The organism is Microbacterium sp. CH12i (assembly GCF_000685355.1).
In the GTDB taxonomy this organism is placed as follows: Bacteria; Actinomycetota; Actinomycetes; order Actinomycetales; family Microbacteriaceae; genus Microbacterium.
This window is the reverse complement of record NZ_JHET01000010.1, coordinates 1-57671: the sequence shown is the minus strand read 5'-3', so window position 1 is coordinate 57671 and position 57671 is coordinate 1. Positions and strand designations below refer to the sequence as shown.

The window sequence follows — 57671 nt, the reverse complement described above, 5'->3', positions numbered from 1 at the left end:
CCCATGAACTCGTCGCCAATCTCGGCGGCCCGCCCGACTTCATCGCGCGTGTAGAGAGCGAAGGGCTGGGGGAGTGGATGGCGGATGCCGGTCACCCGCTGTTCCTGCTGACCGCCCCCGTTCGAGCGGCAACGCTGAAGGCCCACCCGGCCGACGATGCGCAGGAGGTCCGCGAGCAGGCAGGTCGGGTCCTGCTGGCGCAGAGCGCCTGGTTCGGCGCGCTCGTCGAAGGCGCGGCATCCGGGGCGCTCTCCGTGGTCGACGCCGCCCTCCGGGGTGGCGGGATGATGCTGTTGCGGATGCATGGGCCATCGATCAGGGCTTTGCTTCGCAGCATCCACCCCTGGGAGCTGCGACGCTGGCCGATCACTGCCATGGCGCTGGCCGTCATCCATAACGCGCGAAACGAGCACAGACTGCGCGCGATCGAGTTCATGGGCATTGCACTCGTTGGGGCGCGCAGTGCACCCGCCGGATCGGCGGAGCGGGCGCTGCTGCGCGTGATCGAATCGGTACTGCAACGACTGCTCGGCATCGGTGATGGCGGTGTGAAAGCCGCCCGCGCAGCGGCGCGGATCGTCGACGAACTCCCGGCCGACGAGCATCAGGCGATCGAGGGACTGCTCGGCGACATCCACACCCATTCCGCCATCAGCCTCATGTACGGCGGGCAGGCCATCGAAGCAGTCGCGGAATTCGAACGTGCCCACGCGACGGCAGAGCGCCCCGGTCTTCAGCTGATCTCGTTCGGCGGGGTCGCGACGATTCATGCTCTCTCCGGAGACCTCACCGCCGGCCAGGACTGGGTCGACACCGCGCTCAAGTCGCCCTGGTCGATCAGCATACTGAACGAGTACCAGGGCGCCCTGCTGCGCATCGCGCAGGCCAAGATCTATCTGGAGAACGACCAGCTCGACGACGCCGACGCGGCGCTGGACAGCGTGTGGCACATCATCGACACGATTGAGCACTGGCCCCTGCTCGCGCACCTGCGCGCGATGATCGACATCTGCCGCGGGCAGGCCGGCGAGGGGCTAGAGCGGTTCCGGTCGCTGCGACGCAGGCGCGGCACGCGGATGCCGCGGTCTCAAGCAAGGCTTCTCGACTTGACCGAGTCGTCACTGGCGCTGGCATTCGGTGAGCTGTCGGCGGCAGCCGTGCTCACCGCGCGGCCCGGGGATCTTCCGCAGGTGGCTGTCGGCGTGGCACGGGCTGAGATGTTCGGCGGCCGGTACGACCGGGCGCTGCGGATACTGGCTGCGATTTCAGCCGACGGGCCTGAAGTGCGAGCGAGCATCGCCGTGCTCGAGGCGATCGGCCTGCGACGGCTCGGGCGCCCAGCCGACGCCGCGGTCGCCGCTCGTCGATCGCGTGCAGTGGCCGATGCGCACGGTCTTAAAACGCCGTTCCTGCTGGTCCCCGCAGAGGACAGAGACCTGTTCGGGGAGGTCACGTCGTGGGAGCCGCCTGCGGCCGGCATAGGAGAGCCGACGCCACGTCTCACGGAGCGGGAGTGGATCATCCTGCGTGCGCTGGTCGACACGGCGAGCGTGAACGCCATCGCCGAACGATTGCACGTCTCGGTGAACACCGTGAAGTCACAGCGTAGGACGCTCTATCGCAAGCTCGGCGCCACCTCGCGCGAAGAGGTGCTGGCCATCGCCGTCGGGCAGGGGCTGCTCAGCGGATCCGGACGGTGAAGTGTCATCGCGCGCGTCGTCAGCCGACGCTTACTCGGCGGCGCGGTGGACGCGTTCCCATCTGTCGCCGCCCTTCGCGTACGCCGTCTCCGCCGCATGGGAGGCCGCGTTGACCAGAGTTTCGAACTCGTAGCCCACGGCCGCGACTGGCGCCCACCCGATGCTCGCCGACGGGCGGGTGGGGGCGAACTTCTCCGCCACCGCGTTGAATGCTGCGGAACTGGACGCCAGCCGGATATCGTCCGGGTCGTCCAACCTGATGTCGAGCAGCGACCACCACTGGACGAGCACGCCGCGACCCCCTCATGAGCGTCATCCTAGCCCGCCGTCGTTCGACGCTCCGACCACAGGATTCTGCAGGTGAAGTTCACCGTGGCCTTGTGGGTGCAACAGCGCCAGGAAAACGTGCCAACTATCTGGATAGCACTGGATGAGAACATCAGCACGCGTGCATCGTTTTGGCACCGTGTCGTCACGTCTCTCGTGGCGCAACGTCGCTCGACTGAGCCCGATCAGTTGACGGCGTTCCTTGGCGGCAGCGTCGATGTGTCAATGGTGCCGGGTCTGCTCGTCGAGGCGTTGTTCGCCTTCGACGGTCGAGTGCGGGTCATCCTCGACGATCTCCATCTGCTTGAAGACCATGCCCAGGCTGAGCTGACGTGGGTACTCGAGCGGGCGCCCATGCTCGATCTGGTCGCAACGACCCGCTCTCGCACCCGGCTCGAGGATCCTCTTCTTGCCTCTCGGCTCGCGTCGGTGTCATCGGTTCCAGTGAACTTGCGTTCACCTTTGACGAAGTCGCCCAGCTGGCGCCCAACGTGACTGATGGTCTCGACCTTGAGGAGCTCCACCTGCTTCACGATGTCACCCACGGGCACGCCCTCGCGACGCGCCTCGCTCTCACTGCGCTTCGTAACCGAAGAAGTGGCGGCAACAGCGCTGATAGGGCCGAGATCGTCGGTGCCGTCAGTGCTTTCGCAACCCGGGAGCTATTGCCGACATTTGCCGACGCCGCGCACGAGCAGGTTGCGCATCTCGTTGCGCTTGCTCCCGAGGTCGACGGTCCTCTCGCGGTCGCCCTCACCGGTCGAGACGATGTCTGGTCCGTGGTACGAAGCTTCGAGCGAGAAGGGCTTGGCCGCGTTTACAGCAGAGGCGGTCGAAAGCTCTTCGCCTTTCACGCACTTGTTGCGGCATCCCTGACCCGGCAGGCGCTCATCGAGATCGACGGTGTCGGTATTCGTCGGGCACGCAGCTTCGCAGCGTCTCATCTGTCCGCATGGGGCGACCCCGTCGACGTCATTCGACTGCTTCTCGCGGCCGAGCGGGAGGACGATGTCTGGCCATTCTTCGCGCGGAACTTCTCTGAGCTCAGCCAGCATCGCAACTCAGAGGTGATCCAGCCGCTCAACGCAGTGCCGCTCAGCCGGTTGGAAGAGCATGGCACCCTTGCCATCTGTTTTGCGGTGATGCTCAGCGAGAGCGAGCGCGCCCGTCGCGCCGACTTAAGCGCTTGGTTGAAGTCGGAATCCGGAGATTGAATGCTCGCACTCCCGCCCCCAATCCATCGGAGCGACTCATGGTCACGCTCGCGCGGTTCAGCGGCCTTCGAGCTACCCGGCAACATGAAGACGCAGCAACCGTCGGAGACGACATCGCTGACCAGATCGCCGCGATGGGTACGGAATATCGAGCACGACTTGGGGCGTCCGCTTACGTCGGGCTTCAGCAAGTGTTGATCACCAACATTCTCGCGGGAAGAACCGAAACCGCCATCACCATCGGGCACGTCCTCGACGAGGACGAACACCCCGGGCGAAAGCGCCACGGTCAGAGTCTTCTCGCCTACGCGCATGCCGTCCAGGGAGAAATGCCGGTCGCGCAGAAGCTTCTCGGCTCGGTCCCCGTCGAAGAGTCCGACGCCTGGTCACGCTCTCTCTACGGTGTCGGCTGGAACATCGCCAGCGCCCTTGTGCATCTGGAACGCGGGAGCTCATCTGGCGCTCTTCGCGACGGATGACGCAGCCGTCGGCCTCGACGAGCTCACGTTCGGGATGCGGCATCATCATGCGCGTCACGCGAGTCCAATCCTCACCAGTCGGCTCAAGTCCCAGTTGCGGACTCTCTACCGCAAACTCGATGTGTCAGACCGGGCAGGGGCGATTCGCCTGGCCCTGGAACGCAGGCTGATCTAGAGCAGTCTGATAATTGCTTGGTCCAGGCGATGACGGCGTTGAGGATGACCTCGGCGCGGTAGACGACGGCGTGGCTGTCGTAGCGAGTGGCAAGTCCTCGCCACGGCTTGAGATGGCAGTATTGGGGTATCCGATGCTGGCGACATTCAGCGGTGATCTAAATTCTGCCGAGGTTGCGCGCGGCCCCCAGATAGGCATCGAGGTCTTCACGCAGTCCCACCGAAACGGGTTGGAGGGCTGGTTCGCCACTTGCGGATACAATCCGGTAGACGACCCGAAAGCGTGGCTTGATGCCACCGATGGGCTCGAAGTACGCCTTGAAGCAATCCGAAAGGTCTGCCGTACCTGCGCGGCGTTCCAATGGTTCCCCCGTGACTTTGCCGTCGCGTAGAGATCGCAAGAGCATCAACGCCATTCGTTTGACATCTATGTCGCTGAGCGCGTCGACGTCACCTTGGAACCCTTCGAGTGGTTTAGCGAACTTCACTCGAAGTCAGCCGGGTCAAGGCCAAGGTTGGCGGCGATATCTGCCACCGTCGCGTCACCCTCACCTGCGGCGATGCGCTCCTCGATGAGTGGAGCGATAGCGATGTCTTCCAAGATCGACTCGAGCTGATCGAGAAGTGCTACCGGGATGATCGCGCCGACTGGCTTGCGATGTGAGCCGAATACGACAGGAGAGAAGGAGAGCCCCTCGCGTTCGATCTGTTCGCCAAGCCCCGGGAGTGCGATGCGTGCTTCCGTGCTGGTGAGCACTCGGGCTGCATACGTCATAAGTCCATTGTACGTCAACACGTACGCATTTGGAGTTCCGCTCAGACGCCGCGGCATGGAAGATACTCCGGGCACGCGTGACGATGAAGACAGCCAGAATAGAACCGTGGCAGTTGACGCAGCATCCGACGCCCTTGACCGATGGCTGAGCTCTCTCGACGCCGAATCGCTTCGCGCGCTCATCGATGACGCGCGACGGGGCGTACCCGACCTTGCGGATTGGCTCGACACCCAGCGCGCTGCGAGCTCTGACGATCCGGCCGAGCTGCGCGCCATCGTCGACCGCGCGTTCACACCGCACCGGCGGTTCTACGACTACTGGCAGGCGAACGAGTATGCGGCGCAAACCCACGACGTCGTTGGTCTACTCGCCCAGCGTTCCCTCCACGCGACGCCCGGTCTGATTCCAGTCATCGAGCGTGCGATCACGCTGACGACACGCGCCATCCTGAAATCCGACGACTCGTCTGGTGCGCAAGGTGACGTCGTGCGTACCCTGCTCGACGCCCACGCCGCAGCCGTGTGCACGACAACCCCGGCGCTCACGCAGCCCGAGCAGACGCGGCTGGTGAAGTGGATCGTCAAGTACCGCTACGACGGTAAGCAAGACTTCTTCGATCCCGACATCGTCGCCTACGCGCCCGGCCTGAGCGCGAAGAGCATCGAGCAGTACCGTCAGGCGGTCGCCGCGATCGATCTCGGCGAGTACGGCAAATACCCGCTCACTCGCCTTGCGGTGCTCGACCGCGATCGCGATGCCATCGTTGCGGCCAACGGTGGCGAGCCGGGCAACGCGCTTGTCGCCGCCCGTCTCGTCGGTGACCTTGCAGAGGCCGGGCTCCACACCGACGCCGTCGCCTACGCGCGCATCGGAATCGCGATGGACGGCCGCGGCTGGGATCAGAAGCTCGTCACCTTCCTCGTCGACGATGCCTTTACCCGCGCAGACCCTGAGGATGCTGTCGCCCTCCGCCGCGACTGGTTCCACCGGTTTCCGTCGGCTTCAGCATTCGCATCCCTTCGCGACACCTCATCTCTTGCGAACCTCTGGCACCGCGAGCGCGCCGCGGCCGAAGCGCTCCTCGAACAGCGCTCTCCCGACGCGTTCATCACGTACTTGCTGGGGGAGGACCGGGTCGATGAGGCCTGGGATTTCGCGATCGACGGCAGCTCACCGGCATCCAATGCGTCGGTCTGGCTGAATCTTGCCGAGAAGCGGGCGCTCACGCATCCCGCCGACACGCTGCCGATCTATCGCGAGATCATCACCGACACGCTCACCGTCACCGACAAGCGCAACTACCGCAGCGCGGCGAAGATCCTGAAGACGATGCGGGTGGTTGCCGCTGCCGCTGGCGCTGACTTCGAGTTCGACAGTTTCCTCGCAGAGACTGTTGAGCAGAATCGTCGCCGACCCACGTGTATTGAAGCGTTCGCCAGAGCGGGGCTTATTGCGCGGACGTGAGGGGCGGGCGGATCCCCGCTGATCACGAAGGACTGCAGTAACCGGAATCGGCTCTGCGTGCGTACTTACCTACGAATGTCTGTGGTGGGTGGGACTATGAATTATGGCAACTTTCACCGACGTCGCGACGCTGATTCCCACCTTGTGTGGGCAGCTTGTCGATGGTGGAGATGTCGAGCTGGCGCAGGCGTCGCTGATGCTGATGACAGATGCTGACGTCGTAAAGGTTCTCGAAGAGACCGCTGCAGTGGCGAAGCAGGTTGAGCAGATCCAGGTCGCGGCGGCAGGAGTGATCGCGGTGCGATCGAAGCGGGAGCGCGGGCATTCGGGGCTCGCGGCTTCTCGCGGGCATCGGTCGGCGGCGTCGCTGTTGCAAGATGTGACCGGGTCGACGAAGGCTGACGCGAACCGCAAGGTGCGGGTGGGAGAAGCGCTGCTCGATGACGAGCCAGACGAGAGCTTGGGCGATGGGGGAGCGGGCGAGGGGGCGCCGGGCGAGGGGCAGGCGGGCGCAGAAGGTGGCGGGGCGCCGAGCGATGATGAGCGTCCTGCACCCGGTCCCTGGTATCAGCGTCCCTGGTATCAACACTACGCGATGCGCTTCGGGACGGTCGTTTGACCGCGGCGCAGTTCGACGCAATCCGGAGGGGACTGGGAGAGGCGCCCGAGATCGACACCGATCACGCGGATGCCGCCGCATGCGCACAGGCGCGTGCTGAGGCGCGCGCGGCATGGGCGCAGGCGGCCGAGCACCTTATCAATGAGGCTGCCGAGCGCACGGTGGAAGAGTTGTGGCAGCAAGCGCGGTCGATCCGTGATCTGCTCGACCCGGAGGGCGCCGAGGCGCGGTTCCTCGCACGGTTCGAGAATCGCTCGTTCCGCACCTACCGCGGGCAAGACGGGCAGAAGCGCGCGAGCCTGGTGCTCGACGACGAGGGCGACCTGTTCATCGAGACGCTGCTGGCCGCCGCATTGCGCCCGCGACGAGGCGGGCCACGATTCGTGGATGCGGACGAGAAGGAACAGGCTGCGTCTTTGGCCGATGACCCGAGGACGAACGATCAGCTCGCGTACGACTTGATCATGGACGTGTTGCGTGCAGGCTCCCTCGCAGACGCCGAGAGCGTGTTCGGCACGCGGCAAGCTGGCGTGCGTCTCGTGCAGGTAGTGGATGCCGACGGCAACGGCGCGCCCGTCGCGCACAGCGAAGACCACCTGATGTCGATGCCGGGCTCAGCGGCCGATCAACGCATCTGCGAGAGCGGATTCGTGACGGTCACCATAGATTCCCACGGGAATCCACTCAATCTCGGGCGGGAACAGCGACTTTTCACTTCGAAACAGCGCATCGCGCTCGCGATTCGTGATGGCGGATGCCGGTGGCGAGGGTGTGACAGGCCCGCGTCGTATTGTGAGGCGCATCACATTGATCCGTACTCCGCAGGCGGACGAACCGACATCGATCGTGGCATTCTGCTGTGCCGATATCACCACATGACGCTGCACCACGGCAGGTGGCGGATCACCCGGCGAGGCAAAGACGACTTCGTCCTGCAACACCCCTCAGGTGAGATGTTTGCCATGAGATCGCGGATGGTACTCAGTTACGCCTTCGGAGGGATCGACCCACCGCCCAAACGATTCCGGCCTGCCGCGTGAGCATGCCAGAAAGAAGGTCCCCGAACGATGCTCGCGATTACTACTGCACGCGCGGACGCCTCATCATCGCCTCGACCCTGGCGCGGAACTCGCGTGGACGGAACGGCTTCGTGATGTACGCGTCCGCACCGGCCTGTAGCCCCAACAGCATGTCGCTCTGCTCGGTTCTCGCTGTGAGCATCAGCAGATATGTGGTGCTGATTGCGCGGATGCACTTCGCAGTCTCGAAACCATCAATGCCCGGCATCCCGATGTCGAGAGTCGTGACGATCGGTGCGTGAACACGCACGAGCTCGACGCCTTCTAAACCAGTGGCAGCGGAATACACGGTGAACCCTGTCCGCTCGAGAGTGTCAGCCAGCAACGTGCGAACGTCGGACTCATCCTCGATGACCACAGCGGTCTTCATGTTTGGTAGCCAGTCGTGATCTCCGGCTTCGTCAAGCCGGAGATCACGACCAACGAGTTGATGAAGCCGAACGCGGCCAGTCCCCAGACCCGCCCGCCTGCGACGCCGATGGTTGCGAAGGCCCGCAACCCAACCATGGCGACGCGACGCATTGCGTGCATCATCGATCCTTTCGTCTTCCCCTCGCCGAAAGGGGCCCACGGGCCGTGATGGTGTTAGTGAATCCCCAGCTTCCCGTGATTCGAATTTACAAACACCACCTCAAGGCATCCGCAAGTTCGTCCCAGGAATACCTGAAGACTTCCCGAAGATGAGACTCTCCGCGGTAAAGAAGGTCGCCTATTCGACCGTGGCGTGGACGCGTTCCCACCGGTCGCCGCCGGTCGTCTGCGCGACCTGCACCGCCTCAGCCGCCGCTACCACCAACTCATCGAGGTCGTAACCCACATTCTCAACCTGCGCCCAGCCGATGCTCGCCGATAGCCGAATGGGCAGCGCCTGCACCTCATCGACAGTAGAGATGCGCTCGAGCAGCTCAATGAGGAGCTCGCGCACGCCACCCTGCGCGCGCGGCACGAGAGCGATGATGCGGGTGGGGCCCATCCGCTCGATGTCAGCATCCGCAGGAAGTACAAGCTCAACATCGTGCATGAAACGATCGCACGTCGCATTGAACGCCGCCGTGCTGGATGCTGCGCGGATGTCATCAGGATCATCCAACCGGATGTCAAGCAGCGACCACCACTGATCATTGGTGGCTTCTGCCCGGTTCAAACGATCGCGGGCGATCCGCTCGAACGCCCCATGCGGCGTGCGCTCGCCGTTGTTCGAGCGGGCCGTCAGCAGCAGCACTGTCACCAAGGTGCAGATGATGTAAGCGTTCGAGCCGATCATGTTAGTCGAGCGCAAGAACTGCAGACTGTCCGCGTTGGCAGTCACATGTTGGGCGACCATGAATCCATTGATATTCGTGATGACCGTGAACACGAGGAACAATCCCGACACGGCAAGCAGCGGGGACGCTTCGTCGCGCTTGTGCGGTCCCAAGCGCAGCAATTCGATGATCGTCAACACGGCGAACACCGAAGTCGCCGAAAACAACACCCGGAAAGTGATTCCATAGGCGTCGCTGAATGTCGAGACCATCAACGCCAGAGGCATTGCGATCAAGAAAGCGACCGAGAGTGGAATGAATTGCCGGGTTGCTCCTCGATAAGCGCGAAGGCCCGACCACATGAGTGCCATCGGCGCGATGATGAGGCCAGATCCCAGCCCCCGGAGTGGCGCCATTTCCAAGACTTCGTATCCGAGCCACACGTAAGACCCGATCATGGCGCAGACGAACCCCGCAGACCACAGTGCCGTTGCCCGCGACGGTGTAGGGAGGAACCCGAGAGCGATGAAGATAATTACCGCGATGGTCGAGGTCGCGATGAGCGGAAGCACCAGTGTCGAGGTGATCATGTGAGTCTCCGATCTTGACGGGTCGGCAGCACGAGTGTGACTGCCGTCCCCTGGCCGAGCTCGCTCGCGATCTCAAGGCGTCCACCCTGGTCGAGCACGATGTCGCGGGCGATTCCTAAACCGAGTCCTGTGCCAGGGATGCCCTGCTCGCGCGCGAGCTGCGTGCGAAACTCTGGTTCGAACACGTGGGGGAGGTCCTCTTCAGAGATGCCGATCCCGGTGTCCGTGACGACAAGTGTCATCGCATCGTCACGGCGCGCGCTGCGGATCGTCACCGTCCCACCACGCTGCGCGTACTTGATCGCGTTGCCGATCACATTGTCGACGACCTGCCGAAGCCGGAAGGCGTCTCCGCACAGCGGCAGCGCCTCATCCAGTCGCACCTTCAAAGTGACGCCATCCGTCCCAGCGACCGGAGTGAAGCCTTCGATTGAAGAACGCGTGAGATCTGCCAGGTCGAAATCCAGATCGGCGTCTTCGCCGGGGTGGGATGCCGTAGACAAGGCATCGTCGATCAGCCGCTGCATCCGCTCGCCCGCTCGCTCGACGACCTGAAGCTGACGACGCATCGACTCGGAGAACTCGTCATGCTCTAAAAGCAGGTCGACGTGACCGAGAATCGCGGTCAGCGGGTTCCGGAGCTCGTGCGAAAGATTGCGCCTGGTCGCTTGCTCGCCCGCCCGCGCATCGACCTTCGTGCTGACATCCTCCACGAGAAGCAAGACGGCATCCTTCGTGCGCGCGCTGTCATCGATCTGAAGCGTAGACGTCCTGAGCGCCCGCCACTCACCGTCCAAGCCGAACAGCCACACCAGCTCGTCGGTGAAGAGCTCGCCGCGAGAGGCGCGGGCGATGGTCGTGTTCGTCAGCGCAATGGGCTGACCGCGGCGGGACTGGTACTCGACGGCGCTCGTCGGTCGGAATTGCGCGGACGAGCCGAGCGCATACAGCGCATGGAAGGCGCGGTTCGACACCTCGATGGCTCCACCAGCGCTCACCTGCGCAATGCCGATGTCGAGGGAATCGATGAGTCGCTGGTTGCGGGTCTTCTGCTCAGTCACGCGCCGAAGAGCATTGGCGATACGCCCAGACTGCGCTTGCAGCAGACGTCGGGTGGAGCGGCTGCGTTCCGACCCCACAGACATGATCACGCCCACGAAACCGAGCGTGACGAGCAGGACCATCATCCTGATCATTTCGCGGGGGGTGAGACCGAGATCAAACACCCGGAACAATGCGAGCCCGGCGATCAGAGTCATCATGCTGACCAACACCGTCGTCGAATAGTAACTCGCGACCCACGCGACGGGGAAAACCCACAGGAACGAGATCGGAGGATTCGTGGCCAAATCGAGTAAGCCGATCGCGAGCGCATCCACCACCGGAAGTACCAGCACGGCGCCAGGCCCCACCTTGTGCCAGGGAACTGCGAGGCAGATGACCGATGCCACGATAATCGTGAGGATGCCGGCACTCACCCGCCAATCGGCAAGCAGCTGAGGGGTCAGCAGCGCGATACCCGCAGCGACCGCCACCGTGGTGAACGCCAGAATCAGCTGCCACTGCCAGATCGAGCGGCACCGGCTGTCTCCGAAGTAACGGATGGCCGACGGCGCTGATATACGCGCCGGTTGCGCAGCCTTCCACATGAGCGTCAGTGTATCGGGATCGGTACCGTTGACGCGTTCTATTGCACTAGCGCGGCGCGCAGGATCCGTTCGACTTCATCCAGCGCGGGGTTGAGCTGGCTCGCCGACTCTTCATACACTTCGCGTGAGCGGCGGTACGGGTCGACGACATCATCATCTTCCTGGCCACCCGCAGACATGCCGCGCTGCTCACCAACGGCAAGAATCGCGGCGCTCAACCGTGCGCGCGGGTCATCGCCCTCAGCGTCTGCCGTGGCGCGTGCGGCTTGTGTGCTGAGAGTGGATGCCAGCCGCGCGAACTCGCGGACGGTGAAAGTCCGGCGGAGAGTGCGCGGAACCAGCTGCACGGCGTGCGTGCGGTGTTCACGCGTCATCGTCAGGATCAGGTCGGCGTCCTGCAGCATCGGCTCGACCAGGTAGCGGGCGGTGTGAGCCGCGGCATCCTCTGGCTTTGCACCGAGCTCAACGGCCAACTCTTGCGCGGGCCCGGTCATCTCGTGGCCAACGAGCGCGTGCGTTCCGGCGCTGTGCACGCGGATGCCGAGCGACTCGAGCCGCGCGCGCAAAAGTACCTCGGCCATCGGCGAGCGGCAGATGTTGCCGGTGCAGACGGTGAGGATCGTGAGGGGGTGATCGTCGGTCGAATCCGTGGGCCTCGGGGCTGGGGTCGCCGCGGGCGGTGAGGTCGGTACTTCTGGAGTCTTGTGCGACGAATGTTTGTCACGCCACTCGCGGAATTCGCGGCGACTCATATCGGCAGGCTGGTTCGTCACGCTTCCACCCTACGTCTCGATGGTGCGGGGACTGAGGCGAGCCAGCCGATCACGCGTATGCAGAGGCATCCGACGAGGGCGCCAGCGGTGTTCGCGATCAGGTCGGAGATCGTCGAGAAGCGAGTCGGCAGAAACAGCTGCACGAACTCGATCACTCCGCTCGTGGCGAGTCCAAGCGCGGCCAGGTGCCATGTTTTCAGCCGCTTCCAGCCGACGGCGAGCAGAATGCCGAACGGAATGAACAGGACGATGTTCGCCAAGAACTCCATCACCGTGTAGGTGGACGAGAAAGAGAGATCGAGGCGATAAGCGAGGGAGCGCGCGATCCGTCCGACGATGCCGGTGACGCGGCCGGCCTGAGCATCAGGAAGCCAGACGATCAGGGCGAGAGCGAGCGTATACGGCACCAGAAGTACGCGCGCGATGATCGCGAGTGCGGAGGTGCGGGGCATACGGCGAGCGTACTCGCGGGAGTTTCTTGTTCGCTGGGTCGCGGTGTGCGCTTTCGGGCGGTCAGATCCCGACGCGCCCCAGTTCATCGACTCGATGTAGCGCAGCAGCACGCCTTCGCGAAGCGCCCACGGCGACACTTCGAGCTCGTCGATGTTGAGCAGGGTCATCGCGGTGTGCAGCGACACCGCGGCCGCGACGATCTGGAACGTGCGGTCAGGCGTGATGCCCGGCAATTCCTGACGAGCGGATGCCGGCAGCCGAGCAAGCCGCGGAATCCATGAGCCCAGCGCCTGTCGGGGGAGCACTGTCCGGTCGAAGCCCTGACCGTCCGTCACTCGGCGGCCGGCGAGGTTCGCGAGAGAACGGATCGCCTTGGATGAGCCGACGACGTGATCTGGTCGGGGGAGGGCGTTGAGCTTTTCGGCCACGGGAGCGAGCACCTCTGCGGCGTGCGCGCGCAGCAGCTCGACCGCATCCTCACCCGGCGGGTCATTCGGGAAGAACTGCACGGTCATGCGCCCGGCGCCGAGCGGCACGGATGCCGCGACCTCAGACTGCTCTTCCGCACCCGCGGCGAACTCGAACGAGCCGCCGCCGATGTCGAGCAGCAGAATGCGTCCGGCATCCCACCCGAACCAGCGCCGCACTGCGAGAAAAGTGAGCTCTGCCTCCTGCTCGCCGGCGAGCACCTGCAGGGGCTGGCCGAGCGCCTTCTCGATGCGGGCGATGACCTCCGGCCCGTTGGTGGCATCGCGCACCGCGCTGGTCGCTGTCGTGAGAAGCGTCTCGACCCGCTCCGTCTCGGCGATGCCGCGCGCGCGGGTGACGGCGGCCTCGAGAGCCAGCACGCCTTCTTCGCTGATCGCGCCATTCGGGGTGAGGAAGCGCATCAATCGCACGACCGTGCGATCGCTCGTCGTGGCGAGGGGTCGTCCGCCAGGGAGGGCATCCGCGGCAAGCAGATGGACCGTGTTCGAACCGATGTCGAGAATTCCCAAGCGCACGGGTTGAGACTACTCGGGTGAGGGGGCGGCGCCCGCTCGTGCGGTCACTGCTTGCGCGTCAGTTACGGGCGTCCCATGCCGTAATAGGTCCACCCGGCGGCGCGCCATGCGGCAGCGTCCAGGCCATTGCGCCCGTCGACGACGATGCGTCCATCAGTGAGCGCGGACGCGTGTTCGGGAGAGAGGTCGCTTCGGTACTCGTCCCACTCGGTGACCAGCACCACAGCATCCGCATCTCGGATCGCCTCGTCACGGGAGGCTTCATAGGTGAGCTGCGGGTGCAGCCGGCGGGCGTTTTCGATCGCCTGCGGATCGGTGACCACGACGCCTGCGCCGAGGCCGTTGAGGCGCACCGCGACGTCGAGTGCGGGGGAGTCGCGCGCGTCATCGCTGAACGGTTTGAACGCTGCGCCGAGAACAGTGACCTTCTTGCCGAAGACGCTGCCGCCCAAGGCTTCGATGACGAGCTGTACGGCTCGGTCACGGCGACGGAGGTTGATCGCGTCGACTTCGCGCAAGAAATTCACCGATTCCCCCCGTCCGAGTTCTTCGGCGCGGGCGGCAAATGCACGGATGTCTTTCGGTAGGCAACCGCCGCCGAACCCGATGCCAGCGCCTAGGAAGCGGCGGCCGATGCGCGCGTCGTGTCCGATCGCATCGGCGAGCTGAGTGACGTCAGCACCCGTGACCTCGGCAATCTCGGCCATCGCATTGATGAAAGAGATTTTCGTGGCAAGAAATGCGTTCGCGGCGACTTTGACGAGCTCGGCGGTCGCATAGTCCGTGACGATGAACGGGGTGCCCTTGGCGACGGCCGGGTGATAAACCTCTCGGAGTATCTGTGCAGCGCGCTCGCCGTCTGGGGTCGCGGGGACGCCGGCGACCAGACGGTCGGGGTCGATGGTGTCCTGTACAGCCCAGCCCTCGCGCAGGAACTCGGGGTTCCAGACCAGAGTCGCACCGGCGGCTTCGACGCTCGCAGCGAGGCCAGCGGCCGTGCCGACCGGGACGGTGGACTTACCGGCGACGATGTCACCCGCGCGCACATGCGGCAGCAGGGATTCGAAGGCCGCGTTGACATGGCTCATGTCTGCGGCGTGCCCGTCTTGCTGCTGAGGGGTTCCGACGCCGATGAAGTGCACGGCAGCATCTTCGGCCGCGGCGATGTCGGTAGTGAAGGAAAGCCTGCCGGATCGGATGCCGTCAGTGAGGATCTCCGGCAGCCCGGGCTCGAAGAACGGCGCCTCGCCGCGTGAGAGTGCATCGATCTTGCGCGGGTCGAGGTCGATTCCGACCACCTCGTGGCCGATCGATGTCATAGCTGCAGCGTGCACAGCCCCCAGATACCCGCAGCCAATGACCGACAATCGCACGATAGGTACCTCTTCCCCAGGCGTCGTTGTTTCAACATGGCGCTTTTGTGTGGCGGGGGCAGCAACGGCAGTTGAACGGGGTCCTCATGCGAGGAGACGAGGCGATTAACACTGGCATCCGCCGTGATGTCGGGTCGTAGCATCAGCCCCATTACGATGGAACGCGTGACCGCCGTCGATCCGACCCTGCCTCTGTCTCCCTACCGGGAGATCGATCGCGCGGACTGGGCCCGCCTGGCCGCAGATCTTGACCAGCCGCTCAGCGAGATGGAGGTCGTCGAACTTCGGGGCCTCGGTGATCGGCTTTCCCTCGATGAGGTGCGCGAGGTCTACTTGCCGCTGAGTCGTCTGCTCAGTCTCTATGCGACCTCGACGAAGCGACTGGGCGCGGCGACCAGCCACTTCCTGCACGAAGACGACAGCACCACGCCGTTCGTCGTCGGCGTCGCCGGATCAGTCGCCGTCGGCAAATCGACCATTGCGCGTCTGCTGCGCGAGCTGATGAGCCGTTGGCCCGGCACTCCGCGGGTTGAACTCGTCACGACGGACGGGTTCCTCTATTCGAACGCTGAACTCGAGCGGCGCGGACTGATGGAGCGCAAAGGCTTTCCAGAATCGTACGACCGCCGCGCCCTCCTCTCATTTCTTACCGAGGTGAAATCGGGAGCACCCGAGGTGCGGGCGCCGTTCTATTCGCACATGCGGTACGACATCGTGCCGGATGCGACGGTCGTCGTGCGTCGCCCCGATGTTGTCATCGTCGAAGGGCTCAACGTGCTGCAGCCGCCGCCCGCCCCGAACGACGTCGCCGTCAGCGACCTCTTCGACTTCTCGATCTACGTCGATGCCGCACCGGCCGATGTCGAGCGCTGGTACGTCGACCGGTTCCTCGCGCTCCGCAAGGGATCCTTCAGCAACCCGTCGTCGTACTTCAACGTGTTCGCGCACCTCACTGATGACGAAGCAGAGGCCACGGCGCTCGGTTACTGGAACGACATCAACATGCCCAACCTCGTCGAAAACGTCATGCCCACCAAGCACCGCGCAACGCTCGTGCTGAACAAGGGCGCCGACCACAGCGTCGAAAGCGTGCTGCTGCGCAAGTTGTGAGTTCCGCGCGAGAGCTGTGAGTGTGGTGCGAGGCGAGAATGTTCGGATCCCTCGCAAAATATCCCGCTTACCCTTGAGTACATGTGTGGAATCGTCGGATACGTGGGCCCGCGCCCGAGCCAGGACATCCTTATTGCTGGCCTTGCCCGCCTCGAGTACCGGGGCTATGACTCGGCTGGCATCGCTGTCATTGACGGCGAAGGCCACCTCGGCATGCGCAAGAAAGCGGGCAAGCTCAACATGCTGCGCGCCTCGCTCGCAGACGCGCCGCTCAACGACGGCACGACCGGAATCGGTCACACCCGTTGGGCGACGCACGGCGGTCCGACCGACGTCAACGCGCACCCGCACCTTGCGGATGACGACAAGCTCGCCGTTATCCACAACGGCATCATCGAGAACTTCTCCGCGCTCCGCGAAGAGCTCCTTGCCGCCGGCGTGACGCTGCGCAGCGAGACCGACACCGAGGTCGCTGCCGCTCTGCTCGGCCAGGAATACGCCAAGTCCGGCGACCTGCAGACCGCGTTCCAGAACGTCGTCAACCGCCTCGAGGGCGCATTCACCCTGCTCGCGATGCACCAGGACCACCCGGGTCTCGTCGTCGGCGCTCGCCGCAACTCGCCGCTCGTGATCGGACTCGGCGAGGGCGAGAACTTCCTCGGATCCGACGTCGCCGCCTTCATCGAGCACACCCGCAAGGCGCTCGCCATCGGCCAGGACCAGATCGTGTCGATCACCCCCTCAGCAGTGACGGTGACCGACTTCGAGGGCAACCCCGTCGAGGCCGAGCCGTTCGACGTGTCGTGGGATGCCGCCGCCGCCGAAAAGGGCGGCTGGTCTTCGTTCATGGCGAAGGAAGTCTCTGAGCAGCCCGAGGCCGTCGCGAACACCATTCGTGGCCGCGTGCACGACGGACAGGTCATCATTCCCGAACTCGATGGAATGGACGAACTCTTCACCGGCATCAACCGTGTGATCATCACGGCCTGTGGCACGGCATCCTATGCAGCCCTCGTCGGAAAGTACGCCATCGAGCAGTGGGCCCGCATCGCGACCGACGTCGAGCTCGCACACGAGTTCCGCTACCGCGACCCGGTGATCGGCGACGACACCCTGGTGATCTCGATCAGCCAGTCCGGCGAGACCATGGACACCCTGATGGCCGTCAAGTACGCCCGCGAACGCGGCGCACGCACCCTGTCGATCTGCAACACGCAGGGCGCGACTATCCCTCGCGAATCGGATGCCGTCGTCTACACGCACGCCGGCCCCGAAGTTGCCGTCGCATCCACCAAGGCGTTCTCTGCCCAGATCACCGCGCTGCTGCTGCTCGGTCTGCACATGGGCCGGGTTCGTCAGACGCTGACCTCTTCGGATGACGTTGCCGAGCTTGCGGCGCTACCGGACAAGATCGCGCGCGTACTGGCTGAAGAGCACGAGCACGTCACGCAGATGGCGAGCTGGATGGCAGACACCCGTTCGGTGCTCTTCCTCGGCCGCCACGTCGGATACCCGATTGCTCTCGAGGGCGCGCTGAAGCTCAAGGAGATCTCGTACATTCACGCCGAAGCTTCGCCGCCGGTGAGCTCAAGCACGGACCGATCGCGCTCATCGAGCCCGGCCAGCCCGTGTTCGTGCTCGTGCCGTCGCCGCGCCACTCAGCGCTGATCCACTCGAAGGTCGTGTCGAACATTCAGGAGATCCGCGCTCGCGGTGCCCGCGTGATCGTCATCGCTGAAGAGGGCGATGTCGCCGTGCTGCCGTTCGCCGACGAGGTCATCCGCATTCCGCTGGCCGGGGCGATGTTCGAGCCGCTGCTCGCCGTCGTGCCGCTGCAGATCTTCGCCATGGCTTTGGCTACGGCCAAGGGCCTGGACGTTGACCAGCCGCGGAACTTGGCGAAGTCCGTCACGGTCGAGTAGCCCCGGCTTCGAATCGCTCAAATGGCTCCATTTCCCCTGGGAATGGAGCCATTTGAGCGATTCCAGCAGTTCCGGCGGGCCCGCTCAGGCGGCCGCGCCCACCAACACCAGCTTGTCGTTCTGCTCCTCGCGGTACCGCTCGCCGTTGACCGGGCACACCCAGTCCTCGCCGTCGCGAACCAACGGCTGACCGGCACGGCCGACCCACCCCACCCGACGCGCGGGTACGCCGACGACGAGCGCGTGCGCTGGCACGTCCTTCGTGACGACGGCGCCGGCGGCAACGAGCGCCCACGCGCCGATCGTCACGGGGGCGATGCACACCGCGCGTCCGCCGATCGAGGCGCCCTCCTCGATGTTCACGCCGACGGAATGCCAGTCATCCGCCGACTTCGCTGACCCGTCCGGATTCACGGCTCGCGGGAACTCGTCGTTGGTCAGCACGACGGCCGGGCCGATGAAGACGCCGTTCGCCAGGCGGGCGGGCTCGTAGATCAGTGCATAGTTCTGAATTTTGCAGTTGTCGCCGACGACGACATCCGGGCCGATGTAAGCGCCTCTGCCGATATTGCATCCCGCGCCGATGCGGGCGCCTCGCGCACTTGAGCGAGATGCCACACGCGCGAGTCTGCGCCGATCTCGGCCCGATCATCGACGTCGGCAGTGGGCTGGATGATGGATGAATCTGCAACGCTCATGAGGTCTCCCCGCTCAATCAGTGGGGCTCACCCCGGATGCCTCTCAGCATAGAGGTGGCCTCACGCCGAGAAAATTGGGGAGTGACTCCGAGCGAATCGCCCGCTATAGTTGCGATCGGGACGGTTTGATGCGTCCGCTCGTTATGGGGACGAGCGACGAATACGCACAAATCGTGAAGATGGTCGCGCGTGAGAGCGCAGCGGCCGAACTGGGGAAACTGGGGACATGGGGAATACATCCGTTCGCCGCACGCAGGCAACGCGCCTTCTGGCGACGCTGACGACCGTGCTTGCGCTCGTTGCGAGCGGTCTCGTGTCGCTGCCCTCAGTTGCCGAGGCAGCAGCAAGTTCGTGCGGCGTCGACATCAACCCGATCGTCTGCGAGAACTCGAAGCCTGGCACTGATCCCTCGGTTTGGGACATCACGGGCGCCGGAGACTCCACGATCCAAGGCTTCGCGACTGACATCTCGGTCAACATCGGCGACAGCATCGATTTCAAGATCGACACGGATGCCGCGGCATACACGATCGACGTCTACCGCACCGGCTGGTACCAGGGCCTCGCGCCCGCAAGATCGACTCGGTCTCGCCGTCGGCGACGCTTCCGCAGATCCAGCCGGAGTGCATTTCAGACATCACGACGGAGCTCTACGACTGCGGCACGTGGGGTGTCTCGGCGTCGTGGAATGTGCCAACGGGTGCCGTCTCTGGCGTCTACGTTGCGAAGCTGACCCGCACCGACACCGGTGGATCGAGCCACATCACCTTCATCGTGCGCAACGATGGCAACACCTCAGACATCGTCTTCCAGACCTCTGACCCGACCTGGCACGCATACAACACCTACGGCGGCTCGGACTTCTACCAGGGAGCTGCCAACGGACGCGCATACAAGATCAGCTACAACCGGCCGTTCGCGACCAGAAATGGCATCGAGGCACGCGACTTCTACTTCAGTGCTGAGTACGCGACCGTGCGGTTCCTCGAACGCAACGGCTACGACATGAGCTATATCGCCGGCGTCGATACTGACCGGCGGGGCACCGAGTTGTTGAACCATAATGTGTTCCTCTCGGTCGGGCACGACGAGTACTGGTCCGGCGCGCAGCGCGCGAACATGGAGGCAGCGCGTGATGCGGGCGTCAACATGCAGTTCCTCACAGGTAATGAGGGCTACTGGCGCACCCGCTATGAGAACTCGGCAGACGAGTCGGCCACGCCGTACCGCACGCTCGTCTCGTACAAAGAGACCTGGAGCAACGACAAGATCGATCCTTCGTCGGAGTGGACCGGCACGTGGCGTGACCCACGCTTCGCCGATGCGTCTCAGGGCGGACACCTGCCGGAAAACGCACTAACAGGCACGATGTACATGGTCAACGACGTCGCGCTTCCGGTTACCGTGACTTCGGATGAGGGCGACACGCGCCTCTGGCGCAACACCGGTCTTGACTCGATCCCGGAGGGGCAGTCTGAGCCGCTGGGGGATCAAACAGTCGGGTATGAGTCGAACGAAGATATCGACAACGGCTTCCGGCCGGCCGGTCTGATTCGCTTGTCGACCACTCTCGGTTACACCCCGCAATACCTCCGTGACTACGGCAACACGGTGACGGCCGGCACGACAGAACACCACGTCACTCTGTACCGCGCACCTAGTGGCGCGCTGGTCTTCTCCTCCGGCAGCGTGCAGTGGGGCTGGGGGCTCGACAGCACTCACGACGTTTCGCAGCCCGCCGCTGACCCGCGCATGCAGCAGGCAGAGGTCAACCTTCTTGCCGACATGGATGCCCAGCCTGCCACGCTGATGGACGGGCTCACGTCGGCATCGAAAACCACTGATGCGACGGCGCCGACGACGGTAATCACGACACCCGCCGAGGGAGCGCAGATCGCCCACGGCACCAGCGTTACCGCCACAGGCACCGCGACGGACGCCGCAGGCAAAGTCGCAGGTGTCGAAGTGTCGACCGATGGCGGTAGCTCGTGGCATCCGGCCCAGGGCACAACCAACTGGACGTACTCGTACATTCAGCAGGGGGCAGGGCAGGCGACGATCATCGCACGCGCCATTGATGACAGCGCGAACTACTCGGCCGCAGGAACCACCCGCGCGGTCGCAGTGGCCGGCCCGTACTCTGCTCAGGGCACGGCCGTGCCGTCCCTCGCCTCAGCGACCGACACGCAGGCAGTGGAGCTCGGGTTGCGGTTCCACCCGACGGCCGATGGATACGTCACGGGTGTGCGCTTCTACAAGGGCAGTGGCAACCTCGGCACCCACGACGGATCACTCTGGACAGCGAGCGGCGAGAAGCTCGCAAGCGTCACGTTCGTCGGCGAGACCGCCACCGGATGGCAGTCCGCTCTGTTCAGCACACCGGTCGCGGTCACCGCAGACACGGAGTATGTCGTCTCGTACACGGCACCGCAGGGCGGATACGCGTACGTCGACAATTACTGGCCGTACCATGCGCAAGCCTCATCCCCAGTGGCAATCACCTCGGGGGTCGGTTCGGCCAGCCCAGGACTGTACGGCCACGCGGGTGGGTTCCCGACCTACACCTGGGGCGACTCGAACTACTACGTCGACGTGATCTTCGACTCCGTCCTCGACCCGACGGTGCGGATCGCCGCGCGTCAGCCGGTGACCGGTAGCTCGAGCGTGCCGACAGACACCGACGTCACCGCGGTCTTCACCGCCGACGTTGCCGCCGCGCAGCTTGAAGTGAAGGATGCTGCAGGTGCTGTCGTGGAGGGAACAAGCTCATACAACGCACCGACCCGCACCGTGCGCTTCGCGCCCGCTGCGGCGTTCGAAAATTCCACGACGTACTCCGTCACCATTGACGCGACCCCGGCCGCCGGCGTGGAGTTCGACGCCGGCGAGGCGTGGACGTTCACGACGGCAGCGCCGGTCGTGCCCGAGGGTCAGTGCCCGTGCTCGATTTACACCGACCTTGACCGTCCGCTGATCTCTGCCGATGCAGATCCGGACTCAGTGACGTTGGGAACGCGGTTCACTGTTTCGGAGCCCGGGCTCGTCACCGCCGTCCGTTTCTACAAGGGCGTCGGCAACAGCGGCGAGCACGTTGGTGCGCTTTGGACAGCATCCGGCCAGAAGCTTGGTGAAGTGACCTTCAGCGGTGAGACCGCTTCGGGGTGGCAGACCGCGACCTTCGCGGCTCCTATCGCACTGCAACCAGAAACCGAGTACACGGTGTCGTACACGGCACCGAACGGCCACTACGCAGTGTCACCCGGGGCGTTCGCTGACGGATATTCTCGGGGCCCGATCACCGTCCCGGTCAACGGCGGAACATTCACCTACAGCGGCGGAATGCCGACGCAGACGAGCACCACGAGCTACTTCGTCGACATCGTCTTCGAGACCACGGTTGTAGGTCCGGTGATGACGTCAACGACTCCGCCGGCGGGTGCGACCGCCGTGGATCGTGATGTGGCGATCACAGCCACGTTCAACGAAGCTCTCGCGTCGACTCCAAGCGTTCAGGTTACTGCGAGTGGCACGGCGGTTGATGGCGTCGTGAGTATGTCGACCGATGGCAAAACGGTGACGTTCACGCCGTCGGACCCACTCGCGTATGGAGCGGACATCTCGGTTGAGGTCAGCAACATCACGGGCGCGTCGGAGAGTGGCACCGACCGAACCTGGGCGTTCTCGGTTGAACCGGATCCATCCACCGCTGTTTTCAACTTCTTCGACGGCGAGACGCCCACCGTCACAGCGAATGACGCCGCATCGGTTGAGCTGGGAATGTCCTTCCACAGCTCGGTCGACGGTCGAGTCGCCGCCCTGCGTTTCTTCAAAGCGGCCGGAGACACCGGCACCCACACGGGCACGCTGTGGTCATCAACCGGACAGGCGCTCGCCAGCGTGGTCTTCCAGAACGAGACCGCGTCCGGGTGGCAGCGAGCCGTGCTGTCGAACCCTGTGTCGATCTTGGCGGGCCAGACTTACACCGTGTCTTACCTGTCGCCGCAGGGCCGTTATGCCACAGCGGGCAACTACTTCTCTACTGCGAAGACCAGCGGCCCGCTCACGGCGGATGCTGGCGTGAATGGCACCTACCAGTACGGCAACGGCGGGTCGATGCCAACATCGACCTTCGGTGCTTCGAACTACTTCGTGGACGTCGATTTCATCGCCGGATCGGCGACGCAGCCCGCGGTAGCGATCGCAGCCAAGAGCCCGACCGGAGTCGCGGTCGACGTGACCGCCGAGGTGACGGCGCGGCTCACAGAGAACGCAACTGCCCCCACGATCACACTTTCGGCCGGCGCAACCGCCGTTGCCGGCGCAACCTCGTACGACCAAGCGACGAAGACCATCAGGTTCACGCCGACCGCTGAGCTCGCATCCGCGACGACGTACACCGCAGCCTTGCTGATCGGCGGTCAGCAACTTGACCAGTGGCAGTTCACCACCGTCGAACCGGTGATCCCTGGATCGACGGATACGATTTTCGGCGACGAGACGCCGGATAGCCCCTCCGCTACGGATGCTGACGCCGTTGAAGTCGGCACGGCATTCACGGTGTCTCGCGCCGGCCAGGTCGCAGCGATCCGCTTCTACAAGGCGCCGGGAACACTGGTACGCACGTCGGCACGCTGTGGGACTCCGACGGAAACGCCCTCGCTACCGTCACGTTTGCGAACGAGACAGCGTCGGGGTGGCAGCGCGCGGCGCTGTCGACGCCGGTGCAGGTCTCGCCGGGTATCTCCTATACGGTCTCCTACCTGGCTCCGAACGGACACTACGCGATCACACCGGCGTACTTTGCGGCCAGCAAGACCAGCGGATCGATCACCGCGCCAGGTGGCGCAAACGGTCGGTTCGCCTATGGCCCGAATGGGGGGTTCCCGACCGGTGCGTGGAACTCGTCGGCGTACTTCGTCGACGCGGAGATTGTGTTCGGTTCTGGAACGACGGATGCTACGCCTACGCCTACGCCTACGCCTACGCCTACGCCCGATCCGACACCGCCTGAGCCAACTCCGACGCCAACCCCGACGGTTGAGCCGACCCCGACGCCGACCCCGGACCCGACTCCGACGGTTGAGCCGACGCCGACCCCGACGCCGGATCCCGAGCCTGCGCCCGAGCCGACCCCCGAGCCAGCGCCCGCAGTCGTCATCTCGTCGAAGACACCGATCGTGGACGAGGGTGATGTCGCGCCAACGACGCTGGTGACCGTCGCGCTCGAGACTGATGTTCCGTCTGCCACGTTGTCGCTGCTCGCGGCAACGGTGAACGTCCCGGGCATATCCGCTTACGATCCGGCGACGCGAACGGTGACGTTCACCCCAGCCGAACCGCTCGCCTGGTCGACGACGTACACGGCCACACTCGTCTCAGACGGAACAGCGACGATCACCGATCCGACCTGGAGTTTCACGACGGTGGCCGCACCTCCAGTTGTGGACGTGACGACAATCTTCGGTGATGCGACGCCGCAGAACGCGTGGTGGGATGACCCGGACGGTGTGCAGGTCGCAACCAGGTTCACCGTCGACGTGGCCGGTTCGGTTACCGGCATCCGGTTCTATAAAGGTGCGGCGAATACGGGCCAGCACACGGGGTACCTCTGGAGTGCCGATGGAACGAAGCTTGCAGACGTCGAGTTCACGGACGAGACTGCAGATGCCTGGCAGACCGCCACGTTCACGACGCCGATCAGCTTGCAACCCGGCGTTGAGTATCGCGTTGGCCTGTACAGCACCACGGGAAGATATGCAGTCGACCTCGGAACTCTCGCTGCGGAGACGACCTCGGGACACTTCACTATCCCCGCGAGCGGCAGTTCGTGGGTGTACTCCCGTGAGTTCCCGGGCAATCCATCAACGAACAATTACTGGGTCGATGTGATATTCGCCCCGGTCGAATGATTTTCATGGTACGAGGCCGTGATGATGCGAGGGGAAGAGTGAGGGGAATCATGACGGAAAGATTGAATATCGCCGTAATCGGGGCGGGCTATTGGGGGCCCAATCTGGCGCGCAACCTACGCGCAAGCAGCGACTGGAACCTGGTCGCTATCTGCGACCTCGACATCGAGCGCGCGCGGGGTGTTGCCGACAGCGTCGGGGGCGTACCCGTGACATCGAGTCTCGACGAGGTGCTCGCCGACCCGTCGATCGACGCCATCGCGATCGCCACACCCGCACGCACCCACCACCCGATCACGCTGGCAGCGCTTGAAGCGGGCAAGCACGTCATGGTCGAGAAGCCGCTTGCCGACGAGCGCGAGCGCGGCGAAGACATGGTTGCGCGCGCGAACGAGTTGGGGCTCGTTCTCATGGCCGATCACACCTACTGCTACACGCCCGCTGTCCTCAAGATCCGCGAGCTGATCGCGGAGGGCATGCTCGGCGACATTCTGTTCGTCGACAGTGTGCGCATCAACCTCGGACTCATCCAGCCCGACGTCGACGTCTTCTGGGACCTCGCGCCGCACGACCTGTCGATCATGGACTTCGTGCTACCCGGCGGGCTCGACACGACGTCGGTGTCTGCACACGGGGCCGATCCGCTGCGCACCGGCAAGGCGTGTGTGGGATACCTGGCGATGCCGCTGGCCGGCGGCGCGATGGCGCACATCAACGTGAACTGGCTCAGCCCGACGAAGATCCGCCAGATGGTGATCGGTGGAACCAAGCGCACCCTGGTCTGGGATGACCTCAATCCGCAGCAGCGCATCAGCGTGTATGACCGCGGCGTCGACCTCGCCTCGGTCACGAAGTCGGAGACGGCCGTCGCGCGCGACGCCAACATCTCGTACCGCCTCGGCGACACCTGGTCTCCCGCACTGCCCGAACGCGAAGCACTAGGCAACGTCGTCACCGAGTTCGCCAGCGCGATCAATGAAGGACGCCCGGCTCGCACCGATGGCGAAGCCGGCCTGCGGGTGCTGTCTGTTCTGGACGCTGCACGCCGCAGCCTCGCCGCTGGCGGCGCACCGGCACCTCTTACTCTCAACATCCAGCCCGCAAGGAGCGCAGTATGACCGCAATCGAAGGCTCGAACATCCTCGTCACCGGTGGTGCCGGATTCATTGGCAGCCACCTCGTCGACGCACTGCTTACGGGCGGAGCGGGGGACGTTTTCGTTCTCGACAACCTGGTGAACGGGCGTCGAGAGAATCTCGCGGATGCACTCCGCGACCCCCGCGTGAACCTGATCGCCGCTGACGCGCGTGATGAGTCGACCGTGAACACGATCCTTGAGCGGGGTATCGATGTCGTATTCCATCTCGCCTGTCTCGGAGTCCGGCACAGCCTGCACGACCCCCGCGAGAATCATGCGGTGAACGCGACGATGACCCTTGAAATGCTTGAGAGCGCGATGGGCGCAGGGGTCCGACGCTTCATTCACGTCAGCTCGAGCGAGGTCTACGGGACGGCGCAGTATGCGCCGATGGACGAGTTACATCCAACGTTTCCGGAACCGTGTACGGCGGCGCGAAGCTCGCCGGTGAGGCCTATGCGCGGGCCGCGTTCCGAACGCATGGCTTCCCCGTGACCGTGGCGCGTCCATTCAACGCATACGGCACACGCAGTCACTTTGAAGGTGACAGCGGAGAGGTGCTGCCCCGAACCATAGTGCGCGTGCTCGCTGGGTTACCGCCGATCATCTATGGCGATGGTGAACAATCACGAGATTTCACCCATGTCACGGACACGGCGCGCGGGATTATCGCGCTCGCCGAATCGGACGATGCCGTAGGTGCCACCGTCAACATCGGGTCGGGGACGGAAGTATCGATCAACACGCTCGCCCGCATCGTCGGCGAGGCGGTGGGGCGTCCCGACCTCGCCCCCCTTCACCTTGACGCACGCCCCGGAGACGTTCGTCGACTGCTAGCCGAGTCGAGCCAGATGCAGCGCTTGACGGGCTATGTTCCTCGCGTCTCGTTCGAAGAGGGGGTTCGCGAACTGGTCGAAAGCTTGCGTGACAGCGGGGTCAGTTTCGAGGACATGCTCGCAAAGGTCGAAGATCGCAACTGGGGCCAGGGGGTGGCTAGCAGTGTCTGACACCAGCACAAGGAACCGAGTCAACGTCATGCTGCCATGCTGGGCCAGGAAGAATCAGATGCGCTAGCGGAGGTCATCGCCTCCGGATGGGTGGCGCAGGGGCCGCGTGTTGCGAGATTCGAAGCGGCGTTCGCTGATGCGATGCAGTCTTCATTCGCTGTTGCGACCAGCAGCTGCACGACTGCACTGCACCTCGCACTGATCGTCGCCGGGATCGGGCCTGGCGACGAAGTCATCGTCCCCTCTTTTTCGTTCATCGCGACCACGAACGCCGTACACTACGTCGGTGCTCAGCCGGTGTTCGCCGATGTGGATCCGCTGACGGGCAACATCACGGCACAAGACGTCGAACGCGCGCTCACTCCCAAGACGCGCGCCGTGATCGCCGTAGACCAGGGGGGTATGCCTGTAGATCTCGTACCGATTCGCGCTGTTACGGATCCGCTCGGCATCGTGGTGATTGAGGATGCCGCATGCGGGACCGGGTCGATCTATCGTGATCGCCCCGTCGGCGCAGGAGCCGATTTGACCGCATGGTCGTTCCATCCACGAAAGGTCCTCACCACGGGGGAGGGTGGGATGCTCACCACGATTCGTGAGGACTGGGCGGTGCGCGCCAGACACCTTCGCGAGCACGCCATGAGCGTGTCCGCGGCGGACCGCCACGCGTCGGTGCTGCCGCCGCCAGAGGAGTACTCCGAGATCGGGTTCAACTTCCGAATGACCGATCTGCAGGCGGCCGTCGGTATCGTACAGCTGACGCGTCTTCCAGCGATCGTCGAGCGTCGTCGCGAGATCGCGACCCGCTATCAAGACGCGATTTCCGGCATCCCCGGGTTGCGTGCTGTCGAGGATCCTGCCTACGGCACGAGCAACTTCCAGTCGTTCTGGGTGGAGGTGCAGGACGAGTATCCGACCGACCGTGATGGGTTGCTGGGGGCGCTCGCTGATGCCGACATCTCTGCACGTCGAGGCATCATGGCCGCGCATCGACAGCTGCCGTATCGGGATCTCACGCCAGCATCCGGACTGCCTGTCACCGAGCGGCTGAACGATCGCACCCTGATCCTTCCGGTCTTCCACACTCTCAGCGCGGAAGACCAGGAGCGGGTCATCACGGTGCTGAAACAGCCGGGCGGTGCATCCGCGTGACCGAGGCGGAGGGGGTTCTGCTGATCGGGGCGAGCGGGCTGGCGAGAGAAGTACTGGCTGCGGGCATGGTCGGAGTCGTCGGCATTCTTGACGACGACGCCGCCCTGCACGGCACTGAGGTCGGTGGAGTGCCGGTGCGGGGTGCGGTCGATTCGGCCGCCGACCGCGACGAGCAGTTCCTCGTCTGCGTGGGGCCGAGCGCGACCCGCCGACTGGTGGTGCGTCGCCTGCGCGATCTCGGGATCGGTGCAGACCGCTTTGCTATCTTCGCCGCGCGCTCTGCCCGGATCGGCTCGACCAGCCAGATCGGGGCCGGCAGCATCGTGCTGGACGGCGTTGCTATCACGGCGGATGCCACACTCGGCGAGCATGTCGTGGTTATGCCGAACAGCACGATCACACACGACGATGTGATCGCTGACTTTGCGACACTGGCTGCTGGTGTGGCGCTTGGTGGTTCCGTGCGGATCGGTGAAGCGGCATATATCGGTATGAATGCGTCCGTGCGGCAGGGCGTGACCGTCGGTGAAGATGCGACCGTCGGTATGGGGAGTGTCGTCCTCGCGGACGTGCCCGATCAACAGACTTGGGCCGGAGTGCCCGCACGACAGCTGGGAGCAAACTCATGAGCATCAAGGTACCGTTCCTCGACCTGGCTGCGCAGCAGGCCGAGGTCGCCGAAGAAGTTCTCCTGGGCTGGAAGGCGCAGCTCGAAGCCGCCGCCTTCGTCGGTGGTCCGGAAGTTGCCGCATTCGAACGCGAATACGCCGAGTACATCGGCGTGCAGCACGTCGTCGGTGTCTCCAACGGCACAGACGCGCTTGAGCTCGCCTACCGCGCCGTCGGGGTCCAGCCCGGCGACGAGATCATCATGCCGGCGAACACGTTCATCGCGACGGCCGAGGCGGCATCGCGCATCGGCGCAGTGCCGGTGTTCGTCGACGTGGATGACGACTACCTGCTCATCGATCCTGCTGCCATCGAAGCTGCGATCACCGACCGCACGCGGGTCATCGCCCCGGTGCACCTGTTCGGGCAGATGGCGCCGATGGAACTCATCGCACCCATCGCCGAGCGCCACGGCCTCGTCATCGTCGAGGATGCCGCGCAGTCGCAAGGGGCATCCGGCACTGCGGGGCGCGCTGGCGCGCTGGGTCGCGTAGCGGCCACGAGTTTCTACCCGGGCAAGAACCTGGGTGCTGCCGGCGACGCGGGTGCCGTGATGACGGACGACCCTGCAATCGCCGACGCGGTCCGCAATCTCGGCGGTCACGGCAGCAGCGTCAAATACGTGCATGACCGGATCGGCATGAATGCCCGTCTGGATGCCGTACAGGCAACAGTGCTGCGTGCGAAGCTGCGCCGGCTCGACGACTGGAACGCTGCGCGCCGAGCCGCCGCCGGCAGGTACGCCGATCTTCTCGGCGACGTCGAGGGCGTGCGGCTGCCCGCCGTCCGACCGGGCAACACCGACGTCTGGCATCTCTACGTCGTCCGGGTCGCGGAGCGCGATCGGGTTCTGGCGGCGCTCTCCGAAGCAGGGATCGGCGTCAGCATTCACTATCCGACGCCCGTGCACCTCACCGAGGCGTATGCGGCACTCGGCATCCCCGCGGGGTCGTTCCCCATCGCCGAGGCGGCCGCCGGTGCGATCCTGTCGCTGCCCATGCATCCGCACCTCACCGAGGCTCAGCAGGTCCGCGTCGCGGATGTGCTCAAGAACGCGGTGAAATGATCATGGGCGCCCGCATGACAGCAGGCGCGTCGGCTGATACTCCCGCGGACACCGGCTCCCTGCGCATCATGGTGTGTCCGCACGATCTCGTCATGGGCGGTAGCCAGCTGAGCGCGATCGATCTCGCTGCGACGCTGAAAGCGCGGGGTCACGAGGTCGAGGTGTTCGCACCCCCTGGACCGATCCTGCCGATCGTGCACGAGCGCGGTCTTGCGTACGTCGCCGCGCCCACGCCGAGCGGTGGATTCGATGCGCGCAGCGCGCGAGCTCTGGCGCAGGAGGTACGCCGTTTCCGTCCGGACATCGTGCACACGTTCGAGTCGTGGCCCACGATGGCATCAGTGCGGGCGTCGCGCAGCACACCTCATCGGCTCGTCGTCACCGTCATGTCGATGTCGATCCCGGACTATCTTCCCGACGACGTGCCGCTGACCGTGGGGACCGGTGAACTCGCCGCTGGAGAGGAGGGGCGTCCGGGGGCGGTCGTCCTGCTCGAGCCGCCGATCGATGCGGAAGCCGATGCGCCGGGTGAAACCGCGGTGGCGCGCGCTGCGCTCGGCCTGGCCGATGACGCGTTCGTGGTGGCGGTGGTCGGCCGGCTCTCCCGCGAGCATGAGAAGGCAGCGGGCGTCGCGCACGCGATCCGTGCGCTCTCCGCGGCCGAGCTCCCGGTGCCCATGACGCTGCTGGTGGCGGGCGCGGGCGACGACGCGGATGCCGTCGCGGATGCTGAGGCAGAGGCTGCGGCATCCGCCAACGGTCGCGAGGGCAGGCTCGCCGTGCGGCTGCTAGGCAACGTCGACGATCCTCGTCGGGTGTACGACGCGGCGGATGTGGTGTTCGGAATGGGCGGATCGGCGCTGCGAGCTATGTCGCACGCGAAGCCGCTCATCGTGCAGGGGAAGGCAGGATTCTGGGAGCTGCTCACGCCGCAGAGCGTGAACCGCTTCCTCGTCGACGGCTACTTCGGCGACGGTCCGTCCGGCGGACCGGGTGTCGCCGAGCTCATCGCCGAGCTCGCTGTGCAACCCGGACGTCGTGTCGAGCTCGGCGCGTTCGGCCGTCGACTCGTTGTGGAGCGTTACGCGCTGACCAGGGCCGCCGAAGTGCTCGAGCAGTTGTATCGGTACGAGCTGGCGACGACGCGCCCGCTGCGAGCACGTGCGCGTGCCCGGCGGCGCAGCCTCGCGCGCTTCGCGAAGTTCCGGGTTGCGATCGCGGCCCCGTGGTTGCAGAGCACTGCGCGAACCCTCACGGGGCGCCGTGGCTGAGTCAAGTCTCGCATCCCGTGCTGTGAAGGGGGCGGCGTGGAGCGGCCTGTCCACGATTCTGCTTCGACTGGGCGGTCTCGTCGTCGGCGTCGTGCTGGCCCGGCTGCTGACCCCTGAGCAGTTCGGCGTCTTCGCCGTCGCTCTGACCGTGCAGACCATCCTGATGACGGTCGCCGATCTCGGCCTGTCCGCCGACCTGATCCGCTCCGAGGAGCCGGAGAAGATCGCCCCGACGGTTGCGACGCTCGGTCTGGTCACCGGCGCTGCGATCACGCTGCTCGCCTTCTTCAGCTCCACGGCGATCGCCGGTCTCCTCGGCAGCCCCGAGGCCGCCCCGGCGATCGCCATACTATCGTTCACGCTCGTCCTCGGCAGCATCAGCGTCGTCCCGTACGCGATGCTTCAGCGACGGTTCCAGCAGCGCGAACTGTTCTTCGTCGGCCTGATCGATTTCATCGTCTACACGGTCGTCACCCTCGTCTTGGTGTTCGCCGGGTTCGGGGTTGTTGGGCTGGCCGTCGGCAGGGTCGCCGCACAGCTTGCCTCGACCACCATGCAGTTCTTTCTCGCGCGCGTGAAGCCGCGGTTCGCCGTCGATCGCTCAGTCGTGCGGCCCGTGCTGGCATTCGGTCTGCCGATCGCCGGCGCGAACCTGCTGTCGTGGGCTCTGCTGAACGTCGACAACATCGTGCTCGTGCGCGTCGCCGGGGCCACGGCTCTGGGCTATTACGTACTGGCGTTCAACATCTCGAACTGGCCGATGACCGCCCTGTCGCAGGTGGTCCGCTCTGTGTCGCTGCCCTATCTCTCCCGCATCCAGGACCGCGGCAAGGGGCTGGTAACGCTGTCTGCTCTCGCATGGACGGGCGCGCTGCCAGCCGGAGCCGTGCTCGCGGCGCTCGCGGCACCGCTGATAGAGGTCGTGTACGGTGCGAAGTGGTTGCCCGCGGCACCTGTGCTGGCCGCTCTGGGCGTCTACGGCGGGTTGCGCGTGCTGTTCGATCTATTCGTCGGCTTTCTGTACTCTAACGGTCGTTCGCGCGCCGTTCTCGTCATCCAGGTGGTCTGGCTGACCGCCGTCGTGATCGGGATGCTGATGGTGACGCCCATCTACGGCATCGCGGGCGCGGCGTGGGTGCACGTCGCGGTCGCTGTTGCGATCGTGCTCCCGGCGTACTTGATAGTGCTCGCCCGGTCCGGCATCCGGATGCGGGACCTGTTCGGTGCGCTGTGGCTGCCGAGCGTCGCGGCGCTGCCCGCGATCGCCTTCGCGATCTGGATCGGCCTCGTCATCCAGGATGCCGTGCCGGCTTTGCTGGTGGGCGGTTTCGGAGCGGTGCTGGTGTTCTCGATCACCGCTGGCCCGTACGCATACCGGCGGTTCCGAACCGCACGCCGAGCCGTACCCGAATTCGTGGGAGCAGCGGAATGACTCGTTTGCGCACCGCGCGGTATCCCGTTCGCCCGCAATCCAGCAATCCGACGGTTTCGGTCGTCATCCCGTGCTTCAACTACGCACGGTTCCTGCCGCAGTCGGTCGGCAGCGCTCTCGATCAGGAGGGCGTCGAGGTGAACGTCATCATCGTCGACGACGCCTCACCGGATGAGAGCGGCGATGTCGCCCGACGCCTGGCCGCAGCCGACGAGAGGATCGCCGTCTTCGTGAACGAGGTCAACCGCGGCGCGGTCGCGACGTTCAACCGCGGTCTTGCCGAAGCTCACGGCGAGTTCGTCGTCCGCCTCGACGCGGACGACCTGCTGACCCCTGGGTCGCTTGCTCGAGCCATCGCCGTGATGCAGGCGTTCCCGGACGTAGGCCTCGTGTACGGGCATCCGCTGCACTTCGATAACGAGGATCTCCCGCCGGCCCGCACCAGCGCCACAGGCTGGCTAATCTGGAAGGGTCAGGACTGGCTGGCATCGCGATGCCAGCAGGGCTCGAACGTGATCACGTCCCCCGAGGTGGTAATGCGACGTAGCGTCGTAGACGTCGTCGGCGGTCAGCGCGATCTTGCCCACACACACGACATGGAGATGTGGTTGCGTATCTCGGCGCACGCAGATGTCGCTTACGTCCTCGGCGCCGATCAAGCATGGCATCGCGACCACGCGGGAAGCCTGTCGATGAAGGCTGCCGACCCGCTGGTGATCCTTGGCGAGATCCGAGATGCATTCGACGTGCTGTTCGAGGGGGAGTCCGAGAGCATCGCCGATGCGCAGCGACTGCACAAGAGCGCCCGGCGCGCAGTCGCCGAGGATGCGCTCGTCTACGCGCAGCGTCGGCTGGATAAGGGACTCGTCGACGAGCGTGTGCACGGCCTGCGTGAATTCGCCGTCGAGTGCTCACCCGATGTGCGGTCTTCGCCCCTTTGGACGCGGCAACAGCGTCAGATCGAGCATCCTTCGGGCGGCTCGGTGCAGCGTCTGCGCGGATTGCCGCGTCGACTGCTGCGTCGCCGCGATGACGTTGCGCGGCGGCGTCGCTGGCATTGCACCGGTGTGTACGAGAGGCTCGAGTTGGGGAGGGAAGGGCGATGAAGATCATCAAAAGGCTGCGCGACGGCGCGGCGAAGGCGGGCAGGGTACTGAGGGACGGCGGACCGCGTGCGCTCGCGCAGCGAATCGCCCGAACGCTGTACTCCAAGACCGGCGCAGGCGCACTCGATGAGCCGCTCAGCGATCGAGATGTGGCGGACTCCACCGCTCTGGTGCTCGCTGCTCCCGAGACGCGGCCTGCCCGCGGAGTCCCGCTCACGGTCGGTTGGGTGACGGTTCCGCCGGCCGCGGGATCCGGCGGACATACGACGCTGTTCCGGATGGTCGAGGCAGTCGAAGCTGCAGGGCACCACTGCGTGCTGTTCCTGAACGATCGATTCGGCGGCGACATCGCCGTCCATGAACAGGCCGTGCGCAACTGGTGGCCGCAACTCAAGGCGACGGTACGAGATGCCGCAGATGGCATCGATGGCGTCGACGCCGCAGTCGCGTCGTCCTGGGACAGCGCACACATCCTCGCGTCGCGCGGCACCGCGCCGATGCGGCGGCTGTACTTCATCCAGGACTACGAACCGTATTTCTATCCGCACGGATCGATGTACACGCTCGCGGAGGACACCTACCGATTCGGCTTCCGCAACATCGCGCTCGGCGAGATGGTGGCGCAGTCGCTGCGTGACGAGACCGGCGTCGACGCGGACGCCACCGAGTTCGGATGCGACACCCGTATGTACCGGATCCTGTCCGGCAAGAGGCGCACCGGGGTGGTCGTGTACGCACGCCCTGGGGTTCCCAGGCGTGGGTTCTGGCTGGCGAGGCTCGCACTCGAGGAGTTCCACCGGAGGCAACCTGATGTCGAGATCCACGTCTATGGGGAGCACGTGCGGAATCTTCGGTTCCCCGCCACCCAGCATGGCAAGCTCTCCCCGACGGCGCTGAATGAGCTATACAACCGAAGCATCGCCGGCATCGCGATGTCCTTCACGAACATCTCGCTCGTCGCAGAGGAGATGCTCGCGGCCGGTACGATTCCGGTTGTCAATGATTCACCGGGGTCGCGCGCGGACCTGGTGAACGAGCATGTCGCATGGGCGACGCCGACACCGCATGGCATCGCCCGTGCGCTCAGTGACGCAGTCATGCGCGTCGACAGAGAGGACGCCGCGCTCGCGGCATCGGTGTCGGTACGTCAGTTCGGGTGGAGCAAGGCACAGTCCGACGTTGTTCGCATCATCGAGGAAGAGGTCTACGGCTCATGAACGCCCCGCATATCCTGATCATCGTGCAGAATCTTCCGGTTCCTCTGGATCGGCGGGTGTGGTTGGAATGCCAGGCCCTCATCGCCCGCGGCTACCGTGTCAGCGTGATCTGCCCGAAGGGACCTGGGGACCCCGCCTTCCAGCGCATCGACGGCGTCGACATCTTTAAGTACAAGCCCGCGCCCGAGGCTGAGGGGCTGTTTGGCTTCGCCTGGGAGTTCGCGTATAGCTGGGTGCGCACCGCGTGGCTGTCGTTGAAGGCCTGGCGACGATCGCGCTTCGACGTGATCCAGGCGTGCAACCCGCCGGACACGTACTGGCTGCTGGCGACGCTGTGGCGCGTCCGCGGTGTGCGGTTCGTGTTCGACCATCACGACCTCAACCCGGAGCTGTTCATCTCGCGCTTCGGCCATCCAAGCGGACTGGTCAAGAAGCTCGAGTTCGGCGGCCTGCGCTGGCTCGAGCGTCGCACCTTCCGTGCGGCTGATCGGGTCATCTCGACCAACGAGTCGTACAAGGCGGTCGCGGTACGCCGTGGCAGCCGTAGGCCCGGCCATGTCACGGTCGTGCGCAGCGGCCCAGACACGCAGCAGATGCGGCCGATCTATCCAGCGAACCCTCGTGCCGCCGACGAGGTCGGCCTCGTCTACCTGGGCATCATGGGGCCGCAGGACGGCGTCGATCAGGTGCTTCTCGTGGTCGATGAGCTGGTGAACAGGCGTGGGCTCACCAACGTGAAGGCTACGCTGCTCGGCTTCGGCGACTGCCTGGAGGATCTCAAGCGCCAGTCGACCGCTCTCGGTCTCGATGAGCACGTGACCTTCACGGGCCGAGTGGACAGAGTCGCGATCGCCGAGCACCTCAGCCGTGCGGACATCGGCCTGTGTCCTGATCTGAAGACGCCGCTCAACGACGTATCGACCATGAACAAGACTATGGAGTACATGTCATACGGCCTGCCTGCGGTCTCGTTCGATCTCGTCGAGACGCGCGTCTCCGGTGCCGACACCGTGCAGTACGTGCCGTCAGGCGACATCGCGGCCTTCGCGGATGCTGTGCAGGCGCTCATCGATGACCCGGCCCGCCGCACCGACCTCGGCGTTCGCGCGCGCCACCGTGTAGCGACCGAGCTGGATTGGCGTCCTCAGGCGGAGGCATACGTCGCTGTGTTCGACGACGTCACCGGGTTCTCGCAAGATGGGCCCGCTGTGCCGCCGACAGAGGGCAATCCGGAGTGCGACGCGCAGGGCCGCCGGTATGTGCCCCTCGACGACGCGGCCGAGTTCGCGCGCTTCCTCGAAGAGCGGAGGACTCCGTGATCCGCACTGCGTTTCACCATCTCCTCTCGGGCGCCGCCGCAGCGATCCCCGACGCCCCCGCCCTCACGTACAAAGACGAGACGCTGACGTACGCGCAGACGTGGCAGACCGTCGAGGGCGCGGCCGCACAGCTCCTCGGGCTCGGACTTAAGCGCGGGGACCGTGTCGCGATCTACCTCGAGAAGCGACTCGAGACGGTCAGCACGATCTTCGCGGCCTCTGCCGCCGGTGGCATGTTCGTGCCGATCAACCACGTGCTCAAGCCGGTGCAGGTGGGCCACATCCTCGTCGACAGCGGAGCGCGGGTGCTCGTCACCTCGGCAGATCGACTCACCCAGCTCGCGGAGACACTCGAGCAAACGATGGTCGAGGACGTCATCGTGGTCGGTCCATCCACGAAGACGGCACCGGGTGGCGTGCGTCTGCATGCTTGGGGAGGGCGCGCGGATGCCGTCGCTTCTGTCGCTGCATCCGTCATCGACGTCGACCCGGCGGCGATCCTCTACACCTCCGGCAGCACCGGACGCCCGAAGGGCGTCGTGCTCAGTCACCGCAATCTCATCGTGGGCGCGGAGAGCGTGAGCTCCTACCTCGACAACACGCCGGACGATGTGATCCTCAGCGTGTTGCCGTTGAGCTTCGACGCAGGCCTCAGCCAGGTGACCACGGCTTTCGCGGTGGGGGCGCACTGCGTCCTGATGAACTATCTGCTTCCCAGGGAAGTGGTGAAGCTCTGCGCGAAGTACGGAGTGACCGGGCTCACATGCGTCCCACCGCTGTGGCTGCAGCTGCTCGAGGTGCCATGGCCCGACGAGACGCGCGCCTCGCTGCGCTACTTCGCCAACACCGGTGGACGGATGCCTCGAGCCGCGCTCGACCGGCTTCGCGAGATTTTCCCCGCAGCTTCCCCGTTCCTCATGTACGGACTCACCGAGGCATTCCGCTCGACCTACCTCGATCCGGGGGAGGTGGACCGGCACCCCGACTCCATTGGCCGGGCGATCCCGAACGCCGACATCCTTGTTCTGCGTCCGGACGGATCGCCGTGCGCGCCGGGGGAGGAGGGCGAGCTCGTGCACCGCGGCGCACTCGTCGGGCTCGGCTACTGGAATGACCCCGAGCGCACGGCAGAACGGTACCGCCCGCTCACCCGCCCTGGCCAGGAGTGGCGCACTCCCGACATGGCTGTCTGGTCGGGTGACACCGTGGTGGCCGACGAGGAGGGGTTCCTCTACTTCGTCGGACGCAAGGATGACATGATCAAAACCTCCGGGTATCGGGTGAGTCCGACCGAGATCGAGGAGGCGGCTTACGCCACCGGAATGGTGCGCGATGCTGTCGCGATCGGAGTGGCAGACGACGCTCTCGGCCAGTGCATCGTGATCGTCGTGACCGCCGCGGGCGAGACCCTGGAGTCCGCCGATCTCAGCGCCGCTCTGAGGCAGAAACTACCGATGTACATGGTGCCGACAGCGATCCACGTTCGCGACGAGCTGCCGCGGTCTCCCAACGGGAAGTTCGACCGCAACCTGATCAAGAACGAGGTCGTCGCATGAAGCCCCACGAACACGCCGCAGCGTTCGGCTCGATCGACGGCCAGCTGCGCATCGGCGGGATGCCGCTCAGCCGCCTCGCGGCACGAGTGGGCTCCACCCCGTTCTTCGCATACGACCGCGGCCTGCTGGACGCGAGGATCGACCGGCTGCGCGAAGCGCTCCCGGCGAAGCTCGAATTGAGCTTCGCGATGAAGGCGAATCCGATGCCGGCGATCGTGCATCACCTGGCAGGTCGCGTCGATCGTATCGATGTCGCGTCGGCACTGGAGATGCGCACGGCGCTCGACTCCGGCATCCGTCCGGATCGGGTCAGTTTCGCGGCCCGGGAAAGGTGGCGGCGGAGATCCGCCAGGCTGTCGCCGCCGGGATCATCGTAGAGATCGAGTCGATGACGGAGCTGACCCGAGTCGCCTCCGCAGGTGAGGAGCTCGGGCTGATCCCGCAGGTCGCGGTGCGGGTGAACCCGGACTTCGCCGTCAAGGGATCGGGCATGCGCATGGGCGGTGGCCCGCAGCAGTTCGGCATTGATGCGGAGGTCGTGCCGGATGTGCTCTCCGCGGCCGCAGGCCTCGGCGTCGACGTGCTCGGGTTCCACATCTTCGCCGGGTCGCAGAACCTGAACGCCGAGATCATCGCGGAGGCTCAGCGCCGTACAGTCGATCTCGTGACCGAGCTCGCCGTGCATCTGCCGGGGGAGTTGCGCTATATCAACCTCGGCGGCGGGTTCGGAATCCCGTACACCGAGAAGGACCAGCCCCTGGATCTGGATGCCGTCGCCGCGAACCTGCACGACCTCGTCGAGGTGATCACCAGTCGGTTCCCGCAGGCGAAGCCGGTGATCGAGCTGGGCCGATACATCGTGGGGGAGTGCGGCGTGTACGTCACGCAGGTCGTGGACCGCAAGATCTCCCGCGGGCGCACCTTCCTCGTCGTCGACGGCGGAATGCACCACCAGCTGGCGGCGTCGGGCAACTTCGGCCAGGCGATCCGCCGCAACTACCCTCTGGTCGTGGGCAACCGCGTCGACGAGGCCGCAGACGAGAGCGCAAACGTCGTCGGCTGCCTGTGCACGCCGCTGGATCTACTAGGCGACGACGTCGCCCTACCGCCTGCCGACATCGACGACCTGATCGTCATCTTCCAGCAGGGGGCGTATGGTCTCACCGCCAGTCCCACAGCCTTCCTCGGGCACCCGGCACCCGCCGAAGTGCTCGTCTGACACTCATCCACAGCAAGGAGTCCACATGCCCAGCACCATCGACGCCGTTCGTACGGTCCTCATCGATACCCTCGAGCTCGCGCAGAGCCCGGATGATCTCACCTCTGACACGGCGCTGTTCGGCTCGCTGCCCGAACTCGACTCGTTCGGCGTCGTCGCTCTCGTCGGCGCCCTCGAGGATCGGTTCGACATCACGATCGATGACGATGAGTTCGGCGCTGAACTGTTCGAGACCGTCGGCACGCTCGTCGAGTTCGTGGACTCCAAGTTCGTCGCTGAACCGGAGGGTTCGAGCCGACTAGTGGTGCTTGGCGTTAGTCCGTCGGGGCGGGGGTTTATGCCGCGGCGTCCTCGTGTTGGTCTATCCGACGGGCGAGGTCTTGGAGCGCGTTGCGCCTGAATCGCCAGTCGAAAGGGATCGCGGTGGCGTTGTAGCGGTCCTGGAACGCGAGGAGACGATGCTCAAGGGCTTCGAGGTTCTCGAGGTCTTGGGGCTGATGATCTTGCGTTGCACAATCGAGAAGTAGATCTCGACCTGGTTGAGCCAGGAGGCCATGGCGAGTCAGACGTTCGCCCCTTCGTCGAGGCGTGCGGCATCTGCACCGTCGTTGTCTAGGCGACGGACAAGTCGAGCAGGGTTGCCCATCACCACGGTGTTCGCGGCGACGTCCTTCATAACGACCGAGCCGGCACCGATGATCGAGCCGTTGCCGATCGTGACGCCGGGTAGCACGACGGCACCGGCACCGATCCACGCACCATCGCCGATCTGCACGGGACCGCGGGTCAGTTCGCCGGCGCGCTTGACCGCAGAGCCCACCTCATGCGAACCCGTGACGATCAGCGCGTTCATCCCGATCGAGACTCCATCTCCGATGATCAGATCGGCGAGCCCGTCGAGGAAGACTCCTCGATTGATTGAGCATCCGCGCCCGATCACGACGCGCGGGCTTCCGATGAAGCAACCCGGATCGATCAGCGACTTCTGCACCCGGATGCCGGATGCCCGCAGCAGCGCCCAGCGCACGTGGTCGGGCACCAGCGGTGAGGACAGGATGGCGTTGATCCAGATGTTCTTCACCTGGCGCTCCAGTAGTACCCCGATCCGCCGCACGATCCGTCCCAGTTTCCCCATCAGCCCAGCATAGAGGCAGGAGTCAGCGCGTGACCGGTGCGGTCACGTTCTCCATCAGCGACGTCCGCTGGTCGCGCGGCGATCGCGAGCGGACTTCGAGCACCACGACCGCCGCGATCGTCAGGAGCCCACCGATCACGGCCGTCATCCCCATAGCGCGCACCCGGCTCCCCTTGATCTCGGCGACGACCGGCTCGGCCGGAGACATCCGTGTCGTGATGTGGGCAACAGGGTTGACGCCCTGCTCCATCTGCAGATCCAGCAGCGCACCACGGATCTCCTCATCCGCTGTTTGAATGCGGTCGGTGACCTTTTCGGGAGTATCGCCGATTGCATCGATCAACAAAACCTGATCGTCGAATACCGGTACCCACTGCGTACCGATGCTGATCAGGCTGATCCACGTCTTCTCGCCGTTACCGGGCGCGCCGACGGGGTTCGCGAGCGAGCTGCCATACATGACGGGCGACTCGGCGCCGTTGATGCGACGGGCGACCGCTCCCGCGGTCACGATGAGCGACTCCGTCTGGGTGACGAGCTCGTTCGGGTAGCGGGCGCTCACTGGAGCGAGGAATACCACCTCGGTACGAGAGTGGTAGACCGGTGACGCCGAGGTTCCGATGACCGTGACTCCCGCGGTGATGGCGAGGCCAACCAGCACGACCGGCCACCGACGCAACAACGCGCGTAGCAGATCGGCGAGTGTCATCTGCGTTCTCCCCTGACTTTCAGGTGCCGTGCGGTAGGTTGGTCACCGTCACGTGAAGCGTATCCCCTGACAGTGCACCACAACTGTGAGATAGCCGCGGGTGCGCATTCGAACGGGCGCGGGAACGACAGGGAGTCAGAGCGTGGGGGTAGGCGAGATCTTGGCCGTGTTGGGGCGGCGATGGTACGTTCTCGTGGCGGGGTTGCTGCTCACTGTGGGCGCCGGATGGTACGTCTATCAGGACACGCCACCGGACTACACGGCACGATCGCTGACGCTGCTGCTGCCACCGGCTGGTGTCGGCGAAGAGGCTGGCTCCAATCCTTTTCTGGAGTTGGGAGGCTTGGAATTGACCTCGCGCGTCCTTGCCGCCACGTACTCCGGCACCGAGTTCCAGAACGATATCGCCGAGCGCTTCCCGGACGCCGAGGTCATCGTCAGCATTGAGGAATCAACGCAGGGCGGTGTCATCGCCGTCGATGTGAAGAATCGTGGCGAAGAGACCACGATGGTGTTGCTCGACGATGTCACGTCGACGGTCGGGGGAGCGTCTCGAGCAGATGCAGGCCGAGGTCGGTGTCTCCGAGCGCGATTACGTGCGCACACTGCTGCTCGCCCAGGACACCGAGGCGACGCCTGACTTCCAGGCGATCATCCGCATTCTTGTGATCGCCGCCGGAGGCGGCATCGCGGTGACGGTTGTGCTCGCTCTCCTGGTCGATCTGTCCCTCACCCGTCATCGACGTCGAAAGAGCGGGATCGACAGCCGCCGTACCCGGCATGAACGCCGCAAGCGCCCGAGCGAGCCCGCTCCGGAACTCGACGTCGAGACGCAGGTGGATGTGTCGACCGCGTCCGTTTCGACGTCGTCCGAGGACGGCGCGGAGAACGGTTCCGGGCCGGGCGTCCTCAAAGCCTCGCGGCCCGTCATGGCACGCCGCGCCGCGCCTGAACGATTGCCGCTGAATCAGCGCGACTCATCGTGAGTCTCGTCGCCTTCCAGGGCGCCTCCGCTGTGCGGGACGGGCCGCGTCCGCCCCAGCGGTCCGCGGACGTCGTGAGCTGGCTGACGATCTATCTCATTGTGCTGCTCGGCATTCCGACGCGTCTGGTGATCGGCCCTCTGGGCAGCGCCGGCGCGCCGTCGATGCTGCTCGGCCTGCTCAGCTTCGGTGTGTGGTTCGTCCTCCTGCTGATGAAGCGCCGCTCCGATCCGTTCCTTCGGTTCTACCCGATCCGCTGGGCTCTGTTCGCCCTCCTCCTCGTGTCCCTGATCTCTTACGCGATGGCGATGTCGCGACCGATCAATGGCGACGAGGTCAGCCCCGCCGACGTTGCCGTGTTGTCGTTGTTGTCGTGGGCGGGAATCATGCTGTTGGCCACGGACGGCATCCGCAGTCGGCAGCGAGCGGACGACCTCGTCTGGCGGATCGTGCTAATCGGTGGTCTGATGGCTGCGCTCGGCCTTGCTCAGTTCCTGTTCGAACTGCCGTTCGTTGATTTCATCCGCGTTCCCGGCCTCACCGAGGTGGCGCCGCCGTCGCTGTTCGTTCGCAACGGCCTCATCCGACCGAACGGCACGGCGACGCACCCGATCGAGTACGGCGCGATCCTCGCGATCATCCTGCCGATGGCATTGCACGTCGCGTTCCAGCACACAGCTCGACCCCTCGTGTTGCGCTGGGCCCCTGTCGTGCTGATCGGCGCGGTCATAGGCATCTCCGGCTCACGGAGCGCGTACCTGTGCGCGCTGGTGGGCGTGCTCATCTGCGTCTTCACCTGGACGCCGCGGCTGCGTCGCTGGGTGCTCGCGATATCGACCGTCGGCTTTGTGCTCGTCGCGCTGATATGGCCGCGGATGACGCGCATCATCGTCGGCCTGTTCTCCGACCCTGGCGAGGACCCGAGCATCACGTCACGCACTGACAGCTTCTCTGTGGCATGGTCGTTCCTGATCGAGCATCCGCTGTTCGGTCGTGGCTACGGCACGTTCCTGCCCAAGTACCGCATCTTCGACAACCAGTTCCTCGTGCAGTTGGTCAGCGTCGGGCTGATCGGGACGGCGGCTCTGGTCGGACTCGCGATCGTCGCGATGTCGGAGATGCGACACGTCGCTCGAACCGCCGAGCCTGCGGCGGCCATGCGTACACGCGACCTGGCAGGGGCGCTCTCCGGGTCCGTCGCGGCCGGGTTCGTGTCCATGGCGTTCTTCGACGCCTTCGCCTTCCCGATGACGATGGGGATGGTGTTCCTGGTCCTCGGCATCGTGGGAGCTTTGGCGCGCCTCAGTCGCGATGCAGAGACGCAGTGGCACTGACCGCTCTGGTGCGACGACCTCGCGTCAGATCCTGACGCCGACCAGCCAACCAGGACCGCGACGCTCTCGCCAGCGGCGTGGTCTCAGCAGATCCCCCAACGCCGCACGACTGGTGGCTTTGCCCAGGGCCGCTCGGGATCCCTCTCGGAACACGAGCGCGAGCCAGAACAGGACTGAGGTCACCGGCCCGTGTCGGCGTGCGTACAGTCTCGCCTTGTTCAGTACGAGCAGGGACCAAAGCCGCGGTGAGACAGCGGAATCCCCTTTCAAATGCTGTGCGACGGCGGTCGGCACATACTGCACACCCATTCCGGCGTCTCGAGCGCGGAGATTATACTCGGCCTCTTCGGAGTACAGGAAGTAGGACTCGTCCCACTCGCCGCAGATCCGCCAGCATTCGGCGCTGATCAGCTGCGTAGAGCCCTCAGCCCAATCCACATGGCGCGCAGACTCGTAGCTCGCGGGGGATGCGATGATCTCACCGAGTGTGCCGATCCGGCCTGCTCTCTCTGCTCCGATGAGTGCATCTGCCCATACCCGCGGGAGCGACGGTTCCCGCCGCAACGACCACAATGGTGTGCCGTCGGCACCGACGAGACGTGGCACCGCAATTCCGGCATCCGGAGCAAGGGAGCTGTACAGTGCCCGCAGGCATCCGGGCTGCAGGCGTACATCGGCGTTGAGAATGAGGTAGGCATCCTGTTCGCCGGCGGCACGTACGGCGGCGTTGAGACCGCCCGAATATCCGAGGTTCGTTCCGGTGGGGACGACAATCGCCTCGGGAGCCAGACGTGCAATCTCGGCGAGGGTGTCGTCGCTTGAATCGTTGTCAGCGAAGACGAGTGTCCACTCCGTGTCTGTAGCGCCCTTGGGAATGGATTCGACTAGGTCGCGGATTAGTGGCGCGCTGTTGAACGTGACGACGCAGATCGCGATACGGGGGAGGCTCATGTGGTGCTCCTGCCTGTGGAATCTGGGCCAGCAATGAACCCGATGAGCAGGCTATCCGGTTTCTGGATCGACCGCTGACCTGCTCGACGTGCATGACTCAGGGGACCTCAGGTCGACTGAGGTCCCCTGAGTCCTAGGGCGCGTGGGGCGTCACCCCTGTGTTTCGGTGTTGCAGCTGATCGCGCGCACGGTGGTCGGCTGTCCGGATGCGTTCAGCTTGACGACATTGGCCTGCCACTTCGTGACAGCGGAGCATGCGACGCTGATCGGGCCGTAGCCCCAGCTGTTCTCGACGACGTCAGATTCGTTACGGTTCCTGGCATGCCGTTGCGGAACGAGTACCCGCCGCCCGACACCAGCAGTCCGTCGATGTCGACCGACGTATTGCCCTGGCCCTGGGGATAGAAGAACGGCGCGGTGCCGTAGCAGCCGTTGGTCTCGTTCATGATCATCGTCGAGTTCCGCACCACGAGGGCGGCTCCGCCGTAGCCCTGCAGTCCGTCGCCGTGCCAGTCGCCGCAGACCTGGGGTGAGGTGATCCGCACGAATGTGTCCTGCACGGTTACTGCGCCGCAGCCGAGCGTTTGGCCGCCGACACGAAGCCCCTCCGGGGCACCGTCGACGAGAACGTTACGCAGCGTGTAGCCACCGGGGCCGATCACAGCCTCACCGGAGTCGTCCGTCCTGCCCGTTGTAACGAAGCTCGAGTCCTCGATCGTCAGGCCGTTATAGCATGTTCCGTTGTTGTAGTTCAGGACACTGACATTCGCACCGTTGATGCGGCGAAGCGTGACGTTTTCAGCCGCGACGTAGATCGTGCCGTTGCTGATCTTCAGGTCCTCGACCACAGCGCCGGCAGTGCGAACCCAATAGTCGCCGGTCACGGTGGTCTTCGGAGTCGAACCAGCAGGAATCCCCGCCGTGGTAGCGGTCGGGAACCCGCCGGTCGGTGTCGTCGGCGTCGGTGTTGTCGGCGTCGGAGTGGTCGGGGCCGGGGTGCTCGGGGCCGGGGTGCTCGGCTTCACCGTCGTGGTCGGCTTCGGCAAGGTCACGGGAGGTGTGGTGGGCTTCGGCGTCACAGTCGGCTTTGGCGACGTCGTGGGCTTCGGTTCGGTGGCCGGCTTCGGTGTGGCACTGGGCTTTACGTCGCTCGATGACGGGGTGAACACGACATCGACCAGATAGTTCGAGCCGCGGTAACTCGAGTCCGGCACTTTGCTGGTCTTGCCGTACCGGTACACACCCGCTGACGCAGTCAGCTTGAACCCGTTCTCCACCTTGGGGGAGGTGAAGGCGTGTTCGCTGACGGGATAGCGGCCCTTCGGTGCGCCGTACGAGGCCACGTACGTCTCACCCGCGGTGAGCGTGACCGGGGTGCTCAGCGGTATCGTGCGCCAGCCGACAGTCGATGAGGTCGCAAAGGTCTTTTGGGCGAGCACCCGGCCGCCCTTCGACCAGAGCGTGGCCGTGTTCACGCCTTTGGCGTTCGGGCCCTGGTAATACTGCAGCGCAGTGACCTTGCCCGAGGCTGTGGGCGAGAATCGGATGCCGAGTTCAACCGCGAACCGGTCAGAATCCGAAACGGTGGTCGGCTTGAGCGAGTCGGAAAGGATTCCGGTCGCGGCCGGTGCTGCGTATGCCGGTGCCGTGTTTGCCGGTGCTGCGGCGTATGTCGGTGCTGCGGCGAGCCCAGCGAAAGCAAGGAGGCCGACGGTGATCGCGGCCAGTGAAAGTCGTGTGCGAGGCCCGCGGGCGCTGGAACGTATGTGTGTGCGAAGTTTAGACATCACAATCCTGTATCAGTTTTGTATATCCCCCTCTCCAGTGCGCAAGCGTACATGACTACGCTGGACGTGCAAATGGCTCGATCGGAGGGTAGGGGAGTAGATGCGCTCACGCGGCAGGCTCTGGGTCGTCGCAGGACTGGCCGTATACGCGCTCGCGGTGGTGGCCGTTCTGGTGCTTCCCGTGCCATATGCCGGAATCGTGCGGGGGATCGGCCAGGCACTGACCTCCACCGGCATCTCGGGATTCGGTACAGGCTGGATCGAGTTCGTCGCGAACGTCCTCATGTTCGCGCCGCTCGGATTCTTCCTGACGCTACTGTTCCGGCATCCGCTGGTCGGTACGGTGGTCGCGCTGGTGCTTTCTGTGACCGCCGAGGTGGTGCAGATCGTCATCCCGTCGCGCCAGCCCAGTCTGAGGGACATTGTGGCAAACGTTTTTGGGGCCGCCCTCGGGGCGTTTCTCGCGTGGCTCATCGTGCTGCGTCGCAGGAAGCGGCGTACCTGAAGTACATGGATTCATGGCGCAGTGTTCCCTGTCTCCTGCGCTGGCACCCTTGTGCTTTCGTCGCGTCCCCAGTCGCCGCTAGGTTTACTGCGGGCACGGTAGCCAGCGATCATCGTGATCGCCACGTAGGCGATTGCATCCAGCGCAAGTTGAGGATGAGGCAGGACGACGTCGCGCAGCCACGCCCAGCGATCGGAAGACCGCACGGAGGCGTCGATACTTTCCGCAGCCGCGGCTTTGCGCATCTCGGCATTGCCGCGGCGGACGCGTACGAGCCGCTTCACGAGATCTTTCGTTGTGCGAGGCGCCTCCACCACGACCTCGACCGCACCGATCTCCACCTTCTCTGTGTCAACGAACTGCGAGTCAAGGAAGAGATCGTCGGCGATCAGCTCGGGGAACGCCTCGAAGCGGGAGCGTCCGGTCTCGGAGACAACGATCAGACCGCGGCCGAAGAGGCCTTTGCGAAACACTGGAAGGCGCTGATTGATCCGGAAGTACGCGCGCACGGGCCATGGGCGACCGGTGACATCGACACGGCGTCGTGGCATCGTCGCGAAGATTCCGCGACCGTCGTCCAGTGCGTCAGCGAGAGCCGTGATGCCCCCGGGTGGAACGAGGATGTCGGCATCGAGGTAGACACGAGGAAAACTTGTCGCCACGCGTTCGGCGGCGTTCAAGGCACCCGGCTTACCGGGCTCTGTGCGTTCGACGACGAGCGCATTCCGCGACCGCGCAATCTCGGCGGTGGCATCCGTGCACCCGTTGGCGCTGACGATGATCTGCATCGGCATCCCGCCGTGTGCGAGCGCGTCGAGGCACCGTCCGATGACGGCTTCCTCGTTGTGCGCAGCGATGATCACGCTGACCATGTGCCCCTCATCTCTCGTTCACAACGGTAGGGGACCAGGCGTGCTCGATCAGCACCCGAGCTTCGACCGTGCCGTCGGCGTCAAGCGCCCAAACATCCGAGTCGCCCGGGGTATCGTTCGGCACTCCGTAAAGCAGTGTTTCGCCGTCGAGCCACACAATTTGGTCGTCGATGTTTCGTGCTTCGGCATCCAGCACGGTCACAGTACCGGAGGCGATGTCGTAGACCGCGGGTGTCCAGTGCACGGTCGGGCCCGTACCGCTGGTCACGCGTTTGAAGGCGATCCGCGTGCCGTCGGGGGAGAGCGACGGGCACTCGACAGATTCGAGCACCGAAGTCATCGTCTTGGTCGCTATGTCGCCCTTGACCAGGTATGTCCGCCCGATCGTTGTCATGCCCACGGTCGCGTAAAAGGAGGTGTCATCGATGAACGTCACGCCCCAGAAATTACGGTCGAGGGGTGCGCTCGGCTCGTCGTCGATGATCAGTGACCAGTCTTCGAGGCTGCCGAGGCTCTCTCCGTCGCAGTGCGGTGGATCACCGTCTCGGTCGAGAAGCCGATCGAGGCGTACGCATGCCCCGTCACGAACGAAGTGGTGGCGATGAGTGACCCGTCCGGCGAGAATCGGGTGCGGCTGGGCACGCCGGGCAGCGACCATTCGAGCTGTTGGTCTACCCCTGACGCATCGTAGATTCGCGCGTCGTAGCTCGGAGCGATGCCCCGCTCGGTGCGCAGGCACGAGATCGCGTCCCGGGATGCGGCGACCCTGTCGCAGGCGATGTCAAGGACGGCGCGCGATGCGTCTGGTTGCGCCAGGGGAACGCTGGCAACGTGACCGTAACCCTGCCCGGATGCTGTGTTGCGAAAAACGATGCGATCGCCATGCGCCGCGCCCGCAGGAGCAGTCGTCTCAGCTGCGGAGGGCGCGTTCTGCCGCTGCTGGTATTGGGCCCAAGCCGACACCCCGACGCCCACTGTCGCGCCGATTGCAACCACCGACACGAGGATGATCACCAGCCACTTCCTCTTGGGCGTCATGTGTTCTGCTCTGAGTCGATGCGCTCCGAGTCGGAAGGCTCCGAACCTTCCGGTGCTTCCTCAGGCAATTCCGGGCGCGGAGCGGACAGATGCGAGCGCAGGAGCAGCGCGACGAGCGGGATGGCAACGACCAACATCGCCGCCACGACGAACATCGACGCCTCTCGTCCTGCCAGATACCAGAGGATGCCGAATCCGGCCGCAGAGACGAAACGGCTGAGTGCGACGACAGTTTGCGCCGCCGCGATGCCGGTGCCACGGGTCTCGGGGGTGGTCAGCTGCGCGGCAAGAGCCGCGAGTACGCCGTCGGTCGCCGCGTAGAACGCGCCGAGCAGCAGGAGGCAGAGCACGGTGGCTGCGGCATCCGCGATGGGTAGTGCTGCGGCTAGATACGCACCCAGCAGTCCGGCGTGACCATATACGAATACGCGCGCCCGACCCACCCGGTCAGCCAGGCGCCCGAGCGGGATGGCGAGAGCGAGAAAGGCGATATTCGTGCCGACGTACATCAGCGGGAACCATTGGGCGGCGAAGTCGCTTCGCGCTTGCAGCACCAGGTAGATGAACCCGTCACCGATCGTCAACAGGCCGAGGATGCCAGCGGCAGCGAGCACACGCCGCATGGGGCCGGAGGTGATCACAGTCCATTCGAACTTCGGCCGAGGCGCTCGTGCTGCGCCAGTCGCCGGTGCCTTGCGCGGTCGCGAACGGACGTTCGGCACGAACAGGCCGAGGATCGTCACGCCTATCACTGCGAACGCGAGCGACGCGACGAATACGGTGCCGTAGCCGTCGGGGATCATCAACAGGATGAAGAATGCCAGCAGCGGCCCGACCGCGGCCCCGATGTTGTCCAACATGCGATGCATGCCGAACGACGCGCCGAGATTGTCGCGCCGCGACGACGCAGTGATTACGGCATCCCTCGGAGCCGTTCGGATGCCCTTGCCGATGCGATCAGCGGAGATCACGGCCGTCAACGCAACGAATCCCGAGGCAAACAGCAGCCCGACTCGTGCGATCGCCGCAAGCGCGTACCCAGTGAAGGCGACCCATTTGGGCTGGTCAAGTCGATCTGACGTGTAGCCACCGGCTATCCGCACCAGAGCGCTGACACCCTGATAAAAGCCGTCGAGGAAGCCGAACGCAATGGTCGACATCCCCAAAAAACCAGTCACGTAGAGGGGCAGGATGGCGGTAACCGACTCAGAGGAGATATCGGTGAGCATCGACACGATGCCGAGCGTGACGACGGTCGAAGACACCGCCCGCCGGCCAGGTTGGCGCACGGATGCTTCGGTCGCTTCGGTCGTTGATGGCTCGACACGCTTGGGTTTGTTCGAGAAAGAGATATACACGTCACTCCGTCCGGAACACGCCGAAGATCGTGTAACGGTTGCCCGTTCCCGAAGGTCCAATGCTCAATGACAGTGATTCGTATGCGCCGATGAAGGCAATGGTTTCGTCGTTGCCGGGCTGTTCACGCAGACCGAGCGCGCTCCAGAGCGCGCGATAGTGCGCGCGGATTTCATCCGGCGTCGCTGCGGAAGATGCCACCAGGCTGAGCTGCATAACGCTGCCCTCAGTGGCGATGGAGGTGGAGATGATGTTCGAGCCATCCATGGCATCGGCGATGCCAGCAGGGAAGCCCTTGACGATGCCCCCGTTGAGCGATCCGGAGCCCGGCAATGGCGCCGAGACAAGCGGATTTGCCGGTTCGAGCGGCGGAAGACCGCTGCCGGGTGCTGCGGATGGCTGCTGTACCTCTGAGCCAGACGTCGGAGTCGCTCCAGGCAAGGGCCCGGGGGTCGTCGCCGGTGCGCCCTCCGACATGGATGAGGTGGCGGACGGCCCGACGCTGGGCGGCGAGGATGTGCGCTGGCCTGCCACGTTCAACGCGGCGACCACGATGATCCCGCAGACCACGATCACGCTCGCTACAGCGATCGCGACCTTCATCGCTGGCGTCAGCGATGATCGCCTTATTTTGCCTGTCATCAAACCGCTTCCCCTCGGCTACTGATGCCCCTGTTCACAGCCTCTCACGTGATCGAATCACAGTGGGGTCGCATTGTGGTGCTGTCAGTACGCGCCCTTCGGCGCGAACATCACGCTGGCGGTGCGCCACATGATTTTCAGGTCGTTGACGACGGACCAGTTCTCGACGTATCGCAGGTCGAGGCGGATGCTCTCTTCCCACGAGAGGTCGCTGCGCCCGGAAACCTGCCACAGGCCGGTGATGCCTGGTTTGATGTACAGCCTGCGCGAAACGGTGCTGTCGTAGGACATGGTCTCGTGGGGCAACGGAGGCCGAGGCCCCACTACGCTCATCTCTCCGGCGAGGACATTCCAGAACTGCGGTAGCTCGTCGAGTGAGAGCTTTCTCAGCACCCGTCCCACGCGCGTCACGCGAGGATCGTCTTTGAGCTTGAACAGTGGTCCAGCCCCGTCGTTCTTTTCCTTGAGCGCGCCGAGTTGATGTTCAGCGCCGGTGCTCATCGAGCGGAACTTGATCATGCGGAATCGGCGCCCGTCTCGCCCTACGCGTTCTTGGAAGAAGAACACCGGACCGGGGCTGTCGAGCTTGATGAGCAGCGCGAGAACAGGTGTGGCCAGCGCGATCGGAATGAGCGCGAGCGCTGAGGTGACGATGTCGATGGCCCGTTTGAAGAGGTGTCGGCTGCCGGTGTGCGTGGCGATCTGCACGCGGATCAGGGGCATCCCGTCAACCGGCTCGAGCGACAGACGTTGACCGACGACGTCGGCCAGGCGGTTTGCAAGGACCAGCTCGGCCGCTGTGCCTTCGAGCTGCCAGCTGAGCTTCTTGACGAAGTCGGGGTTGCCTTCGGGTCGACTCGCCACGAAAACCGTGTCGGCCTGCACCTCAGAGGCGACCTGAGCAATCGACGTGAAATTTCCGAGCACCGGGATGGTGGTGTTCTCGACCTGCAGTTCGCGGGCATTGCCATCGAGCAACGTCACGCCGACGACTTCATAGCCGGCGGTTCCGATCGGATGCAGGATGCGCGCCGCGTACTCGACGTCTTCACGGTTGCCGACGATGAGGGTGCGCGAGGTGAACTGGCCCTGGCGGCGTCGGCTGCTCAGCCAGCGCCGCCAGGACACTCTGCTCACCAGCAGGCCGAGGAGACCCGCAGGCAATGCAATGAGCACGGTCAGCCGCATCGATTCCCACTCGAGCAGCAGTGCGACGATAGCCATCGCCCCGATGGCTATACCGCTGGCGTGCGCAACGCTGCGGTACTCGTCCGTGCTCGTTGGGGAAAGCGCCGCGTCGTAGCTGCGGATCGTCCACAGCGCGATGAACCACACGGCGGCGAGCAGCCCGCCGTGCAGCGCGACACCGGTGAGTGGCTCACCGAGGGGAAGCTGGATGCCACACGCGACCGCGATGACGGTCGTGATAACAGCTGCATCCGTGAGAGCGAGACGGACGCGGTGCGTCCGTTCCCACTGCCGACGGTGCTCCAGCGGAACCGAAGCGCGCGGCTGTACCGCCGCTGTCTCGGCACGGAACGCGCGCGGCGTTGCCGCCGTCAGGAGGGTTGACCCCTCGCGCGTCAGGCTCAGGGCATCTTCGACGGACGTCATATCCGTGGTTGCCCAGCCGTGAATGCACGCAAAAATCCCCAGTGCGACATTGTTTCCCCAGTACGTATTTCCCCTACCGCACGTCCCACACGCACGGTTCATCTGAAGCCACAAAATCGTGGTACTGCTCGACCTCGTGATCCCACTCACGATGTGTGCCGATTCCCAGCGGCGCACGCGGTCAAACTATTCAGATTACGCTCACCATATCCGAACCGTGGCCTGAATGGTAGAAAAAATACGGCTTCGTGCGGAATCTGTCATCATATTACGCGCCCGAGTAGGCTGGACGAGTGATCATCGGCACCGGCATCGACCTCGTCGACATCCCGCGGTTCGAGCGCACGATGGCGAGAACTCCGCGGTTGATGGAGCGACTCTTCGCCCCTTCCGAACGCACGCTGCGACTGCCCTCGCTCGCCGCCAGGTACGCGGCGAAAGAAGCGTTGATCAAGGCACTCGGCGGGTCGGACGGTGTGCACTGGACAGAGATCGAGATTGCGTCAGAACCGTCCGGCAGACCGTACTTCGTACTCTCCGGCAGCACTGCGACGCTGTCACAGGCAAGGGCATCGTGAACCTGCATCTCACCATGTCGCATGATGCGGGCCTCGCTACCGCCTTCGTCGTCGCCGAAGGAGCGCCGCTGTGAACGCTCCATTCCGTGAAGCCGCGAACGCACCATTCCGCGAGGCGACGATCGAGATGGATGCCATCGCCGATAACACCCGCCACCTCCGCCGACTCACCGGCACCGAGGTCATCGCGGTCGTCAAAGCCAACGGATACGGCCACGGTGCCGCACCGGCCGCCGTCGCCGCGCTCTCGGGTGGCGCGACCCGCCTCGGCGTCGCTGATGTCTCTGAAGCGATCGACCTTCGTCGCCAGGGCATAAATGCCCCGGTCATCGCGTGGCTGCACGAGCCGGGGCAGCGGTTCGAGCAGGCTGCCGCCGACGGCATCGAAGTCGGCATCTCGTCATTCGATCAGCTCGAAGCGGCGGGTGCCGCCGCCGGCGCCAACGGGCCGGTCGGTGTGCACCTCAAGCTCGAGACCGGGCTCTCACGCAACGGCATCGCGCCCAGCGACTGGGGGCGCATCTTCGCCGAAGCCGCACGCCTCGAGCGCATCGGACGCCTCCGGATCATCGGACTCTTCAGCCACCTGTCGAACGCCTCACGCGTCGACGATATTGAAGCTCTCGCCCGGTTCGAAGCGGGCACTGCGGCGGCGGCATCCGCTGGCCTGCACCCCGAGATTCGACACATCGCCGCCACTGCCGCAGCTATCGACCTGCCAGAGGCGCGACTTGATGCCGTGCGCATCGGCATCGGGCTCTACGGACTTTCACCGTTCGATGATCGCTCCTCTGCAGAGCTTGGACTGCGCCCTGCGATGACTCTGCGTGGCGCCGTCGCGGCCGTGCGGCGAGTGCCCGCAGGCACCGGCATCTCTTACGGTTACGACCATCGCGTCGCTCAGGAGACGACCTTGGCACTGATTCCGCTCGGCTACGCCGACGGTGTCCCGCGCCAAGCATCCGGAAGAGGACCGGTCATCATCAACGGTCGTCGGTTCACGGTCGCCGGACGCATCGCCATGGACCAGTTCGTCGTCGACGTCGGCGACAGCCATGTTGCGGTCGGCGATGAGGCGGTGCTGTTCGGCGATCCGACGCTCGGGGCGCCCTCCGCGACCGAATGGGCGGATGCCGCGAGCACCATCAACTACGACATCGTCACGCGGATCGGCAACCGCGTTCCGCGGAGGAACGCATGAGTGTCGACCCGGCCTTCCTCGGACGCCGTGAGATCGCCACATCGGATGACATGGAGCACCTCGGATTCGTCATCGGCGAACAACTCGCGCCCGGAGACCTGCTCGTGCTCACCGGTCCGCTGGGCGCGGGCAAGACCACCTTCACCCGCGGGCTTGCAGAGGGACTCTGCGTGCGAGGACCGGTGCAGAGTCCGACGTTCGTCATCGCCCGCACGCATCCCTCACTCGTCGGCGGTGCACCGCTCGTGCATGTCGACGCCTACCGGCTGGGATCGGCGGCAGAACTAGACGACCTTGACATCGACTTTGCTCGGTCTGTCGTCGTGATCGAGTGGGGCCGCGAAATGGCCTCGGCAGTCGCTGATACCTGGTGGGATATCGAGCTCGAGCGCCCCGTCGGAGGAGCGGAAGGCGTGGCCGATGAAGACCTCGACGCCGACGCTCCGCGAGCCGTGACGATCGAGTGCGTCGCGCGCTGATCTGGCAGATATCCGTGACTAATGGCAGACGAACCGTTAGGCTTTCGTTCAGTTGCCTGTTGTGGTCGCTAGACTTTTGGCTAGTTGTCGAGTGCAACGCGCTAGTTGTACCGCGCACCGCCTAGTGCGTGATACTTCTTTGAGAACAGCCTGAGGGGGCAGTCATGACTGAGAGTTCTTTGCAACCAAAGGTTGCGGTGGTAATCGAGGACGACCCCGACGTTCGTACCCTTTTGGATGAAGTCTTTCGTGCTGCCGGATTCGAGGTCGTTCCCACGGAGTCCGGACTTGACGGCCTCGCCGCCGTCGAGAAGCACCAGCCCGTGATCACGACCCTCGATATCAACCTCCCGGGCATTGACGGATTCGAAGTAGCGCGTCGCATTCGCAAGATCAGCTCTACCTACATCGTGATGCTGTCCGCACTCGCTGAAGAATCGGATGTCGTCCTGGGCCTCGGATCTGGTGCCGACGAGTACCTCGTCAAGCCATTTCGTCCGCGAGAGCTGCGCGCTCGAATCGAAGCGCTCATGCGCCGCCCGCGCTTTGAAGACAATATGAGTGCCGACCGCCTGAGCGCCAATCCTGGGTCCCCGGTGAGCGCCGCCCGTTCCGCAGCACCCAGTGCTGCGGTCCTGGTTGCGGCGCCGCCGGTCGTGCGCCCGGACGACGATGTCGCCGAGTGGCAGTCGCACCGCGACATCCGCCTCAACCTCGCGACGCACACCGTGCTCATCGCGGAGCGTGAAGCCGACTTGACGCGCACCGAGTTCGATCTGCTCGCGACGCTGCTCGAATCGAAGCGGCGCGTGCGCAGCAAGTCTGACCTGGCGCTGGTGCTGCGTGGCGAAGACCTCGGGTTGTCGTTCTACGTCGGCGAGCCAGACAAGCGTGCGATCGAGGCGCACATCGCGAACCTCCGCCGCAAGATCGGCGACAATCCTGTTGAGCCGAGCTACATCGAAACAGTGCGCGGCGTCGGCTATCGGCTGACCCCGTCCACCAATACCCGGGGTTCCCTGAACGGCTGAGCGAGCGTCACTTCGCGGCATCCGCCATGACAACTGTCCATGGTGACCGATCGTGATCAGTGATCCCGATCGTGGGGTCTTCGCCCTGCGTCCACCACTTGGCCTCGAACGGCACGCCGTCAACCACCACTCGGGCACCGGTCTCATACATCTGGGCCGGGATCCATTCCGGATATGTGCCGGCTGCGACGGTCGGCAGCGTGAACGGCTCGTCGTCGGGCAGCACCGCACCCAGCAGCGTCCAAGATGTCTGATTTGCCGCCTGTGTCGGGTCGTCAGGTTCTGGTGCGCCGGTCACCCACCACTTCGCGACGTATACGTAGCCGTGCCATACAACGCGGACCCCAGCCGAGTACGCGACTCTGGGCGACCAGATCGGGTACGGGCTGGTCTTCGGGTCATCGGGGATGGGCGTGGATACCGGGGAGGGGGTCACCGAGTCGGACGGTGATTCATCGAATCCGGGGGAGAGCACACTGGCAAAGGTCACTGAATTCTGCTCAACGCCGCTGCACGCGTCAGACACCACCGAGACGTCTGGATAGTTCGGGCCGCAGGTGCGGTCGCGGTTGATCGACCACATCGACATTCGAGCGAGACGCTGTTTCGTCGCGAACTCGTTCAGCTGCTGCGCGTCGGCAATCGTGAACACCTCATCGACGACATCGTTCTGGCCGATCATGGGCGTAGCGCCGAGCAAGGCCCATGCGCCGCCGGTGGGCAGCGCGATCCGCAGGTCCGCGTACAGCGTGGTCAGCTGATCGTTGACTGCCTCAAGTGCGCTGATGGATGCTTCGGCCATGGACTTACCGGCAAGGTCTGTGCCGTAGTCCATAGTCATGGCGTTGACGCCGGTGAGATCGACCCCAGCCTCCAACAATTGCCGGACCGCGGCGATGCCTTGGTCAGTAAGCCCATCGGTGGCCGTCGGCAGAGTGAGCCACACACTCAGATCGTTGTCGGACCTCTTCTGCACCTGCGCGACGGCTGCGGCCCGCCGGGCACCAGCTGCCGCGTCGGCGAGGCTCTCATTCTCGAGGTCAAGATCGATCGTTGAGACGCGGTACCGATCGATCACCGCCCGATAGGCGTCCGCCAGTTCGCTCGTGGTCGAACACGCCACGCCGAGCTCGGTGTTCAGCGCGCCGCCGAATGACACCGCCACGTGCGCGCCATCACGACGCATGTTGTCGACGCGACGGTCGAGGTCGAGCTCGGTGCCGGCATCCGCGAGGCTGTATGCGGCGCCCCACGACGGTTCGCACTGATCTGCAGCAGCGGCCACCACGAACGCCAGTACAACGGTGTCATCGGTGCCATCGCCGACAGTCGGCGTGGTCGAGACAGACGCCGCGGTGACATCGAAGTATCCGCCGAACCACCGCGGGCCAGCCGGGGTCGTGGCCGCCGGTGCGCGCTCCGCGAGGTACCACGGCACGGCGACGGCGCCAGCGATGACCGCCAATGCGATGACAACGCCGATGAGTACGCGCCAGCCAGAGAGCCGCCGGCCGCGGTGGAGGCCAGGGGGCGTGGGATTCGTGGTCATGCGACGGCCTCCGTGCGCGTGAGTTCATCATGAGCTATATGCACGGGGATTTCCGTCACGACAGGTTCGCGCACAGACCCGACCCCTGGGGCACCGGGAGCGGGGTGCCCCTCGTGCAGGATCGCACGCCAGTCGGGAGTCGTGGCGGCATGCACTTCGTCAGCATCCTCGTGGTCAATGTCTACCCACATCCAATCGGTCAACCCGATCCAGATGTCGACGATCGCATTGCGGATGCCGATGTTCCCCATGAACGCCCACGTCGCGCAGAATGCGTTGAAGCTCGAGAACCCGAGCGTCCACCAGGAGCCATCTGCCCAGCTGCGCCAGGCGACAAACACCGAGAAGGCGATGATCGCGATCGGAGCGACCACGTACAGCAGCGGAGAACTTGTGCGGTCCTTCACCTTCGGCGTGCGGGCGAACGGGATTTTCTGGCCGGTGAGTCCCTGTTGCAGAGACTTCAGCACCCCGGCGAGGTTAACCGGAAGCAGGATGAGGTTGAACCCGTAGATACGGAAGATATCAGTGCGCTTGTAGCCGGTGTAATGCAGATCGCTCGCCATCGCGAGGAAGTACGGCAGTGCACCGATCAGGATGAACGGACTCACCAGACGGTTGTCGTATGGGTAGACCAGCAGGAAGATGAGGCCGAAGCTTGCCCACGCGATCGACGCCATGTAGTTCATGCGCAGCGACACCTGCGCGAGGCTGAGCGGCTTGTGAATTCGCCGGGCTTCTCGCATCTGCTGCCACAGCTTCGGCAGGATCAGCAGGCCGCCGTTAGGGCTCGCTGAATATTAACTTGGGCGTGTCGAGTTGAGCGTGTAGTTCCATTCTGGGTGCCAGTCGTGGCGGGCGAGGATCCCGTCGGCCTCGAGGGCCTTCATCTGCTGGTCAGGGATCTTCACGCCGAGCGGGTACTCGTTCTGGTCGAGTTCAGCGTGGACACGTAAGCCCGTCCGCGTCGTGGTGGCGGCGATGGTGTTCACGATGACCTCGTGACTGGTCAACGGTCTGCCTCGCCAGTTCATCGAGATATAGGAGAACAGGCCGTGCTCGATTTTGTTCCACTTGCTCGTGCCGGGCGGCAGGTGGCACACCGTGATGGCCAGCCCGGTGTCGGCGGCGAGAGCGGCGAGTTCGGTCTTCCACAACCTCGTGCGGTACCCGTTGGAGCCGCCGCCGTCCGGCGGTG

Annotated in this window: 52 protein-coding genes and 9 pseudogenes (1 of these 61 running past the window's edge); 36 read left to right on the top strand and 25 right to left on the bottom strand. The window is 64.8% G+C overall.

All coding sequences use genetic code 11. From position 1 onward, the window contains the following. Window positions 1–1700 carry the 3' portion of a LuxR C-terminal-related transcriptional regulator gene (locus DC31_RS12395; RefSeq protein ID WP_081813838.1) on the top strand. It extends 601 nt beyond the left edge of the window, so only the last 1700 of its 2301 coding nucleotides appear in the window; the start codon falls outside the window, past its left edge; the stop codon is at window positions 1698–1700. 30 nt (window positions 1701–1730) lie between these two features. Here DC31_RS12395 and DC31_RS12390 read toward each other — a convergent pair whose 3' ends face one another. Beyond that, window positions 1731–1991 (bottom strand): hypothetical protein, encoded by a 261-nt coding sequence (locus DC31_RS12390; protein WP_036280596.1) that lies wholly within the window; start codon window positions 1989–1991, stop codon window positions 1731–1733. A 69-nt stretch (window positions 1992–2060) separates the two neighbouring features. Here DC31_RS12390 and DC31_RS12385 point away from each other — a divergent pair, with 69 nt between their 5' ends. From DC31_RS12385 to DC31_RS12375, 3 genes are read left to right on the top strand one after another with little or no spacing between them, the layout of a single operon-like run. Beyond that, window positions 2061–2522: a hypothetical protein gene (locus tag DC31_RS12385; protein ID WP_036280594.1), complete on the top strand. Its 462-nt coding sequence runs from the start codon at window positions 2061–2063 to the stop codon at window positions 2520–2522. After that, the gene (locus DC31_RS12380; RefSeq protein ID WP_036280592.1) at window positions 2519–3241 is read left to right on the top strand and encodes a hypothetical protein; all 723 of its coding nucleotides are present in this window, start codon (window positions 2519–2521) and stop codon (window positions 3239–3241) included. Before DC31_RS12385 ends, DC31_RS12380 begins: the two co-directional genes overlap by 4 nt. Window positions 3242–3279: 38 nt before the next feature. Further along, entirely contained in the window at window positions 3280–3720 is a 441-nt protein-coding gene (locus DC31_RS12375; protein ID WP_036280590.1) for a hypothetical protein, read from the top strand. Window positions 3721–3899: 179 nt separating this feature from the next. Here DC31_RS12375 and DC31_RS20600 read toward each other — a convergent pair. Both DC31_RS20600 and DC31_RS12365 read right to left on the bottom strand, forming a co-directional pair. Continuing rightward, window positions 3900–4019, bottom strand: a pseudogene (locus tag DC31_RS20600) (IS5/IS1182 family transposase); the annotation flags it as partial. A 359-nt stretch (window positions 4020–4378) separates the two neighbouring features. Then, window positions 4379–4669 carry a hypothetical protein gene (locus tag DC31_RS12365; protein WP_036280586.1) on the bottom strand — a complete coding sequence of 97 codons (291 nt, stop codon included), beginning with the start codon at window positions 4667–4669 and terminating at the stop codon, window positions 4379–4381. A gap of 106 nt (window positions 4670–4775) precedes the next feature. Here DC31_RS12365 and DC31_RS12360 point away from each other — a divergent pair, with 106 nt between their 5' ends. From DC31_RS12360 to DC31_RS12350, 3 genes are all read left to right on the top strand, one after another. Then, window positions 4776–6134 (top strand): hypothetical protein, encoded by a 1359-nt coding sequence (locus DC31_RS12360; protein ID WP_152545426.1) that lies wholly within the window; start codon window positions 4776–4778, stop codon window positions 6132–6134. A gap of 103 nt (window positions 6135–6237) precedes the next feature. Further along, window positions 6238–6753: a hypothetical protein gene (locus DC31_RS12355; protein ID WP_036280582.1), complete on the top strand. Its 516-nt coding sequence runs from the start codon at window positions 6238–6240 to the stop codon at window positions 6751–6753. After that, on the top strand, window positions 6750–7793 hold the full coding sequence (locus tag DC31_RS12350; protein WP_036280580.1) for an HNH endonuclease signature motif containing protein: 1044 nt from the start codon (window positions 6750–6752) through the stop codon (window positions 7791–7793). The genes DC31_RS12355 and DC31_RS12350 overlap by 4 nt, the downstream gene beginning before the upstream one ends. Window positions 7794–7833: 40 nt before the next feature. Here DC31_RS12350 and DC31_RS12345 read toward each other — a convergent pair whose 3' ends face one another. From DC31_RS12345 to DC31_RS12320, 8 genes and pseudogenes are all read right to left on the bottom strand, one after another. After that, on the bottom strand, window positions 7834–8202 hold the full coding sequence (locus DC31_RS12345) for a response regulator transcription factor (RefSeq protein WP_051606893.1): 369 nt from the start codon (window positions 8200–8202) through the stop codon (window positions 7834–7836). Beyond that, window positions 8199–8366, bottom strand: coding sequence for a hypothetical protein (locus DC31_RS18480; RefSeq protein ID WP_160173234.1), 168 nt, complete (start codon window positions 8364–8366; stop codon window positions 8199–8201). Before DC31_RS18480 ends, DC31_RS12345 begins: the two co-directional genes overlap by 4 nt. Before the next feature lie 175 nt (window positions 8367–8541). After that, window positions 8542–9666, bottom strand: coding sequence for a hypothetical protein (locus DC31_RS12340; protein ID WP_036280579.1), 1125 nt, complete (start codon window positions 9664–9666; stop codon window positions 8542–8544). Then, a complete protein-coding gene (locus DC31_RS12335; protein ID WP_051606891.1) occupies window positions 9663–11315 on the bottom strand; it encodes a sensor histidine kinase in 1653 nt (550 codons plus the stop codon). The genes DC31_RS12340 and DC31_RS12335 overlap by 4 nt, the downstream gene beginning before the upstream one ends. 38 nt (window positions 11316–11353) lie before the next feature. After that, window positions 11354–12088 carry an arsenate reductase/protein-tyrosine-phosphatase family protein gene (locus tag DC31_RS12330; protein ID WP_235201489.1) on the bottom strand — a complete coding sequence of 245 codons (735 nt, stop codon included), beginning with the start codon at window positions 12086–12088 and terminating at the stop codon, window positions 11354–11356. Continuing rightward, window positions 12085–12540 (bottom strand): VanZ family protein, encoded by a 456-nt coding sequence (locus DC31_RS19605; protein WP_235201539.1) that lies wholly within the window; start codon window positions 12538–12540, stop codon window positions 12085–12087. Before DC31_RS19605 ends, DC31_RS12330 begins: the two co-directional genes overlap by 4 nt. A 78-nt stretch (window positions 12541–12618) precedes the next feature. After that, window positions 12619–13545, bottom strand: a pseudogene (locus tag DC31_RS19600) (Ppx/GppA phosphatase family protein); the annotation flags it as partial. Window positions 13546–13607: 62 nt separating this feature from the next. Continuing rightward, on the bottom strand, window positions 13608–14918 hold the full coding sequence (locus DC31_RS12320) for a UDP-glucose dehydrogenase family protein (protein ID WP_036280577.1): 1311 nt from the start codon (window positions 14916–14918) through the stop codon (window positions 13608–13610). 156 nt (window positions 14919–15074) lie between these two features. On the opposite strand from DC31_RS12320, the gene coaA reads away from it, so the two are divergent. Together coaA and glmS are read left to right on the top strand one after the other, a co-directional pair. Further along, a complete protein-coding gene (coaA, locus tag DC31_RS12315; RefSeq protein WP_051607019.1) occupies window positions 15075–16028 on the top strand; it encodes a type I pantothenate kinase in 954 nt (317 codons plus the stop codon). 81 nt (window positions 16029–16109) lie between these two features. Beyond that, a pseudogene (gene glmS, locus DC31_RS12310) lies at window positions 16110–17950 on the top strand (glutamine--fructose-6-phosphate transaminase (isomerizing)). 84 nt (window positions 17951–18034) lie between these two features. On the opposite strand, the pseudogene DC31_RS12305 reads toward glmS, so the two are convergent. Beyond that, window positions 18035–18648: pseudogene (locus DC31_RS12305) on the bottom strand (acyltransferase). 226 nt (window positions 18649–18874) lie between these two features. Between DC31_RS12305 and DC31_RS19595 the strand changes: the two are divergent. The 18 genes and pseudogenes from DC31_RS19595 (at window position 18875) to DC31_RS12235 (ending at window position 39109) form a co-directional block, all read left to right on the top strand. Beyond that, window positions 18875–19381: a hypothetical protein gene (locus DC31_RS19595; RefSeq protein WP_152545425.1), complete on the top strand. Its 507-nt coding sequence runs from the start codon at window positions 18875–18877 to the stop codon at window positions 19379–19381. Continuing rightward, window positions 19276–23507 (top strand): annotated as a pseudogene (locus DC31_RS19590) (DUF4082 domain-containing protein); the annotation flags it as partial. The gene DC31_RS19595 and the pseudogene DC31_RS19590, both read left to right, overlap by 106 nt. A gap of 318 nt (window positions 23508–23825) precedes the next feature. Continuing rightward, the gene (locus DC31_RS19580) at window positions 23826–24557 is read left to right on the top strand and encodes a DUF4082 domain-containing protein (RefSeq protein WP_235201488.1); all 732 of its coding nucleotides are present in this window, start codon (window positions 23826–23828) and stop codon (window positions 24555–24557) included. Window positions 24558–24607: 50 nt separating this feature from the next. Continuing rightward, window positions 24608–25675, top strand: coding sequence for a Gfo/Idh/MocA family protein (locus DC31_RS12295; protein WP_081813836.1), 1068 nt, complete (start codon window positions 24608–24610; stop codon window positions 25673–25675). Further along, window positions 25672–26190, top strand: coding sequence for a GDP-mannose 4,6-dehydratase (locus DC31_RS20000; protein WP_268748243.1), 519 nt, complete (start codon window positions 25672–25674; stop codon window positions 26188–26190). The genes DC31_RS12295 and DC31_RS20000 overlap by 4 nt, the downstream gene beginning before the upstream one ends. Next, window positions 26118–26702, top strand: coding sequence for an NAD-dependent epimerase/dehydratase family protein (locus DC31_RS19995; protein ID WP_268748242.1), 585 nt, complete (start codon window positions 26118–26120; stop codon window positions 26700–26702). The genes DC31_RS20000 and DC31_RS19995 overlap by 73 nt, the downstream gene beginning before the upstream one ends. Window positions 26703–26730: 28 nt before the next feature. Further along, window positions 26731–27854, top strand: a pseudogene (locus tag DC31_RS12285) (DegT/DnrJ/EryC1/StrS family aminotransferase). After that, entirely contained in the window at window positions 27851–28483 is a 633-nt protein-coding gene (locus tag DC31_RS12280; protein WP_036280575.1) for a NeuD/PglB/VioB family sugar acetyltransferase, read from the top strand. Before DC31_RS12285 ends, DC31_RS12280 begins: the two are co-directional and overlap by 4 nt. Then, window positions 28480–29589: a DegT/DnrJ/EryC1/StrS family aminotransferase gene (locus DC31_RS12275; RefSeq protein ID WP_036280573.1), complete on the top strand. Its 1110-nt coding sequence runs from the start codon at window positions 28480–28482 to the stop codon at window positions 29587–29589. Before DC31_RS12280 ends, DC31_RS12275 begins: the two co-directional genes overlap by 4 nt. A 14-nt stretch (window positions 29590–29603) precedes the next feature. Further along, window positions 29604–30860: a glycosyltransferase family 4 protein gene (locus DC31_RS12270; RefSeq protein WP_160173232.1), complete on the top strand. Its 1257-nt coding sequence runs from the start codon at window positions 29604–29606 to the stop codon at window positions 30858–30860. Next, window positions 30853–32292, top strand: a complete 1440-nt coding sequence (locus DC31_RS18180; RefSeq protein WP_036280572.1) for an oligosaccharide flippase family protein — start codon at window positions 30853–30855, stop codon at window positions 32290–32292. The genes DC31_RS12270 and DC31_RS18180 overlap by 8 nt, the downstream gene beginning before the upstream one ends. Continuing rightward, complete coding sequence (locus DC31_RS18175; RefSeq protein WP_152545422.1) at window positions 32289–33398, top strand: glycosyltransferase family 2 protein; 1110 nt, start codon at window positions 32289–32291, stop codon at window positions 33396–33398. The genes DC31_RS18180 and DC31_RS18175 overlap by 4 nt, the downstream gene beginning before the upstream one ends. Next, entirely contained in the window at window positions 33395–34615 is a 1221-nt protein-coding gene (locus DC31_RS12255) for a rhamnosyltransferase WsaF family glycosyltransferase (RefSeq protein WP_036280570.1), read from the top strand. Before DC31_RS18175 ends, DC31_RS12255 begins: the two co-directional genes overlap by 4 nt. Then, window positions 34612–35934 (top strand): glycosyltransferase family 4 protein, encoded by a 1323-nt coding sequence (locus DC31_RS12250; protein ID WP_036280567.1) that lies wholly within the window; start codon window positions 34612–34614, stop codon window positions 35932–35934. The genes DC31_RS12255 and DC31_RS12250 overlap by 4 nt, the downstream gene beginning before the upstream one ends. Next, complete coding sequence (locus DC31_RS12245) at window positions 35931–37490, top strand: acyl-CoA ligase (AMP-forming), exosortase A system-associated (RefSeq protein WP_200872928.1); 1560 nt, start codon at window positions 35931–35933, stop codon at window positions 37488–37490. The genes DC31_RS12250 and DC31_RS12245 overlap by 4 nt, the downstream gene beginning before the upstream one ends. Further along, a pseudogene (locus DC31_RS20595) lies at window positions 37487–38295 on the top strand (pyridoxal-dependent decarboxylase, exosortase A system-associated); the annotation flags it as partial. The gene DC31_RS12245 and the pseudogene DC31_RS20595, both read left to right, overlap by 4 nt. After that, on the top strand, window positions 38293–38709 hold the full coding sequence (locus DC31_RS20590; protein ID WP_442921908.1) for a hypothetical protein: 417 nt from the start codon (window positions 38293–38295) through the stop codon (window positions 38707–38709). The pseudogene DC31_RS20595 and the gene DC31_RS20590, both read left to right, overlap by 3 nt. A gap of 25 nt (window positions 38710–38734) precedes the next feature. Further along, window positions 38735–39109: an acyl carrier protein gene (locus DC31_RS12235; protein WP_081813834.1), complete on the top strand. Its 375-nt coding sequence runs from the start codon at window positions 38735–38737 to the stop codon at window positions 39107–39109. Between the two features lie 162 nt (window positions 39110–39271). Here the strand turns inward: DC31_RS12235 and DC31_RS20585 are convergent, their stop codons facing one another. Both DC31_RS20585 and DC31_RS12225 read right to left on the bottom strand, forming a co-directional pair. Further along, a complete protein-coding gene (locus tag DC31_RS20585) occupies window positions 39272–39562 on the bottom strand; it encodes a DapH/DapD/GlmU-related protein (RefSeq protein WP_442921907.1) in 291 nt (96 codons plus the stop codon). 304 nt (window positions 39563–39866) lie between these two features. After that, the gene (locus DC31_RS12225; RefSeq protein WP_051606885.1) at window positions 39867–40553 is read right to left on the bottom strand and encodes a hypothetical protein; all 687 of its coding nucleotides are present in this window, start codon (window positions 40551–40553) and stop codon (window positions 39867–39869) included. A gap of 142 nt (window positions 40554–40695) precedes the next feature. On the opposite strand from DC31_RS12225, the gene DC31_RS12220 reads away from it, so the two are divergent. Genes DC31_RS12220 through DC31_RS12210 form a run of 3 tightly spaced genes read left to right on the top strand, consistent with a single transcriptional unit; the run spans window position 40696 to window position 42870 of the window. Further along, on the top strand, window positions 40696–41193 hold the full coding sequence (locus DC31_RS12220) for a hypothetical protein (protein WP_036280565.1): 498 nt from the start codon (window positions 40696–40698) through the stop codon (window positions 41191–41193). Further along, window positions 41150–41539: a hypothetical protein gene (locus tag DC31_RS12215; protein WP_036280563.1), complete on the top strand. Its 390-nt coding sequence runs from the start codon at window positions 41150–41152 to the stop codon at window positions 41537–41539. Before DC31_RS12220 ends, DC31_RS12215 begins: the two co-directional genes overlap by 44 nt. Continuing rightward, window positions 41536–42870, top strand: a complete 1335-nt coding sequence (locus DC31_RS12210) for an O-antigen ligase family protein (protein ID WP_051606883.1) — start codon at window positions 41536–41538, stop codon at window positions 42868–42870. The genes DC31_RS12215 and DC31_RS12210 overlap by 4 nt, the downstream gene beginning before the upstream one ends. Before the next feature lie 24 nt (window positions 42871–42894). On the opposite strand, the gene DC31_RS12205 is transcribed toward DC31_RS12210, so the two are convergent. Both DC31_RS12205 and DC31_RS17140 read right to left on the bottom strand, forming a co-directional pair. After that, window positions 42895–43821 (bottom strand): glycosyltransferase, encoded by a 927-nt coding sequence (locus DC31_RS12205; protein WP_036280561.1) that lies wholly within the window; start codon window positions 43819–43821, stop codon window positions 42895–42897. Between the two features lie 212 nt (window positions 43822–44033). Continuing rightward, a complete protein-coding gene (locus DC31_RS17140) occupies window positions 44034–45608 on the bottom strand; it encodes a DUF4082 domain-containing protein (protein WP_051606881.1) in 1575 nt (524 codons plus the stop codon). Window positions 45609–45708: 100 nt separating this feature from the next. Here DC31_RS17140 and DC31_RS12195 point away from each other — a divergent pair, with 100 nt between their 5' ends. Continuing rightward, complete coding sequence (locus tag DC31_RS12195) at window positions 45709–46113, top strand: VanZ family protein (RefSeq protein WP_051606879.1); 405 nt, start codon at window positions 45709–45711, stop codon at window positions 46111–46113. An 11-nt stretch (window positions 46114–46124) separates the two neighbouring features. On the opposite strand, the gene DC31_RS12190 is transcribed toward DC31_RS12195, so the two are convergent. The 5 genes from DC31_RS12190 to DC31_RS12175 are packed head-to-tail and all read right to left on the bottom strand — an operon-like array spanning window position 46125 to window position 49712. Beyond that, on the bottom strand, window positions 46125–46985 hold the full coding sequence (locus DC31_RS12190) for a glycosyltransferase (RefSeq protein WP_036280559.1): 861 nt from the start codon (window positions 46983–46985) through the stop codon (window positions 46125–46127). A 7-nt stretch (window positions 46986–46992) separates the two neighbouring features. Beyond that, window positions 46993–47421, bottom strand: a complete 429-nt coding sequence (locus DC31_RS18170; RefSeq protein WP_051606877.1) for a hypothetical protein — start codon at window positions 47419–47421, stop codon at window positions 46993–46995. 47 nt (window positions 47422–47468) lie between these two features. Next, entirely contained in the window at window positions 47469–48023 is a 555-nt protein-coding gene (locus DC31_RS18165; protein WP_152545420.1) for a hypothetical protein, read from the bottom strand. Continuing rightward, window positions 48020–49381, bottom strand: coding sequence for an MFS transporter (locus DC31_RS12180; protein WP_235201485.1), 1362 nt, complete (start codon window positions 49379–49381; stop codon window positions 48020–48022). The genes DC31_RS18165 and DC31_RS12180 overlap by 4 nt, the downstream gene beginning before the upstream one ends. 1 nt (window position 49382) lies before the next feature. Then, window positions 49383–49712 carry a hypothetical protein gene (locus DC31_RS12175; protein WP_036280557.1) on the bottom strand — a complete coding sequence of 110 codons (330 nt, stop codon included), beginning with the start codon at window positions 49710–49712 and terminating at the stop codon, window positions 49383–49385. Between DC31_RS12175 and DC31_RS12170 the strand changes: the two genes are divergently transcribed. Then, window positions 49690–50046 carry a hypothetical protein gene (locus tag DC31_RS12170; protein WP_036280556.1) on the top strand — a complete coding sequence of 119 codons (357 nt, stop codon included), beginning with the start codon at window positions 49690–49692 and terminating at the stop codon, window positions 50044–50046. The two genes, DC31_RS12175 and DC31_RS12170, sit on opposite strands and share 23 nt — an antisense overlap. Before the next feature lie 59 nt (window positions 50047–50105). On the opposite strand, the gene DC31_RS12165 is transcribed toward DC31_RS12170, so the two are convergent. After that, the gene (locus DC31_RS12165; RefSeq protein WP_036280554.1) at window positions 50106–51635 is read right to left on the bottom strand and encodes a sugar transferase; all 1530 of its coding nucleotides are present in this window, start codon (window positions 51633–51635) and stop codon (window positions 50106–50108) included. 293 nt (window positions 51636–51928) lie between these two features. On the opposite strand from DC31_RS12165, the pseudogene DC31_RS12160 reads away from it, so the two are divergent. The 4 genes and pseudogenes from DC31_RS12160 to DC31_RS12145 all read left to right on the top strand — a co-directional run bounded on the left by DC31_RS12160 (window position 51929) and on the right by DC31_RS12145 (window position 54924). Beyond that, window positions 51929–52287: pseudogene (locus tag DC31_RS12160) on the top strand (holo-ACP synthase). A gap of 53 nt (window positions 52288–52340) precedes the next feature. Continuing rightward, on the top strand, window positions 52341–53414 hold the full coding sequence (alr, locus tag DC31_RS12155; RefSeq protein ID WP_051607012.1) for an alanine racemase: 1074 nt from the start codon (window positions 52341–52343) through the stop codon (window positions 53412–53414). Continuing rightward, window positions 53411–53893: a tRNA (adenosine(37)-N6)-threonylcarbamoyltransferase complex ATPase subunit type 1 TsaE gene (gene tsaE, locus DC31_RS12150; protein WP_036280551.1), complete on the top strand. Its 483-nt coding sequence runs from the start codon at window positions 53411–53413 to the stop codon at window positions 53891–53893. The genes alr and tsaE overlap by 4 nt, the downstream gene beginning before the upstream one ends. 164 nt (window positions 53894–54057) lie before the next feature. Beyond that, window positions 54058–54924 (top strand): response regulator transcription factor, encoded by an 867-nt coding sequence (locus DC31_RS12145; RefSeq protein WP_036280549.1) that lies wholly within the window; start codon window positions 54058–54060, stop codon window positions 54922–54924. 7 nt (window positions 54925–54931) lie between these two features. Here DC31_RS12145 and DC31_RS12140 read toward each other — a convergent pair whose 3' ends face one another. The 3 genes and pseudogenes from DC31_RS12140 to DC31_RS12130 form a co-directional block, all read right to left on the bottom strand. Continuing rightward, entirely contained in the window at window positions 54932–56473 is a 1542-nt protein-coding gene (locus DC31_RS12140) for a carbohydrate-binding protein (RefSeq protein WP_051606873.1), read from the bottom strand. After that, the gene (locus DC31_RS12135) at window positions 56470–57174 is read right to left on the bottom strand and encodes a hypothetical protein (RefSeq protein ID WP_160173231.1); all 705 of its coding nucleotides are present in this window, start codon (window positions 57172–57174) and stop codon (window positions 56470–56472) included. Before DC31_RS12135 ends, DC31_RS12140 begins: the two co-directional genes overlap by 4 nt. A 117-nt stretch (window positions 57175–57291) precedes the next feature. After that, window positions 57292–57671, bottom strand: a pseudogene (locus tag DC31_RS12130) (ISAzo13-like element transposase-related protein); the annotation flags it as partial.

Bases quoted from the DNA above. Each gene is read 5' to 3' on its own strand.
- DC31_RS12375 (WP_036280590.1), top strand. From the start codon at position 3,280: ATGGTCACGCTCGCGCGGTTCAGCGGCCTTCGAGCTACCCGGCAACAT.
- DC31_RS12365 (WP_036280586.1), bottom strand. From the start codon at position 4,669: ATGACGTATGCAGCCCGAGTGCTCACCAGCACGGAAGCACGCATCGCA.
- DC31_RS12355 (WP_036280582.1), top strand. From the start codon at position 6,238: ATGGCAACTTTCACCGACGTCGCGACGCTGATTCCCACCTTGTGTGGG.
- DC31_RS12345 (WP_051606893.1), bottom strand. From the start codon at position 8,202: ATGAAGACCGCTGTGGTCATCGAGGATGAGTCCGACGTTCGCACGTTG.
- DC31_RS18480 (WP_160173234.1), bottom strand. From the start codon at position 8,366: ATGATGCACGCAATGCGTCGCGTCGCCATGGTTGGGTTGCGGGCCTTC.
- DC31_RS12340 (WP_036280579.1), bottom strand. From the start codon at position 9,666: ATGATCACCTCGACACTGGTGCTTCCGCTCATCGCGACCTCGACCATC.
- DC31_RS12335 (WP_051606891.1), bottom strand. From the start codon at position 11,315: ATGTGGAAGGCTGCGCAACCGGCGCGTATATCAGCGCCGTCGGCCATC.
- DC31_RS19605 (WP_235201539.1), bottom strand. From the start codon at position 12,540: ATGCCCCGCACCTCCGCACTCGCGATCATCGCGCGCGTACTTCTGGTG.
- coaA (WP_051607019.1), top strand. From the start codon at position 15,075: ATGGAACGCGTGACCGCCGTCGATCCGACCCTGCCTCTGTCTCCCTAC.
- DC31_RS19595 (WP_152545425.1), top strand. From the start codon at position 18,875: ATGGGGAATACATCCGTTCGCCGCACGCAGGCAACGCGCCTTCTGGCG.
- DC31_RS12295 (WP_081813836.1), top strand. From the start codon at position 24,608: ATGACGGAAAGATTGAATATCGCCGTAATCGGGGCGGGCTATTGGGGG.
- DC31_RS20000 (WP_268748243.1), top strand. From the start codon at position 25,672: ATGACCGCAATCGAAGGCTCGAACATCCTCGTCACCGGTGGTGCCGGA.
- DC31_RS12275 (WP_036280573.1), top strand. From the start codon at position 28,480: ATGAGCATCAAGGTACCGTTCCTCGACCTGGCTGCGCAGCAGGCCGAG.
- DC31_RS12270 (WP_160173232.1), top strand. From the start codon at position 29,604: ATGACAGCAGGCGCGTCGGCTGATACTCCCGCGGACACCGGCTCCCTG.
- DC31_RS18175 (WP_152545422.1), top strand. From the start codon at position 32,289: ATGACTCGTTTGCGCACCGCGCGGTATCCCGTTCGCCCGCAATCCAGC.
- DC31_RS12255 (WP_036280570.1), top strand. From the start codon at position 33,395: ATGAAGATCATCAAAAGGCTGCGCGACGGCGCGGCGAAGGCGGGCAGG.
- DC31_RS12250 (WP_036280567.1), top strand. From the start codon at position 34,612: ATGAACGCCCCGCATATCCTGATCATCGTGCAGAATCTTCCGGTTCCT.
- DC31_RS12235 (WP_081813834.1), top strand. From the start codon at position 38,735: ATGCCCAGCACCATCGACGCCGTTCGTACGGTCCTCATCGATACCCTC.
- DC31_RS20585 (WP_442921907.1), bottom strand. From the start codon at position 39,562: ATGAACGCGCTGATCGTCACGGGTTCGCATGAGGTGGGCTCTGCGGTC.
- DC31_RS12225 (WP_051606885.1), bottom strand. From the start codon at position 40,553: ATGACACTCGCCGATCTGCTACGCGCGTTGTTGCGTCGGTGGCCGGTC.
- DC31_RS12205 (WP_036280561.1), bottom strand. From the start codon at position 43,821: ATGAGCCTCCCCCGTATCGCGATCTGCGTCGTCACGTTCAACAGCGCG.
- DC31_RS17140 (WP_051606881.1), bottom strand. From the start codon at position 45,608: ATGTCTAAACTTCGCACACACATACGTTCCAGCGCCCGCGGGCCTCGC.
- DC31_RS12195 (WP_051606879.1), top strand. From the start codon at position 45,709: ATGCGCTCACGCGGCAGGCTCTGGGTCGTCGCAGGACTGGCCGTATAC.
- DC31_RS12190 (WP_036280559.1), bottom strand. From the start codon at position 46,985: ATGGTCAGCGTGATCATCGCTGCGCACAACGAGGAAGCCGTCATCGGA.
- DC31_RS18165 (WP_152545420.1), bottom strand. From the start codon at position 48,023: ATGACGCCCAAGAGGAAGTGGCTGGTGATCATCCTCGTGTCGGTGGTT.
- DC31_RS12165 (WP_036280554.1), bottom strand. From the start codon at position 51,635: ATGACGTCCGTCGAAGATGCCCTGAGCCTGACGCGCGAGGGGTCAACC.
- alr (WP_051607012.1), top strand. From the start codon at position 52,341: ATGGATGCCATCGCCGATAACACCCGCCACCTCCGCCGACTCACCGGC.
- tsaE (WP_036280551.1), top strand. From the start codon at position 53,411: ATGAGTGTCGACCCGGCCTTCCTCGGACGCCGTGAGATCGCCACATCG.
- DC31_RS12145 (WP_036280549.1), top strand. From the start codon at position 54,058: ATGACTGAGAGTTCTTTGCAACCAAAGGTTGCGGTGGTAATCGAGGAC.
- DC31_RS12140 (WP_051606873.1), bottom strand. From the start codon at position 56,473: ATGACCACGAATCCCACGCCCCCTGGCCTCCACCGCGGCCGGCGGCTC.